This is a genomic window from Streptomyces sp. NPDC047315, from assembly GCF_040643215.1.
Lineage (GTDB): Bacteria > Actinomycetota > Actinomycetes > Streptomycetales > Streptomycetaceae > Streptomyces.
Window position 1 is genome coordinate 114,761 of record NZ_JBEYTZ010000016.1, and the last position, 57,671, is coordinate 172,431.

A 57,671-nucleotide genomic window follows, 5' to 3' on the forward strand; every position below is an offset into this window, starting at 1 on the left:
TCTTCGTGGGCTCGGTGGTCTCGCTCACGGTCACTGCTCCTTTCCGATGACCAGCCGCTGGATCCCGGCCACCACGAGCGTGAGGACGAACAGGACGCAGCCGATGGCGCTGGCGTAGCCGAGGTCGAAGTACTTGAAGCCGGCGTCGTACAGCTGGAAGACCAGGCTGTAGCTGGAGTTCGCGGGCCCGCCGCCGGTCATCATGTAGACGGCGTCGAAGACCTGGAAGCTGGCGGTGGTCTCGATGACGGCCAGGAAGAAGAACGAGCCCTTCAACTGCGGGGCCACGATGTACCGGAACCGCTGCCAGGGGCCGGCGCCGTCCATCAGCGCGGCTTCCTCCAACTCCCGCGGCACCTCCTGGAGCCGGGCGAGCAGGATCAGCATGCCGTACCCGCACCGCGACCAGACGCCGACCAGCGCGATCGCGGGCAGCACCAGCGCGGAGTCGGTGAGCCACGACTGGTCGGGCAGGCCCAGCCAGCCCATCACCGTGGACCACGGCCCGTCGGTGGAGAAGATCCAGATGAACACCGTGGACGCCAGGATCAGGCTGGTGACCACGGGCAGGAAGAACACCGAGCGGAAGAGCTTGGAGCCGAGGAAGGCGCGGCGGGTCAGCAGCGCCAGACCGAGGGAGAGCGCGATGGTGACGGGCACCGCCATCACGGTGTACAGGACGGTGACCTTCAGGGCCGACCAGAACACCGGGTCGTCCATCAGGCGCTGGAAGTTCTCCAGGCCGGTGAAGCTGGTCTCGGCGCCGAGGGTGTAGTCGGTGAAGCCGAGAAGGAGGCCCGCCGCCGCGGGCCCGAAGCGGAAGGCGAGGAAGACCAGGAGCGCGGGCAGGACGAACAGCAGCCCGATCCTCGCCTCCCGTCGGGCGTGCGGCCCGCGGCGGACCTTGGTGGTGCGGGGTCGTTCCGCGACTGCGGCCACGGGACCTCCTTCGTACGGCGGTGCGATGGGACAGGGGTGGACGGAAGGTCAGGACGGTGGAGTCACCCGGGTGGCGGCGCAGGTCAGCGCTTGCGGGCGATGAGCTGGTCCGCCGCCTTCGCCGCTGCGTCGAGGGCGGACTTCGGGCTCTTCTGACCCAGCAGCGCGCCCTGGATCTCCGGGGCGAGCACGCCCATCACGTCCCGCGCGGCCTTGTTCAGCGGCCCGACCTGGGTGGTGTCCAGCACCTTCGCGGTCTCCTGCTGCTGCGCGTCGGTCGGGTACAGGTCGGCGGCGGCGGTGCGCGGCGGGAAGTAGCCCATCGGCTTCTGGAGCCCCGCGCTGTTCTTCTCCTGCGCCACGAAGGAGACCCACTTGCCGGCGGCGGAGGTGTTGCCGCCCTTGAAGACGGCGAGGGTGCCCACCGTGCCGTACGCGACCTGGGCGTCGGCCTTCAGCGCCGGCCGCACCACGATGTTCTCCTTGCCCCAGAACGGCTCCACCTCGGAGGCGGAGTTCTGCCAGGTGCAGGCCACCTTGTTCTTCGCCAGGTCGGTCTGCTCCATCTTCGGCGTGGTGGTCACCAGGTCCTTGGGCGCCCAGCCCGCGTCGATGAAGGTCTTGAGCCAGGTCAGCGCCTTGACTCCGGCGTCGCTGTTGAACGCGGCCTTCTTGCCGTCCGCGGAGAACACCTCACCGCCGGCCTGCCACAGCAGCGGGTAGAAGGTCATGTTCAGCGTGGCGGTGGTGTCCCCGCTGTAGCTGGTGGCGTAGTACCCCTTGTCCTTGAGCTGCGGGGCGAGCGCGCTCAGCTCCTCCCAGGTCGTCGGGTACTTGTCCGCCAGGCCCGCGCCCTCGAACACCTTCTTGTTGCACAGCAGCGGGTACGCCGACATCAGCACCGGGGTGGCCAGCGCGGTGTCGTCGACGGTGACCGCCTTCAGCGCGGCGGGGCGCAGCGCGTCGCGGTCCGCCTTCGACAGGTAGTCGTCGGCCGGGACCAGGTTGCGCTGGTAGGCGGCGAGCTGGTCCGGGATCAGGTACGCCACGTCCGGGCCCTTGTTGGCGGCCAGCGCGGTGGCGAGCGCGGTGTCGCGGTTCGCCCACGGGTAGGTGGAAACCTTCACCTTGACGTCGGGGTTCTCCTTCTGGAACGCCTTCACCATGCCGTCCCAGTACGCCTGGTTGGCCTTCTCGTCGGCGATGACCGGGTAGACCCAGGTGTTGACGGTGCCGCCGCCGGAGCCGGAGTCGCCGGAGCCGCAGGCGGTGAGCCCGACGACGGTGGCGAGGGCGACGGAGGTGCACGCCAGCGTTCTGCTGATTCTCATGGTGTTCGATCTCCTGGTGAGGGTGTTCGGAAAAGTTCGGGGGGCGGGGCGGCGGGGTGGCGGGGCCGCTCAGTGCTCGGGGACGCGCTCGACGGTGCCGAGGTGCCGGGAGCGTTCGGCGGCGAACGCGGCGAGGTGGCTGCTCAGCGACTCGGCCGGCCCGGACCTGATGAAGGACCGGTCCCCGGTGGCGAGCGCGGCGACGAAGGACGCGATCAGGACGGTGTCGCCGCCGCCGTGCCCGTCCGCCGCGTTGGAGCCGGTGGCGGCCGTCTCGTGCACGGTCACGCTGTCGTCGCGGAAGTCGTGGACGGTGACGCGCTCCCCGTCGCCGCGCAGCCAGCCGTGGCTGCCGAAGATCCGGGTCTGCCGGTGCGTCTGCTCGGTGAACGCCGTCATGGTGAACGTGCCGGTCAGCCCGCCGGTGAGCTGCATCGCCACGACCTGGTTGTCGACCACGTCGTTGTCGGTGCGGTACACGCAGCGTCCGTACGGACCCGAGCGCAGCGCCTCGGTCAGCACGGCCTCGTCCTCGGGCCCCGCGGCCCGGTCCGTGACGTGGCTGACCGGCCACTGGCCCCCGGTGCGCCGCAGCGCGGGGTAGTACAGCTTGCGGGCCGAGTAGGGGCAGTCTGCCTCCACGCCCGCCGGGCACGTCAGACAGGAGTCGGTGGAGCCCTCGGGCGCGTTCTCCGGCCGGAAGTGGGCCAGTGAGCCGAAGCTGGCGACCGACTCGATCCGACGCCCCGTCACATAGGTGATCCAGTCCAGGTCGTGGCTGGACTTGGCGAGGATCATCGGGGACGACTCGTCCTGGCGCCGCCAGGGACCCCGTACGTAACTGTGGGCGTAGTGCCACCAGCCGACCGGCTCCAGGTGCTCGATGCCGGTGAGGGTGCCGAGCACGCCGCTGTCGACCACGCCCTTCACCAGGTCGGTGTAGGGGGTGTAGCGCAGGACGTGGCAGACGGCGAAGGGCACGCCGGTCTCCCGTACGCCCGTCACCAGCGTGCGGCACTCGTCCTCTGTCGGCGCTAGCGGCTTCTCGGTCAAGATGGCGTAGCCGGCGCGGGCCAGCGCCAGGACGGGCTCGACGTGGTCCCGGTCCTGGGTGCAGACCATGACGGCGTCGGCGATCCGCTCCCCGGTGGGGGAGGGGTCGAGGAGCGCGCGCCAGTCGTCGTACCCGGCCACCGGTCCGACGGCGCGTTCGGCGGCCCGCGCACGGGCGCGCGGATCGGGGTCGGCCACGGCGGTCAGCCGGGCCCGCGAGGGGTGGTCGTGGATCCAGTCGGTGTAGGTCAGACCCCGGTTGCCCGCGCCGACCAGGGCGATCTGGACGGGCCGGTCCTCGGGGATCGGGCCGGCGGCGGGCGGGGTGGAGGCAGCAGACATGGTCGGTCCCGGGTGTCGGGGAGAACTCGAACGAGCAGGGGTACGGAGGAAGGGGGCGCGGGCACGGCGACCCGCGCCCCGGCATCGGCTAGCCGAGCAGCAGGTTTCCGGCCTCGTGCCGGATCCGGTCGCCCTCGGGCGGCATCGCCGTGCGTCTCGTGCCGTCCTCGACGCAGCCGCTGTGCAGCAGGTGGCCGGAGCCCGCGAAGGCGCCGGCGGCCAGCTCCAGACGTCCGCCGGTGAAGGTGGAGTTAGACGCCTGGTAGCGGTTGGTGCCCTCGGTGATCTTCAGATGGGCGGTGTCGGAGACGGCCGTCTCGCCGTGGAAGCCGTCCAGTCGCCAACTGACGGTGCGCTCGCCACCGGTGCGGCCGAGCAGCGCGCCGGCGCCGTTCGTCCCCGAGAAGCGGGCGCCGCCGTCGAGGCGGATCTCCTGGTCCTTGCCGGAGTTCAGGACGAAGCCGGTGTCGCGGTATCGACCGCCGCTGACCGTGGAGGTCGGGTGCGCCAGCGAGCTGGGCGCGGCCTTGTCGGACGCACCGGTGAAGACGCAGCGCTCCAGCACCAGGTCGCCGGTGCCCTTGAAGGCGGCGCCGTCGAGCCCGGTGAGGGTGACCCGCTCCAGATGGACGTCCGCGCTCACGTTCTCCTGGGTGACCACGGAGCCCTTGCCCTGGTGGAACGTGGAGTCGGCCACCACGTTGGCGCGCTTGGAGAGCTTGGACGCCTGGGTGATCACCAGGGGGCCGGACGCGGTGCAGCCGCGCATTTGCACCCCGTCGGCGTTCACCCAGATCATGCCGGAGCCGGACTGGGCGTTGCCGATGACCCGCAGGTCCTCCAGGGTGAGGTCGGTGACCTTCACCCGGGCCACGAACCAGGAGCACACGTGCTGGCGCACGGTGATCCGCTTCGCCGCGGAGCCCCAGGCGGCGCCGGAGTTGGCGAAGGTCATCAGCCCCGAGTTGCCGGTGTAGACCAGGTCGTGCTCGAACTGGCCGTGGGTGACGAAGGGGCCCTGGTCGTCGCCGTCGCCGTGGCAGTTGGTGACGTAGCCGTAGGCCGAGGCCGTCCAGTCGTTGAGGTGCCGGGCGTTGGAGGCGTGACAGTCCTCGACGTGGCCGTACAGACAGTAGATCTGCTGGGTGAGGTAGCCGGCGCCGCCCCAGGTGACGGACGCCGGGTTGCGCAGCTGGCACTGGTAGGTGTGGAAGTAGGTGCACCAGCGGCGCATCACCACGGGCCAGAAGGTGTCCGTCGCGTCGATCCCGGACACGTCGCAGGAGACGGCGTACTCGTACGCGACGGGGTGGGAGCCGGTGTACTGGTCGCCGCCCTTGACGCCCTCGAAGACCATGTTGCGCACGTGGGCGCGCTCCACGGGCTCGACGCGGGTCCAGCGGAAGGTGCGGCCGGCGGCCAACTCCCAGCCGATCTTGTAGTTGACCCGGACGTGCGTCCCGTCGACCTTCTGGGTGATCTGGACGAGCCGCTGCACCTCGCGCTCGTACTTCCCGCTGCCCTTGACGCCGTCGACCTCCACGGCCCACCACTGGCCGACTTCGAAGGCGCCCGAGTCGGGCACCTCGAAGACGTCCGCGAGATCGGGCATCGGCGCCGACAGGGTGGCGGTGACCTTGGTGTCGGTGACCTTTCCCTGGAAGAGCAGGACCGCGCCGAAGGGGTTGTCGGCGGTGTTGCGCTCGATGCCGGTGGTACGGACCCGGTGGCCGCCGAAGTCGAGTTCGATCCCGGACCGGGCGAAGGTGTGGCGCCGGGTGAACAGCAGGTCGGTGTGCGCCTCGACGCGGTGCACGGAGGGATCGTTCACCAGGGCGTCGAGCGCGGCGTCGGCGGGGGCGCCGTCGTCGAAGTGGCCGAAGGAACGGAAGTCGACGACGCCTTCGTGCAGCTGGAGCCAACGGCCGCGGGGGCCGGGAGAGGCGGGGGCGAGCACGGTGCCGCCGTTGTGGGCGGCGGCGGACGAGGCGTCCCAACGGAGGGTCGACCCGCCGCCGTCGCCGGCGGTGCGGTAGCCGGCGACGACGGCGACCTCGCCGTCCTCCAACTGCTTGGGCGCCACTGCGCGCAGGGCGGCCACGTCGCTGACGGCGCGGATCCGCGCCGCGCCCTTGGGACCCTTGGGGCCCTTGGCCGCGGCGGGCTGCGTGCCCGCGGCGGTGGCGGCGATCAACAACCCGCCGATGCCGCCGGCGCGCAGCAGATTGCGGCGCCCGGTGGCCTCGGGGGCGGTGGGTGTGTCGTGGTGGGCGTCCGGAAGCGGACGCACGAAGGGGCGGGGCACAGAGCTCACGGGGTCCTCAGCCTTCGAGAGGGTGGGCAAGTGAGGTGAGGGGGGTCCCGCGGCGAGAGCCGGAGCACCGGACGGACCGGTGCGTCACACAGGCGGATGGCTGAAAAGAGAGGGTGATGCGAGAGGGGGCGTGGTGGCCGGGGGAGCAGCCCCGGGGGTCAGAACACCAACGACCATGGGGCGAGCGGTGTGATCCGCTCGACACGCGAGGAACTTAAACCGGGTGTACGGAGTCGGTCAACCCTTTGCGGTTGGCCGAATCCACCTGTACGTCGCTTCGCCACCCGTGCCAGCTCGCCCCCTTGGCGTACCGCCGTGCCCCTGCGGAAGCGTCTGCCTCTGCGGCCCGGTGGGTGGCTTGTCGCGCAGTTCCTCCCCCTGTGCCCTGCGGGCACGGGGGCACCCCCACCTACGCCCAGAGGGCGTGGGGGGACCCCCAGCGCCCTAAACACCTCCGCCCCAGCCCGCAGGCGAATGGCGGGGGAAGCGAAACAGGGGCGCGGGGAACTGCGCGAGAACCACGTACGGTCCGCAGAGACCAACGCACCCGCAGGGCTACGGTGAGGGGGTCAGGGGCGCGGAGAATTGCGCGAACAACCCACCACCGGGCTGTGGTCGCCATGATCGCTGGGCCATCCACGGCGCGACCGCGAACGCGTGCGAGCGACCACGCACGGGCCGTCCGCCGCGGGGCGCCGGGCGCCGCGGGGCGCGTGGGTCAGGGAACGGGGGCGTAGCCCAAGGCGCGGCTGATGCGTTGCGCCGCGTCAGCCACCTCGCGGCCGATCTCCTGGAACCGCCAACTCGGCTGGTCCAACTTCAACCCCGTGACACTGATCGCCCCCGCCGTCCCCCCGCGGTGATCCCGCACCACGCTCCCCACGCAGAAGATCCCCTCCGCGTCCTCCTCGTCGTCCAGCGCGTACCCGGACATCCGGATGTCCCGCAGATGCGCGATCAGGGTCTCCTCGTCCGTGATCGTGCGGGAGGTGCGCCGTCGCAGCCCGGTGCGGGCGATCAGCGCACGCGCCTCGTCCAGCGGCATCTCGGCGAGCAGCGCCTTGCCGAGCCCCGAGCAGTGCGGCAGCTCGCGGGTGCCCATCCGCAGGTCGAGCCGGGGCCCGTGCTCCAGGTCGACCTGGTCGATGACGACGGCGTGGCCCGCTTCGAGCACCGCCACGCGCGAGGCCATCCCGGTGGCCGCGGTCAACTCCAGCAGCACCGGCCGGGCGACGTCCCGCAGGGAGACCTGGGACCGCGCCCGGTCGCCGAGCCGGGCGAGGGCCATGCCCAGCCGGTAGCGGCGGTGCATGCCCTCGCCCTCGTCGGCGACCAGACCGTAGTGGCGCAGCGTCTGGAGGATGCCGAAGGCGGCGCTCTTGGAGATCCCGCACGCCTGGCCGACCTCGGTGACGCTCATGCCGTTCCCGGGCCCCCGGGTGGCGAGCGCCTCCAGGATCTCGGCGCCCCGCCCCACGGTCTTCACCCAGTACTTGGCGCGCTCGGCGGCCTCGGCCCCGGCGCCCGCCGTGCTGACCTGTTCCTCGCTCTGACTGTTCTGCATATCCGAACAGGATAGTGCGACTCCTCGGGGTGCGAGGGCGAAACGACTCTTGACGGCGGAGTGACGGCGATCTACAGTGAGCGAACTGTTCTGCTATGTAGAACAGCGTTCTGAAAAACGTGAACGGCTCGGAAACAACGCCCGACGCGGACTTCGGAACGACCACGGAACGCGCTCGACGAGACGGGGCGACCCGACTCGACCGGGCGCGATCCACCAGCACGCGACGACTGCCCGGGCGGATGGCACCCGCGACCGGTGGCTGTGCAGAGCCCCGGTCCGACCGACAGCAATCGACGCAAGGAGCACCGCATGACGCTCGCCGAGCGCGCCCGCCGGGTCATCCCCGGAGGCGTCAACAGCGGCCAGCGCAGCATCCCCGGCTTCACCGATCTCGTGATCACCCGTACCAGGGGCGCCCGCTTCTGGGACCAGCACGGCCGGGAATTCACCGACTACCACGCGGCCTTCGGGCCCGCGCTGCTGGGCCACAACGATCCCGACGTGGCCGCCGCCACCGCTGCCGCCGGCGCCGGACTCGCCCTGCCGGGCGTGGCCGTCACCGACGCCGAGGTCACCCTCGCCGAACGCCTCACCGACCTGGTGCCCTCCCTGGAGAAGGTGCTGCTCACCAGCACCGGCAGCGAGGCCACCTTCCACGCCCTACGGGTCGCCCGCGCGGCCACCGGGCGCCGCCTCGTCGTCAAGTTCCAGGGCTGCTACCACGGCTGGCACGACTCGGTCAGCCTCAACGTGATCTCCGCGCCGGAGCGCGTGGGGTCCCACGACCCCACCTCCACCGGCATCCTCCCGGAGGTCCTGGACGCCACCTTGGTCCTGCGGTTCAACGACGTGGCCGCCGTGCGCCAGGTCTTCGCGGACCACGGCGACGACATCGCCGCCGTCATCCTCGAACCCATCCCGCACAACGTCGGCGCGATCCTGCCCACCGACGACTTCCTGCGCACCCTGCGCGAGGAGTGCACCAAGGCCGGCAGCGTGCTCGTCTTCGACGAGGTCATCACCGGCTTCCGGCACGCGCTCGGCGGCTACCAGTCCATCTGCGGGATCACCCCCGACCTCACCACACTCGGCAAGGCCATCGCCAACGGCGCCCCCATCGGCGCCCTCGGCGGCCGGGCCGACCTGATGGACCTCTTCTCCACCCGCCCCGGCGGCCCGGCCTTCTTCGCCGGCACCTACAACGGCCACCCGCAGGTCGTCTCCGCCGCCATCGCCACCCTGCGCAAGCTCACCGACGAACCGGTCCACGAGCACACCTTCCGGCTCGGCGAGCGCGCCCGCACCGAACTCGCCGCGCTCTACCGCCGGCTGGAGGTGCCCGCCGTCGTCACCGGCTTCGGCTCGGTCTTCGTCACCTACTTCATGGCCGGCGAGCCCCCGCGCAGCTACGACGACCTGCTCGCCAACGACGCCGCCCGCTTCATCGGGGTGCGCCGCAACCTCACCGAGCACGGCATCTTCGAGCTGCCGCTCAACCTCAAGCGCAGCCACATCTCCTACGCCCACACCGACGCCGACATCGACCACCTGATCGAGGCCACCGAAGCCGCCGTCCGCAAGACCCTCGCCGAAGGCGGCCCCGACGACCTCGCCCACACCTCCACCATGGGCGGAGCGCAGCGCTGATGCTCACCGTCAACACCACCAGACCGGCCGGGCCCGCCGGACGCATCACCCGGGTCGAGACCCTGATCCTCGGCACCGCCTGGCGCGACTTCGGCTACGTCCGCATCCACACCGACGAAGGACTCACCGGCGTCGGCGAGATCACCCACCCCTACCGCGTCGCCGAGACCTGCCAACTCGCCGAAGCCATGGGCCGCCGCCATCTGATCGGCGCCGACCCCTTCGACGTCGAAGAGATCTGGCTGCGGATGTACCAGGGCGACTTCCTGCGCGGCGGCGACGTCGGCGGCGTCGTCGTCTCCGGAGTCGACCAGGCGCTGTACGACCTGATGGGCAAGGCGCTGGGGCTGCCCGTCTACCGGCTCACCGGCGGCGCCGTCCGTGACCGGGTCCGGGTGTACGCCAACGGCTGGTACACCGGCGAGCGGGACCCCGACGTCTTCGCCGCCAAGGCCCGCGAGACCGTCGCCAAGGGCTACTCGGCGCTCAAGTTCGACCCCTTCGGCGCCGGCCTCACCCATCTGGAGAAGGTCGAACTGCGCCGCTCCGTCGAGCTGGTCGCCGCCGTCCGCGACGCCGTCGGCCCGGACGTCGACCTCTTCGTCGAGGGCCACGCCCGCTTCGGCACCGGCACCGCCCGCCGCCTCGTGCACGACCTCGCGCCGTACGACATCGGCTGGTTCGAGGAGCCGATGCCCTGGACCCACATCGAGCGCTACGCGGAACTGCGCGCCGTCGCACCGTTCCCGATCTCCGGCGGCGAGCACTTCCACAACCGCTACGAGTACAAGCAGCTCTTCGCCACCGGCGCCGTCGACATCGTCCAGCCCGACCTGTCGATGGCCGGCGGCTTCACCGAACTGCGCAAGATCGCCGCCCAGGCCGACGCCCACGGCATGACGGTCGCGCCGCACAACTCCAACTCGCCGCTGTGCACCACCGCGTCCGTGCACGCCGCCCTCGGGATCCCCAACTTCCAGATCCTGGAGACCTTCGACGGACTGCTGGAGCCCTACGTCTTCGACGCCGTCAAGGGCGCCCTGCCCGTCGTCGACGGCCACGTGGAGCTGCCCACCGCCCCCGGCCTCGGCATCGAACTCGTCGACGAGGTCTTCGCGGAGCACCCGCCGAGCCACCGGTTCTGGAACATGTTCGCCGAGGGTTGGGAGAAGAGGAACCGCACATGATCGTCGATGTGCACTCCCACCTCTTCCGGCACAGCCACGACTTCGACGACGCCTTCCGCACCGAGTCGGCCCGCGCCCACGCCGGCGAGGTGGACCTCACAGTCCGCTTCGACGAGTACGCCGCCACCGCCCCCGACGACACCCGCACGGTCGTCGTCGGCGGCAAGGCGCGCCGCAGCGGGCTGTGGGTCGACGACGCGGCCGTGGCCGAGTACGTACGGGCCCGCCCCGACCGGCTCATCGGCTACCTCTCCGTCGACCCCACCCAACCGGGCTGGCAGGACGAACTGCGCCACGGCCACCAGGACCTCGGCCTGCGCGGCATCAAGATCATGCCGATGTACGCCGGGTTCAACCCGGCCGACCCGGCGTACGACGACCTCTTCGCGTACGCCGAGCGGCACGGGCTGCCGATGCTGGTCCACACCGGGACCACCTTCGTCTCCCAGGCGCCGCTGGAGTACGCGATGCCCAGGCACCTGGACCCGGTCGCCATGCGCCACCCCGAACTGCGGATGGTCCTCGCCCACCTCGGCCACCCCTTCGAGGGCGAGTGCATCGCCGTCATCCGCAAGCACCGGCACGTCTACGCCGACGTCAGCGCCCTGCACTACCGCCCCTTCCAGCTCTGGCACAGCCTGCGGCTGGTCCAGGACTACGGCGTGTGGGACAAGCTGCTGTTTGGCAGCGACTACCCCTTCACCACGGTGAACGACTCCGTCGACGGGCTGCGCCGGATCGCCCGCGTCCCCGGCATCCCCGGTCTCGACCCGCTCGACCAGGACGCGGTCGAAGCCCTCATCCACCGGCCGGCGCTGGAGCTGCTGGGCCTGGACTGAGCCCACCCGGACCGGGCCCGGGCGCCTTCCCCGCGCCCGGGCCCGTCGGCCCCCGACCTACGACGACCAGGAGCGTTCCCCATGCACCGCTTCGACCTCACCGGCCGCACCGCCCTGGTGACCGGCGCCGCTCGCGGCCTCGGCCGGGCCTTTGCCACCGCACTCGCCGAAGCCGGCGCCGACCTCGTCCTCGTCGACCTGCCCGGCGCCCCCGGGCTCGCCGAGACCGCCGACCTGGTGCGCCGCACCGGCCGCGCCGCACACCTGCACGAGCAGGACCTGTCCCGCACCGACGAACTCGCCGCCTTCGCCGACCGGGTGCGCGAGGCGGCGGGCCCGCTGCACGTCCTGGTCAACAACGCCGGCGTCGCCGCCCTGGAACGCTTCAACGAGATCACCCCCGAGAGCTGGTACCGCGTCATGCGGGTCAACCTCGACGCCGTCTTCTTCCTCACCCAACGCATCGCGGAACACATGGTCAACGACGAGGTGGCGGGCCGGATCATCACCGTCACCTCCAAGAACGGCCTGGTCGCCGAGGCCGGACTGGCCCACTACAACGCCTCCAAGGCCGCCGCCGAACTGCTCAGCCAGACCCTCGCGATCGAACTCGCACCCCACGGCATCACCGTCAACACGCTGGCGCCCGGCATGGTCGAAACCCCCATCGACGGCGAGTTCCCCTTCGACCGGGACGCCTTCGAAGCCGCCTACCGCGAGCGCATCCCACTGGGGCGCTACGCCCGGCCCGAGGAGTGCACCGGGGCGCTGCTGCTGCTCGCCTCCGACGAGGGCAGCTACCTCACCGGCAGCCGCATCGTGGTGGACGGCGGCGTCCTCGCCGACCAGATGCCCCGCACCCGCTTCATGCCGCCGTACCGCAGCACGCTGCCGGCCGCCGACCCCGCGCCGTGACCGTCGAGTACCGCACCGCCCGCCGCGACGACGAGATAGCCCTGAGCGCCCTGTGGGCCACGGCCTTCGCCGGCGCCCCCGTCGAGGACCTGTGGGCAGCCGCCCCCGAACGGCACCGGCACACCCTCGTCGCCGTCGACGACGGCCACGTGGTCTCTGCCCTCCACCACCAGCCCCGCCCCCTGCGCTCGGCCACCGGAGCGGTCGAACGCGTGGGGTGCGTCGGCTCGGTGGCCACCCTGTCCAGGGCCCGGGGCCGTGGCCACGTCCGCGCCCTGCTCGCCGCGGCCGTGCGCGCCATGACCGCCGACGGCTGCGCCTGGTCACTGCTGTTCACCGACACCCCCGGGGTGTACGAGGGCGAGGGGTGGCGCACCTTCTCCCGGCCGACGTGGCACGGACCGCCCGCCGGGGAGACGTCCGCGCCCCGACCGGGGCACGAGGCGCGCGTCAGGACCGCCCTGGCCGCCGACCGGACGGCGCTCGCCGCCCTGCACGACGCGTACGACGCACACCGCCCGCTCACCACGGTCCGCACCGCCGATGACTGGGCGCACCGGGTCCCCACCTGGTACGCCCCCGCCACCACCGACACCCTGCTCGCCGAGGACGCCGCGGGGCGCCCCGTCGGGTACGTCGTCCTGCGCCGCCACCGCGACGGTACGACCGACGTCGACGAGATCGCGCTCGGCGCCGCCGCTCCGGCCGAGCCCCTGGCCCGGGCGCTGTTCGCGGCGGCGGCCGAGCGGGCCGGGCCGGGCACCGTCCGGGTGCACCTGCCCGCCGACGGCGCCGTGTTGGCCGCCCTGCCCGTCCTGCTCGCCGAAGCGTGGGTCACCGACGACCGCACCGGCATGGCCCGTCCGCTGCACGCGACCGCGGCGGCGGTACGAGCCACGGTCACCGCGCCGGGCGCCGCCCACTGGTACGGCGACTCCTTCTGACGCAGCCGTACCCCTTACTTCGGCAGGTGCGTCCAGCCGCGGGCGGTGCGGGTCAGCTCCTGGAAGCCGAGCGAAGCCAACAGGTCCCGCTCCGCCGTCTCGTCGTCCCCGGCGTAGGCGAGCAGCCGATCGATGCCGGCCAGCTCCAACCAGCGGCGTGCCTCGCCGAACAGCCACTCCGGCAACCCCGACAGCGGCTCGTCCGGCAGGTCGAGGTCCGCGACGTCCGCGGTGCCGCCGGAGCGGGCGAGCCGCTCGGGCCGGTCGAGTTGGGTGTCCAGTTCGACGTACGCCACGTCCTCGTCGTCGAGCCGGGCGATCAGCCGGGTGCCCAGCGGGCCGAGCGCCCGGCGGACCGTCAGCCCCGGCAGCGGCGCCGGGCCCGGGGCGGGCAGGGCGCCGGTGGCGGCGAGCAGGACGGTCTCGACGTCACCCGTGTGGACGAAGCCGGCGCCCTCGACGACGGCGCGCACATGGGGCCAGACGTCCGGGATGCCGTACACCCCGGGCACCGGCAGCCGGCCGTCGACCCATCGCGTCCGCACGTGCCAACGGCCGAGCTGCGCCAGGCACGCGGACATCAGCACCTGAGCGGCCGTCGAGCCCGCGTCGTCGGCCCCGTCGGCGCCGTCAGCCTCGTCGGGTTCCGTGGGCAGGTGGAGGAACCACTCCACGCAGCCGGCGTCGCGGTAGTCCTCGCCGACGTCCGGGTCGTTGCGGTAGCGCAGCAGGTGCGCGGCGGCCACGACGCGCTGCCGCTCCTGGGCGATCAGGGTGACGCGCTCGGCCACCCACGGGTCGGTGACGTACTCGTCGGGGTGGCGCTCCATGCTGCTGAGGACGGTGTTCACCGACGCGCCGGCGCCGGGGACGACCGCGGCGGCGTGCGCATTGACGAGCGCGGTCAGTTGATCGCGGTCCTCGCGGTGGAAGGGGCGCACGTACACGGAAGAAGACACGACAGGGCCTCCGTAGGAAACGGTTGGGGGAGGCCGCCATGAGGTGCGGTACCCGATCACCGTAACACCCTGCACCCGCCCCGGCGCTGCCGGAGGGAACGGGTCGAACCGGCGCGGGCCAGACCCTAGGGTGTGGCCGACAAGATCGTCGGCAGACCGTGAGGTGGCACATGAGTGTGATGAGTCCGCAGATCAGGGAGCGGGTCGACGGGGCGTTCTTCTGGTTCGTGGCGACCGTCACGTCCGACGGCGCGCCCCACGTCAGCCCCATGTGGCTGGGGAGCAAGGGCGACCTGCTGCTGTTCAACACGGCCCGCGGTCGGATCAAGGAGCGCAACCTGCGCAACGACCCCCGCGTGTACCTCTCGAACGTCGCCCCCGGGGACCCGTACGACCGGGTCCAGATCCAGGGGCGGGCGGTCGGCTTCGTCGACGGGGCGGAGGCGGACCGGGACATCGACCTGCTCGCGCAGAAGTACCTGGGTACGGACTTCTCCGAGCTGCGGGTCCCGGGCGAGCACCGGGTGAGCGTGCTCATCGAGCCGCTGCGGGCCCGCAACATCGTGGGGGTGGAGAAGTTCCCCGAGGGCGTCCTTGAGCAGCCGGCCGGCCGGGGCTGACGGCCCCCCGTACGCAAGACGACACGGGCGCCCGCACGCCTGGGCCGGCGCCCGTGTCATCTTGCACACGGGGGCCGTCAGCGCTCCCGCACCAGCCAGGTGTACTTCCCCGACGCCCCGATGGGGATCCGGGTGCGGTGCACGCTGCGGCAGACGAAGCCGGTCAGATCGCCGGTGAGCTTCTCCAACGCGGTGTTCGCGGCGCCGTCCAGCGGGGCGCCGTCGAAGGTGGTGTAGCGCAAGACCGCCTCCCGCGGCCCGGTGGTGCGCAGTTGGCTGAGGAAGATCCGGGGCGAGGCGGCCGTGACGCAGGCGTCCAGGTCGCCCTGCGAGACGGGGCCGTCGGGGGTGGGCAGCAACTCCTTCTCCCGGCCGCAGAACTGCACGACCTTGGTGGGGTCCGGGCTGTCGTCCGAGGTCCGCACGCAGTCCCCGGAGCGGTAGCGCACCAGCGGCATGTACGGGTTGCGGACGCTGGTGACGATCAGACCGTGCAGGGCGCTGCCGGGGGCGAGCGGCACCAACTCGACGCTCATCCGGTCGAGGTGGGGGTGGTACCGCCCGGCGGCGTCGCTGTAGTAGAGGTAGCCCAGTTCGGTGCTGCCGAAGAGGTCGACGACCGGGCAGCCGAGGTGGTGCTCCAGGTACTGCCGTACGTTCGCGGGGGTGTACTCGTACGCCGTGACGACGCTCGCGGGACGGGGGAAGTCGTCCCAGACGCCCCACGCGAGGGCCTTGCGCACCAGGTGCGCCAGATGGAGGCCGGAGCAGTCGAGGTGGTACCAGCCGCGGGGGTGCACCCGGCGCTCCGACCGGATCTCGCCGATCATGCGCTCGATGTCGTCGCGCTCCCACTGCTCGGGGTCGAGGCTCAGGTTCAGGTACAGGGTGCGGTCGTCGAGGCGCCGATCGGCGAGCGAGGGCACCGGGGCCGGGTCGACCCGCCGCTTCGCGGCGTTGACGCGGGCGACGTGCTCGGTCGCCAGCACCGTGGTCAGCGACACCCGGCGGCAGCCCTCGCGGAAGGTCCGGCCGATGTCCGGGTGGTCGCTCCACAGCCGGTAGTAGCTCTTCAGCAGGAAGTACGGCGGTCGGATCAGCCGCATCCGGGCGTGGTTGGTGCCCGTGGAGAGCACGCACTCCGCCTCGCCCCGCTTCAGTGCCGCCGCCAGTTGGGGCGTCATCCAGCTGTCCGGAAAGCCCCGGGCTATTTCTGATTTCTCAAGAATGGGAAACCAGCCGCGTTCGATGGAATCCCGGTAGAGGGGAATGTCCCGGACCTGGTCGATGACGTCGGTGGTGGGTTGACCGTCCGTGTGCGCGCTTTCGGGCATGCTCTTGACCACATTTCGCCGGTTCGCGATTTTCGCGTGTCATCTCGGGTGCGAGCGCGGCGCACCGACGGGTGTCGAACGGGGGCGGGCGGCGGTCGGAGGGCGCCGCCCGCCCCCGAGTCTCGGTGTGCCGTGGAATGGGGGCCCCTGGAAACTATGGAATTTGACACGCCACTGTCAACGAAATTCTCCGTTCACTTGATGAGAGAGTGTTCATGAGAATTCTTATGAGAGTGGTCGTGAGAAGAAATTCATGGAACGGAATTGCCCGGGGCGCCCGGATGGGCGGGCCGCGCGGGTGGGCCGGCGCCCTGCGGCGCCGCGCGGCGTCCTGGGGTGTCCCGCCGAGTCGCGTGCGGGCGAGCCTCGAGCGCGTCGGGCGCTGAACTTTCGCCCGACCCCTTGACGAGACTTCGGTCAGCAATCCACACTTCCAGTCAAGCTCGGTCAGGTCCGGGCGGTCCGGAGTGGTCCGGAGCCGTCCGGCGTGGTTCCCGTCAGGAGGTCGTGATGCTGCCAGCAGAGCGCCATCGCCGCATTTCCGCCGTGGTCGACCGGGTCGGCACCATCAGCACGGAGGACTTGGCCGACCAGCTCGGCGTGTCGGCGGAGACCGTCCGCCGCGACCTCGGACAGATGGAGCGGCGCGGCGTCCTGCGCCGGGTGCGCGGCGGTGCCGCTTCCCTCGCCGTCGTCCAGGGCGTCGGCGGCGAGGAAGCCTCCTTCGCCGACCGCGCCACCTCCCAGACCGAGGCGAAGGCCGCCATCGGCCGGACGGCGGCCGACCTGGTGCGCCCCGGCATGACGGTCGCGATCGACGTCGGCACCACGGCCGTCGAGATCGCCCGCGCCCTCGCGCCGGACTTCCGCGGCACCGTCGTCACGCCCTCCCTCCAGGTGGCCGGCGTCGTCGCCGCCCTGCCGCAGGCCGTCGTCCTGCTGCCCGGCGGGCGGGTCCGCGGCGGCGACCTGGTCTGCTCGGGACCGGGCACGGTCAGCTTCTTCGCCGACGTCTTCGCGGACCTCGCGTTCATCGGCTCCGGCGGCATCGACGCGAGCGCCGGCGTGACCGACTTCCACTTCGAGGAGATCGCGACCAAGCAGCAGATCCTGACCAACAGCGCCCGCACCTACGTGGTGGCGGACGGGAACAAGTGGGGACGCGTCGCCGGACACCGCGTGTGTGCCTTCGGCGACGTGACGGGGGTGATCACCGACGCGTCCGCGGACACCGACCTCACCGCGGTCGTGAAGGACACCGGGTGCGAGGTGGTGGTGGCCTGACGACGCGCCCCGGCGCGCCCGACCGCCCTGCCCGCACCCGGACTTCAGCCTCATCAGCTTCCGCTCGCCACCGAGAGCGGGGTCGTGAAAGGAAACGCTCCATGGCCACCCAGGAGTCAGTGAGCACCGACGGCGCCAGACCGCAAGGATCCGGCGCCCGGCCGGAGATGAAGCGGGAGCTGACCCGCTACGCCTCCTTCGCCATGGCCTTCGGCTTCGTCTCGATCGCCACCGGCATCTTCACCACCTACGGATCCGTGCTGAACAGCTCCGGTCCGCGCGGCATCTTCGCCTGGCCCATCGCCGTACTCGGGCAGCTCTCCGTCGCCCTGGTCTTCGGTGCGCTCGCCGCCCGCATCCCCATCAGCGGCTACGCCTACCAGTGGGTCTCCCGCCTGGTGAACCCGGTGTGGGGCTGGATCATGGGATGGATCTCCTTCTCCTTCCTCGGCGTGGTCGTGGTCGCGGTCGACTACACCATCGCCTCGACGATCCTGCCGGAGCTCTTCCAGTACCAGGGCACCCAGCAGAACGCCTGGGCCATCACCGCCGTGGTCGTCCTCCTCCAGGCCGTCCTGGTGGCGAGTTCGACCCGGGTGACGCACTCCGTCAACAAGACCGCGGTGACCATCCAACTCGTCGGCATGATCGCCCTGACCGTGCTGCTGTTCGTGGTCGGCGGCTTCAGCGGCAAGTTGGACTTCGGCACCCTCTTCCAGACCGCGCCGGTCGCCGAGGCCGGCTACTACAGCCTCGGCACCGCAGGTCACGTCGGCCCCTTCGCCCTCGCCTTCCTGCTCGGCGCCTTCACCATCGTCGGCTTCGAGTCCGCGGCCAACCTCGCGGAGGAGACCCGCGACCCGGCCCGCGTCATCCCCAAGGCCATGGTGCAGGCCGTGCTGTCGCTGGGCGTCCTCGGCTTCCTCTTCCTGATCGCCATCACGGCACTGATCGAGGACCCGGCGAAGCTCGCCCAGTCGGACACCCCCGTCGCCACCGTCATCACCGCCGTCCTCGGCTCGGGGATCGGCAAGGCGCTCCTGGTCCTCGTGGTGGTCTCGATCTTCTCCTGCGGCCTGGTCATCACCATGAGCGGCACCCGCCTGGTGTGGGCCATGTCCCGGGACGAGCGCTTCCCCGGCTGGCGGGCGCTGCGCAAGATCCACCCCCGGCGCGGCACCCCGCTGAACGCGACGCTCTTCATCTTCCTCGTCGCCCAGGCGGTCCTGGCGAGCTTCGCGATGACGACCGACGCCCTGTTCTCGCTGTTCTCCGCGGCCACCTTGCTGCCCGCCATCATCTACGCGGGCACCGTCCTGATGTACGTCGTCAAGCGCAAGTCCCTGCCGCCCACCCAGGGCTTCTCGCTGGGCCGCTGGGAGATCCCGGTCATCGTGGTGGCGTCCGTGTGGCTGGTCTACGAGCTGCTGATCTTCCGCGACGCCTCCTTCCGCGACCCCTGGCTGTACGTCCTGGTGCTGTTCGCCATCGGCGCGGTGTACTTCGCCTTCCTGCTCGTCCGCCGCGGCGTCGCCGGGCTCACCATGCCCGACATGGCCGACGTCGACCGCGCACTCGACGCCTCCGACGACACCGACGCGAACGCCTCCCAGGCCACCGTCCCCGCCCCCGCGTCCGCCCCCGCGGACCGAACGACCGAGGTGTCCGACCGATGACCGTCGTCCTCGCCATCGACCAGGGCACGTCCGGCACCAAGGCGATCGTGGTGGACGGCGCCGGCCGCACCCTCACCATCGCCGAGGCCGAACTCCACCCCCGCTACGGCGAGGGCGGGCTGGTCGAGCAGGACCCCGCGGCCCTGCTCGCCTCCGTCCTCGACACCGGGCGGCGCGCGGTCGCCGAAGCGGGCCGCCCGATCGACGTCGTCGCCCTCGCCAACCAGGGGGAGACCGTCCTCGCCTGGGACCCCCGCACCGGGGCGCCCCTGTCGGCCGCGGTCGTCTGGCAGGACCGGCGGGCCGAGTCCGTCTGCGCCGAACTGGGCGAACACGCGGCGACGATCGCCGCCCGCACCGGCCTCGTCCTCGACTCGTACTTCTCCGCGCCCAAGATGGCCTGGCTGCGGCGGAACGTCACGACCGAAGGCGTCGTCACCACCGTCGACACCTGGCTGCTGCACCACCTCACCGGCGAGTTCGTCACCGACGCCGCCACCGCCAGCCGCTCGCTGCTCCTCGACATCGACCGGGCCGACTGGGACGGCGAGTTGATCGACCTCTTCGGCCTCGGCGACGAGCGGCTGCCCCGCATCGTCGCCTGCGACGAGGTGATCGGCACGACCCGCGCCTTCGGCGGCGAGGTCCCCGTCGCCGGGCTCGTCGTCGACCAGCAGGCCGCCCTGCTGGCCGAGGGGTGCCTGGACGCGGGGGAGGCCAAGTGCACCTTCGGCACCGGCGCCTTCCTGCTCGCCAACACCGGCACCACCGCGGTGCGCTCCACCTCGGGGCTGACCTCGTCCGTCGCCTGGCGGGCCGCCGGCGCCACCCCGTACTGCGTCGACGGACAGGTTTACACCGCCGCGTCCGCGGTCCGCTGGATCCGCGACCTCGGCTTCATACGGACCGCGAGCGACCTGGACTCCGCGGCGGCGAAGGAGTCCGACGGCACGCTCTGCGTGCCCGCCCTCGCCGGGCTCGCCGCCCCCTGGTGGCGCCCCGATGCCACCGCCACCTTCACCGGCATGACGCTCTCCACCGGCCCCGGGCACCTGGTGCGGGCCGTCCTTGAGGGCATCGCCGCCCAGGTCGCCACCCTGTGCGACCTGGTGGCGGGCGACCTGGGCGCACCGCTGACCCGGCTGCGCGCCGACGGCGGCCTGACCCGCAGCGCCACCCTGATGCAGGCCCAGGCCGACCTCGCACAGATGCCGGTGGACGTCTACCCGTCCGCCCACGCCACCCCGCTGGGCGCCGCCGCACTGGCGCGCCTGGCGCTCGACCCGCACCTCACCCTCCGCGAGGCCGTCGGCCAGTGGCAGCCGTCGGCCGTCTACGAACCCGTGTGGTCGGCGGAGCGGGCGGCGCAGTTCCGCAGTACATGGACGGCGGTCGCCGAGACCACCGTCCGCAAGGGAGATCTGACATGAGCAAGACCCCAGGCAGCACCAACGCCCCGGGGACCGATGCCGCCGCCACCGTCCACGACGTCGTCGTGGTCGGCGGCGGGATCGTCGGCGCCGCCATTGCCCGCGACCTCGCGGGCCACGCGGTCACCGTCGCACTGGTCGAAGCCCGGTCCGACGTCGGCGACGGCACCAGCAAGGCCAACACCGCCATCCTGCACACCGGATTCGACGCCAAGCCCGGCACGCTGGAGTCCCGCCTCGTCCAGCGCGGCTACGAACTGCTGTCGGCCTACGCACGGGACACCGGCATCCCCGTCGAGCACACCGGCGCCGTCCTCGTCGCCTGGAACGACGAGGAACTCGCCGCCCTGCCCGCCCTCAAGGAGAAGGCCGAAGCCAACGGCTACCACGACTGCGTGCTCATCGGCCCCGACGAGGTCTACGGACTCGTCCCCGCACTCGGCGAAGGCGTCCTCGGCGGGCTGACCGTCCCCGACGAGTCCATCATCTGCACCTGGACCACCAATCTCGCCCTCGCCACCGACGCCCGGCGACGCGGCACCACCGTCCTGCTCGACCACCCCGTCACCGGCGTCACCGTCGGCGAGGACGTCACCACCGTGCACACCGAAGCCGGCCCCGTCCGGGCCCGTTGGGTCGTCAACGCCGCCGGCCTCGGCGCCGACCGCCTCGACGCCCTCTTCGGGCACCAGCGGTTCACCGTCACCCCGCGCCGCGGCGAGCTGTTCGTCTTCGACAAGCTCGCCCGCCCCCTGGTCGACAAGATCGTGCTCCCCGTCCCCACCTCCCGCGGCAAGGGCGTCCTCGTCTCGCCCACCGTGTACGGCAACGTCATGCTCGGTCCCACCTCCGAGGACCTGACCGACCGCGGCGCCACCGGCACCTCCGAGGACGGCTTCGCCTTCCTGCTCGGCAAGGGCGAACGGCTGATGCCCCGCCTCCTCGACGAGGAGGTCACCGCCACGTACGCCGGGCTGCGCGCCGCCATCGACCACCCGGACTACCTCATCGAGGCCGACGCCGACCAGCGCTACCTGCTCGTCGGCGGCATCCGCTCCACCGGCCTGACCGCCGGCATGGCCATCGCCGAACACGTCCGCGGACTCCTCGCCGAAGCCGGGCTGGTCCTCAAGGAACGCGACGAGCTGCCCGAGCCGCCGACGATGCCCTACATCGGGGAGGCGGACACCCGTCCCTACCAGGACGACGAGAAGATCGCCGCCGACCCCGCGTACGGAGAGGTCGTCTGCTTCTGCGAGCGGGTCACCGCGGGCGAGGTCCGCGACGCCTGCCACGCCGAGCTGCCCGCCCGCACCCTCGAAGGGCTGCGGCGGCGCACCCGCGCCATGAACGGCCGTTGCCAGGGCTTCTTCTGCGGCTCCGCCGTCCAGCAGCTCATGAACGACCACCGCACCGGGCAGGGTTGCACCCGCCCGTGCCACGAGGTGACCACCTGATGACCGACCAGACCGACCAGCCCCAGCCGACCGGCCCCGCCACCGCGCCGCCCGCCCCCGCGGGACGCACCCTGACCCCGGACGTCCTCGTCATCGGCGCCGGCCCCGCCGGACTCACCGCCGCCACCGCCCTCGCCCCGCGCGTCGCCGGCGACGTCCTCGTCCTCGACCGGGAGAAGGAAGCGGGCGGCATCCCCCGCCACAGCGACCACACCGGCTACGGCCTGCGGGACCTGCACCGCGTCCTGACCGGCCCGGCGTACGCCCGACGCCTCACCGACGCCGCCCTCGCCGCCGGCGCCCTCGTCAAGACCCGGGCCACGGTCACCCACTGGGCCGGCGACCTCGCCGTGGACGTCACCAGCCCCGAAGGCCGCTTCCGCGTCGAGCCGAAGGCGATCGTGCTGGCCACCGGCGCCCGCGAACGGCCCCGCAGCGCCCGCCGCGTCCCCGGCGACCGGCCCGCCGGCGTCTACACCACCGGACAGCTCCAAAACGCCGTCCACCTCCACCACCAGGACGTCGGCCGGCGCGCCGTCGTCGTCGGCGGGGAACTGGTGAGCTGGTCCGCCGCCGTCACCCTGCGCGAGGCCGGCTGCTCGGTCGCCCTGATGACCAGCGAGTACGAGCGCACCGAGGCGTACGCCGCCTTCGACCTCGGCGGCCGGGCGCTGCTGAAGGTCCCCGTCGCCCACCGCACCCGGGTGGTGCGGGTCATCGGCAGGCCCCGCGTCGAGGCCGTGGAGGTCGAGCACCTGGACACCGGCCGGCGCCGCATCGTGGAGTGCGACACCGTCGTCTTCACCGGCGACTGGATCCCCGACCACGAACTGGTCCGCAGCGGCGGCCTCGACCTCGACCCCGGCACCCTCGGCCCCCTCGTCGACACCGCACTGCGCACCAGCCGCCCCGGCGTCTTCGCCGCGGGCAACCTGCTGCACCCCGTGGACACCGCCGACATCGCCGCCATCGACGGCCGACACGTCGCCGACCAGGTGGTGTCCTGGCTCGGGTCCGGCGGCGCCGCCACCCGGGTCGCACCGGTGCGGCTGCTCGCCGACGCCCCGCTGCGCTGGGTCTCGCCGGGACTGCTGCGCCCGGGCGACCCCGCGCCGCCGCGCCGCCGACTGCTGCTGTGGACGGACGAGTTCATCCGCGTGCCGCACGTCACCGTGAGCCAGCAGGGCCGGGTGCTCGCCGAGCGTCGCCTGGCCTGGCCGGCCGCGCCGGGCCGGATGTTCCGCGTTCCGTGGTCAGTGCTGCGCGGCATCAGCCCCCACGGCGGCCCGGTCACCCTCGGGGTGCGCTGACCGTCGCCCCTGCGCCCGCCCGACGGCCGTCGGGCGGGCCCCGCAGGTCCTGCGGCAGATCAGCGGTCCAAGACGTCGATGCCGAGCGTCTGCGCGAACAGCGGGGCGAAGTCCAGCAGTTGGGCCGTGCTGATCGTGGCGCCCTTCAGCGACTCCACGCCGGCGCTGATGCCGAGCCGCTCCGCGCCCCGCAGGTCCACGTCCTTCATCCGCGCCTGCGGGAACCGGGCGTCCTCCAGCGCGGAGCCGGGGAAGGAGACGCGGGTCAACTCCGCGCCGGCGAAGTCGACGTCGCGCAGCAGGCAGTCGACGAAGGTGACGTCCCGCAGCGTCGTGGACCGCAGGTTCACGGAGTCGAACTTGCACTGGTGGAAGGTGACCCGGTGCAGTTGCGAGCCGAACATCTCCAGGCCGGCGAGCGAGCCCGCCACCACCTCGGCGTCCATCCAGTGGGTGTCGACCAGGTCCGTGGCGACGAACCGCACCGTGTGCATCCAGACGTCGTTGAAACGCGCCCGGCGCATCCGCCCGCCGGTGAAGACCGTCGAGGTCAGCGCGGACTCGGTGAAGCGCACGGCGCCGCCGTCGAACGCGTCGTAACTGCCTCCGTCCACATGGACGCAGTCCAGGTCGCTCTCCACGTGCAGTTCGCCGTCGAACGGCCGGAGGTGCGCCGCGTACGGCAGCTCGGACAGGGCACGGGGTGCGGGCATGACGGGGCCTCACAAGGACTCGACTCAGGGAAGGAACAGCGCGGGCACAGCGCACGGCGCCACCGGCGGCACTGGCGACCGCCTCGGCGCGCGGCTCACGTTACCCCAGGTCAGAGCGGCAAAAAAGCGCATCCTGAAGGTTTCCAAGAGGGCGCCGATACGGCCTTCTGCGGGCCCTTGGAGGGCCTTTTCGGCGTTGCCCCATAGGTGGCTTGCGGGCGGTGCGTGTTCGTCGCCCACAGGGCCGTCTGGACGTTCCGGGGCGCATGGGTGGTCGATGGGGCGCGAGGGGACTTCGGGCCTGGTCGGACGGCCCGGAACACGGGACCTGTGGGGGCGCGGGCCGGGACCTCGTGCCCCTCGCACGCGCGCGCACGAGCACCCATGCTGGAAAGCGGGATCACCGACGATCCCGCACGTTCCAGGAGGTGTGCAGCATGTCCAGCACCAGCACCAGGCCCGTCACCGTGGGCCTCGACGGCTCCCGCGAGAGCCTGGCCGCCGCCGATTGGGCGGCACAGGAAGCCGTACTGCGCGGACTGCCGCTGAAACTGGTCAACGTCTGGGAGCCGGTGCCGATGGCGGCCCGGGCCACCTTCCTCGGAGTGGAGAGCCAGCAGCACTGGGTCGAGCGGGTGCCCCGCGAGGCGGCCGAAGGGGTGCGGGCCCGCCACGGGGAACTGGACGTCACCATCGACCAGCTCACCGGCCGCCCCGGTGACGTGCTGCCGAAGGTCGCCGACGAGTCGGCGCTCCTCGTGCTGGGCTCGCGCGGACTGAGCAGCTTCGGCGGGTTCCTCGTCGGCTCCGTCGGCCAGGCCGTCCTCGCCACGGCCCAGAGCCCCCTCGTCTTCGTCCGCGCCCCGGAGGAAGGTGCCGGCGCCGAGACCGCCGACGAGGGTGCGGGGACCGTGGTCCTCGGCCTGGACGCCAACGAGCCCGACGACGCCCTGATCCGTTACGCCTTCGAGGACGCCGAGCGCCGGGGCGCAGCGCTGCGCGTGGTGCACGCCTGGTCGCTGCCGCCCTACTTCGCCTACGGGCTGCCGCCGGACCCGGTGCTCGACGCCGAACTGGAGAAGCAGGAGACCGCCACGCTCAAGGAAGTCCTGGCTCCTTGGCGGGCGAAGCACCCCGGCGTCACCGTCGATGAGGCGCCCACCATCGGCAAGACCGCGGACGTCCTGGTGGCGGCGGCCGAGGGCGCGGCGCTGCTGGTCGTGGGCCGCCGCATCCGCAAGGCGCCCTTCGGCGGTCGCATCGGCTCCGTCGCCCACGCCGTGCTGCACCACGCCACCTCCCCGGTCGCGGTCGTCCCGCACGCCTGACCAGCGGGCCCCGGGGGCTCTCACCCGTCGCCGTCACGCGTACGGCCGTATCCTGGACCGGACGGCCGTACGCTGACGACGAACGGGACCCGTCATGGCGAAGCTCCACACCGCACTCGTGACGCTGGCGGCAACGCTCCTCACCCTGCTCGCCCTCCTCGCCACGTGCACCACCGCGCTCGCGGCCGGTGTCGGCGAGTCGCGCGAGCGCACGCCGGTGGCCCTCGCGCCGTCCGTACCCGGCCCGGCAGGGCCACGTACGGTCGCGACGGACTCCGACGCCACCGTGTCGATCCCCGCCATCGGCGTCGACGACCTCACCGTGGTCCCGTACGAGGGCACCACCGACGACCTCGCCGGCACCCGCATCCAGGACCGCGCAGTGGCCGCCAGCCCCCGCGGCGACACCGGCGGCGTGGGCCCGGGCGAGACGGGCAACTACCTGGTCACCGCCCATCGGCTCAGCGCCGGCGGCCCGCTGCGCGACCTCCCGGCGCTGCGCGAGGGCGACGTGGTGACCGTCGTCGAGGACGGCCGCACCCACCGCTACGAGATCACCGAGACCCGCTCGACCTCCTTCCGCTCCGAGCGCTCCCTCGCCGAGCAGCGGGCCGCGGTCCCCGGCCACCCCGGGGAGCGCCCCACCCGGGCGATGATCACCCTGTCGACCTGCGCCACGCCCGAGGACGACGCCGCGGGCAACCACTGGCGCGACGAGTTCGGCAACCCCGAACACCGCATCGACAAGGTCGGCGTGCTGATCGACGACTGACGGACCGTCGTGGGTATGAGGGGCGCTGGGGGTCCCCCACGCCTTTAGGCGTAGGGGGCGGAACTGCGCGACAAGCCACAGACGGGCCGCAGACGCCATCACCGCGCACGCGCCACGGCGCTACCGCGTCCGCCAGGGCCGGGGCAGCGGCAGGGGCAGGGCGGAAGCGCCACGCTGGGCGCCGCGGACACGACCTAGTCGGCGACCCAGGCGAGGAGTTCGTCCGCGTCGAAGGTGTTGATCACCCGTTCCGCTGGCACTCCCGCCCGCTCCGCCCGGGCGCAGCCGATGATCTGCCAGTCGAGCTGGCCGGGGGCGTGCGCGTCCGTGTCGACGGCGAAGTGGACCCCCGCCCGCACCGCCTGCTCCAACAGCCGCATCGGCGGATCGAGCCGCTCGGGACGGCTGTTGATCTCCACGGCCGTGCCGGACGCGGCGCAGGCCGCGAAGACCTCCGCGGCGTCGAACTGGGACTCCGGCCGGGTGCCGCTGGTCCTCGACCGGCCCCCGCGGACGTGCTCCCGGCCGATCAGCAGCCGTCCGGTGCAGTGGCCGAGCACGTCCACCAGGGGGTTCTCCACGGCCTTCACCATCCGCCGGGTCATCTGCGCGGCGTCCATCCGCAACTCCGAGTGGACCGAGGCCACCACCACGTCCAACGCGTCGAGGAGCGCCGCGTCCTGGTCGAGGGAGCCGTCGGGGAGGATGTCGCACTCGATGCCGGTCAGCAGTCTGAAGGGCGCCCAGTGGCGGTTCAGCTCCGCCACCGCGGCCAACTGCTCGCGCAGCCGCTCGGCGTCCAGCCCGCGGGCCACCGTCAGCCGCGGCGAGTGGTCCGTGAGGACCGCCCAGTCGTGCCCGAGGGCGATCGCGGTCCGTCCCATGTCCTCGATCGGGCTGCCGCCGTCCGACCAGTCCGAGTGCAGGTGGCAATCGCCGCGCAGCAGCGAGCGCAGCCGCTCGCCGCCGTCCGCGAGCGGCGCCGCGGACTCCTCCTCCAACTGGCGCACGTACTCCGGCACCTCACCGGCGAGGGCCTGGGCGACCACCCGCGCGGTCTTGGGGCCGATGCCCTTGACCGACTCCAAGGCGCGCGGGGACGCGGCGCGGCGCCGCAACTCCTCGGGGGACATCCGGGCCACCACGGCGGAGGCGGTGCGAAAGGCCCGCACCCGGTACGTCTCCGCCCGGGCGCGCTCCAACAGGAACGCCGCCCGGTCCAGCGCCTCCACGGGATCCATCGCCAGCTCCCTCGCCCGCCACCGGTCCGACACCCTCCAACGCCACTGTCGCCCGGCGCGGTGTCCGCGGCACGCCGGGCCGGGCGCCGGCGTTCCCCCGGACGGGTCATGGAAGCGTCGCGTTCGTCCGAACATCCCGCACCGCCCGTGCCTCCAACGGCCTCAGCGGGCACCCCAGTGGCATGAGTCACTTGCACCGCGCCGTGGGCCGTGGCTGAACGGCGCCCGCCCACGGCGCGGTCGGCCGTGCGGGCGGCCACGGACTTCGTACGGGCGCATCTGCGCGACCCCGTCGTCGGCCAGACGCTGCGCTCGACCGCAGCGGCCACCATCGCGTACGTCGTCGCGCTGTGGCTCAGCAGCGAACCTGCGCCGCTCACCGCCCCCCTCACCGCGCTGCTGGTCGTCCAGGTGACGCTCTACTCCACGCTCACCACCGGCATCCGCCGGGTGAACGCGGTGGTGGCCGGGGTGCTGATCGCCAGCGCCTTCAGCCTGTGGGTGGGGCTGAGCTGGTGGAGCCTCGGCCTGATCATCCTGCTGTCCCTGGTCGTCGGGTACATGGTGCGGGTCAGCGAGTTCGTCCCCGAGGTCGCGATCAGCGCGATGCTCGTCCTCGGCGTCACCCGGGTGGCCGACACCGCATGGGACCGGGTGCTCGAAACGCTCATCGGCGCGGTCGTCGGGCTGCTCTTCAACGTCGTCTTCGTGCCGCCGGTGTGGGTGACCTCCGCCGGCGACTCCATCGAGGACCTGGCCCGGCGCATGCGGCTGCTGCTGCTCGACATCGGGGAGGAGCTGAGCACCCCCACCACCGTGGCGACGGCCGCCGCCCGGCTGCACGAGGCCCGCCGGCTCGACGACGACGTGGCCGACGTGGACGAGGCGCTGCGACAGGCCGAGGACAGCCTCAGGCTCAACCCGAGGGTGCGCGAGGGGCTGTTGAACCGGGTGGTGCTGCGGACCGGGCTCGACACCCTGGAGATCTGCGCGGTCGTGCTGCGGGTGCTCGCCCGGACCATGACCGACCTGGCGAAGGAGCACGGCGACGAGGGCCTGTTCCCCCGCGAGACGACCGGACGGGCACTGGAAGAGCTGCTGGCCCACGTCGCGGACGCGCTGGTCGACTTCGCCGTACTGGTCACCACCCAGGTCAGCGCGGACGCACAGGAGGCGGAGGAACGCCTCGCGCGCGGGCTGGAGGACGCCGCCGCCAGCCGGGAGCGGGCCGCGGCCCTGCTGCTCGCGGGGGTGCGCGGCGATCCGCGCGACTGGCAGTTGCAGGGCGCGCTGCTCACCGAGATCGACCGCATCCTCGCCGAACTCGACCCCGAGCACCGCTCGCGGCGGCTGATGGAGGAGTTGGACCGCCGGGTGCAGCAGGAGCGGGAGAAGTTCCCGCGGGTGGCGGCGGCCCGGCAGTGGCTCGGCCAACGGCGCCGGACCCGGGCCGGGACCACGACCCACGGCGACGGTGCCTGAGCACCGGGCCGTCACCCCGCTGCCCCGGCCGGGGTCAGACGTGCGTGGTGATCGTGAACAGCGCCCCGTCCGGATCCCGTACGGTCGCCTCCCGCGCCCCCTCGAACGTGGTGTGCCGCTCCAGGACCGTGCCCCCGTGCTCCACGGCGGCCTCGGCCGTGGCGTCCACGTCGTCGACCGGGAAGTGCACGTCCCACCGCGGTCGCAGCAGCGGATCGGGGGCGGCCCCGGTGGCACCCGAGCTGAGCCGCGCCAGCACCCGCCCGAGGCTCACCAGCACGACCTCGTCGTTCTCGTAGCTCACGTCGCAGCACCCGGGGCGCTCGTTCGCCCAGTCGAGCACCTCGCCGTAGAAGATCGCCGCGTCGAAGGCGTTGCGGGTGCGCAGCAGCAGCCAGGCCGGTGCGTCCTTGTGGCCCGACTGCCAGTCGGGGATCAGCGCGCCCTCCCAGATCCCGAACACGGCGCCGTCGCGGTCCGCGGCCAGCGCCCCGCGCCCCAGCGAGAACGCGAGCGGGCCGACGGCGACCGTGCCGCTGCGCTCCCGGATCCGGGCCGCCGCCACGTCCGCGTCCTTCGTCGCGAAGTACGGCGTCCAGGCCACGGCGACCTGGAGTCGGGGAGCGAGCGCCCCTATCCCGGCGACGGGCGCGCCGTCCCGCACGGCGACGGCGAACTCGTCGCCGAGCCGGCCCTTGCGGAACTCCCACCCGAGGACGGCGCCGTAGAAGTCCTGCGAGGCACCGAGGTCCCGGGCCATGAGGCTGACCCAGCACGGCGCGCCGAACTTCTGGTCACTCGACGTCATGCCCGGCACGGTGGGTGGTCGCGTCTCGTTGTCCATGGCCCTCTTGTCCCTGAGTCCCTGAGTCCCTGAGTCCCTGAGTCGCTGAGTCCTTGAGCTCCTGCGTCGTCGTGCCGCTGCATCGCCCCTGGGGCACAGCACGGGCAACCGGCATCGTGCGGCCGGCGCCGGCTCGCTCCCCATCGTGCGCCTCAGGTGCCCCGGATGCGAGTCGCGGTTGCTCCGGGTGGTCCCGGCGTGACCGAGCGCGATCCGCCGCCCCCGGGTTGCGGCCCGGCCGGAGAAGGGGCCGGATGGTCACACCACGCCGTACGGGGAACGACGCGTGACGACGCGAGCACGGAAGGAGCCCGGCTGCCATGACACGGGCCGACCAGCAGCACCGGGGCGTCGCCGCCGCCCGCCTCGGCGAGCACGAGCTGATCCGCGAGCTGGAGAACATCCACCGCAGCCGACACGACACCCTCCTGCACGGCTCCGCCGCCGCGCTGGCCGCCCACACCGCCCGGATGGCGGAGCTGGAAGCGGAGTACCTGCGCCGCCACCCGGACCGTCAAGTCTCCGCGGGCCGCACCCGCGAGGGCGCCCGCGCCCGCGACCCGCAGCGCTGACGCCCTCCGCACCCGCCTTCCGCACCCGCCTTCCTCACCCGCCGTCGTCACACGTCCTGCGCACGCGCCGTCCTCGCACGTCCTCGGCACGCCGTCACCGACGTACGGGTGACGTCCCGGCCGTCGCCCGCAACGCGCCGGCGGCGCCCAGGACGCGGGCCGCGGCGTGCCGCTCGCGCTCCCCGCCGCACTGTCGACACCCGTTGACCACACGTCGTACACGATCACGACGGCCCTCGTTCCGCCCTGCGACGGCGGTAGGAGCCTGCGTGCTGGGTACATTCACCGCGGCGCTGTCGCCCCACCCGTAGGACAGCGCCTGCTGCGTGCTCAACCAGCCGTCACCCAGGAGACGTTGTGGCCCGAGGCAGAGCCAGAAGCAGAGCCAGAAGCAGAGCGACCGGACGTACCCTCCTCTTCCCCGCGGCGACCGTGTTCACGGCGCTCGCCGCGACCCTGGCCGGGACGCTCGCCCCGGCCGTCGCCGACACCACCGACCCCCGGCCCCGCACCACCGCCGAAGTCCTGCGCCCCATCGCACCACCGCCCGCCAGCAACCCCTACGCCGTGCCGCCCACCACGCCGCCCGTCCCGTCCGCAGAGGACGCCGGCGGCACCGAGGCAACGGAGGGCATAGAGACAGCGCGTGATGCCCGGCCCGTCGCGCCGGGCATCACCCTCACCTCCTACGACCGGCTCGAAGCCCACACCTGGCTACGCGTCGACACCCTCTCGGTCGACCTCGGCGCCGGCACGGGCGGGGCCTCGGGCTCGCGCCCCGGTTCAACGGGGGTCGACTACCTCTCCACCGGCAAGGTCGCCGACCGCGCACCGCTGAGCCGGCTGGCAGCGCAACACGACCCCGGACCCGGGCGGCGCACCGTCGCCGCCGTGAACGCCGACTTCTTCGACATCAACCAGACCGGCGCACCGCTCGGCCCCGGCATCCGCGACGGCGCACTCACCCAGTCACCCGCCCCCGGAGCCCACCGCGCCGTCGGCATCGGACCCGGCGGCGCCGGCCGAGTCCTGGAGCTGTACTTCGACGGCACCCTGACCCTGCCGTCCGGACCCGGGCCGCTGACCGCGTACAACGCGGCCAACGTGCCCGTCGACGGCGTCGGCGCCTACACCTCCGCCTGGGGCGCCGCCGACCGGGCGCTGGCCGTCGACGCCGCCGCCTTGCGCGCCGAGGCCGTCGTACGCGACGGCCGCGTCGTCTCCGTCACCGACCGGCCCGGCAGCGGGCCGATCCCCGACGACACCACCGTGCTGCTCGGCCGGGAGGCCGGCGCCACCAGGCTCGCCGCGCTCCGGCCGGGTGACGCGGTGTCCCTGGCGTACCGGCCGCGCACCGACGGCGGCCCCCTGCCGCGCACCGCGGTCGGCGGCCGGGAACTCCTCGTCGTCGACGGCGTCGCCATCGGCCACGAAGGCGAACCCAACAACACCGCGGCGCCCCGCACCGCCGTCGGGTTCTCCCGCGACGGACGGACCATGCAGATCGTCACCGTGGACGGGCGCCAGGCCGACAGCGGCGGCGTCACCCTCACCGAACTGGGGCGGATGCTCCAGCGCGCCGGCGCCCACAGCGCCCTCAACCTCGACGGCGGCGGCTCCTCCACCCTGCTCGCCCGCGCCCCCGGCAGCGACGCGCTCCAGGTCGAGAACAGCCCGTCCGACGGCAGCGAACGGCCCGTGCCCAACGGCCTCGCCCTCACCGCGCCCGACGGCAGCGGCCGGCTCCACGGCTACCGGGTCACCACCCGCACGCCCCCGCGCGAAGCGCCGACCGCCTCGCCCGTCAAAGGCGGCCGACCCGACCGGGTCTTCCCCGGGCTGACCCGCGCGCTCACCGCCGCAGGTCACGACGAGACCTACGGGCCCGCCGCCGGCGCCCCGACCTGGCGCTCCGGCGCCCCCGCCGTCGGCACCGTCGACCGCCGCGGCGTCTTCCGCGCCGGCCACAGCGGCACCGTCACCGTCCGCGCCCAGCGCGGCGCCGCCCACGGCAGCATCCCGCTGACCGTGCTCGGCCCCCTGACCCGCGTCGAGCCCACCACCCGCCGGGTCTCCCTCGCCGACGCGGACGCCACCGGCACCTTCGGACTCGTCGGCCGCGACGCCCAGGGCAACAGCGCACCCGTCGAGCCCGCCGACGTACGCCTCGACTACGACCGGGAGCTGTTCTCCGTCACCGACGACGGCGCAGGCTCCTTCACCGTCGCCTCCCGCACCGGCGCCGGCGCGGGCCGCATCACCGCCACCGTCGGCGCCACCAGCACGGTCCTCGCGGTCAGCGTCGGCCTCGCCGAGCAGCCCACGACCGGCTTCGACGACGCCGCCCGCTGGACCTTCAGCCAAGCCCGCGCCGACGGCTCGGTGGCCCCGACCGACGCCGGACACACCGGCACCGGCCTGGAGTTGCGCTACGACTTCACCCGCTCCACGGCGACCCGCGCCGCCTACGCCAGCCCGCCGGGCCGCATCGAGGTGCCCGGCCAGCCGCAGTCCTTCACCCTCTGGATCGACGGCGACGGCAACGGCGCCTGGCCCACCCTGCACCTCAAGGACGCCACCGGCTCCGACCACCTGCTGCGCGGCCCGTACGTCACCTGGACCGGCTGGCGGAAGGTCACCTTCGCCGTGCCGCCGACCGCCGCGACCCCGCTCGCCGTCCACCGCTTCTACCTGGCCGAGACGGTGGCCACCCGGCAGTACACCGGGAAGGTCGTCATCGACTCGCTCACCGCACAGGTCCCGCCCACCGTCGACCTGCCCGCGCCGCCGCGGCCCGTCGATCCGCTGATCGACCCGGCCGCCGTGACGGGGGAGCGGGACTGGCGGTTCGCGGTGATGTCCGACGCCCAGTTCGTGGCCCGCGCCCCGGACAGCGACATCGTCCGCCAGGCGCGGCGCACCCTGCGCGAGGTCCGGGCCGCGAAACCCGACTTCCTGGTGGTCAACGGGGACCTCGTCGACGAGGGCTCGCCCCAGGACCTCGCGTTCGCCCGGCGCGTGCTGACGGAGGAGTTGGGGGACGCCGTGCCCTGGTACTACGTGCCCGGCAACCACGAGGTCATGGGCGGTCGGATCGACAACTTCACCGCCGAGTTCGGCGCGCCGTTCCGCACCTTCGACCACCGCGGCACCCGGATCGTCACCCTCGACACCTCCAGCCTGTCGCTGCGCGGCGGCGGCCTCGCCCAGATCCGGAACCTGCGGGCCGCGCTCGACGGCGCGGCGCGCGACGGCGACATCGGCTCCGTCCTCGTCGTCGAACACGTACCGCCGCGCGACCCCACCCCGCAGCAGGGCAGCCGGCTCGGCGACCGCAAGGAAGCCGCGCTGATCGAGGGCTGGCTCGCGGACTTCCGCCGCAGCACCGGCAAGGGCGCCGGCTTCGTCGGCAGCCACGTCGGCGTCTTCCACGCCGACCGCGTCGACGGCGTGCCGTACCTGACCAACGGCAACTCGGGGAAGGCGCCGGCCGGACCGGCCGGCGACGGAGGCTTCACCGGCTGGTCCCTCGTCGGGGTCGACCGGGTGTCCACCGCCGAAGCCAGGGCGGCCCGCGGCCGGCCCTGGAGCCCCGGCCCCGACTGGCTGTCCGTGCAGACCCGGGCGCACGTCGACGCCCTCGCGCTCGACGCCCCCGCGGCCCTCGCCACCGGCAGCACCGCCGCGGTCCGGGCCACGGTGACCCAGGGCACGCGCACCGTCCCGGTCGGCTTCCCGATGAGCGCCGACTGGACGGCGTCGAAGAACGTCCACATCGCGTCCCGAGCGGACGGCCGGCCGCCGGCCAAGGCGCCGCACCCGCGCACGGTGGCCGTCTTCGACCCGGCGACGGGCCGGCTCACCGCACTGCGACCGGGCACGATCACACTCGCCGTGACCGTCTCCGGAGCGCGCCGACAGGTGGAGATCCCCATCGCGGACGCGGCCCCGGCCGCCCGCGGCGCAGCCGACCGGCCGCGGCCGGTCACCGCACGCGCCACCGGGTGACGCCGCCGTGACCACCCCGCCCGAGGGGCCTCGCCATGCGGGCGGGGCCGATCGCGGGCAGGGTGGTCATGAGCGTCACGGAGGAGGTGGTGCACCGTGGGCGGTCCACGCGCACCCAAAGCCGTGGCCACGGACGGGGAGGGACAAGGCGCCCGACCACCGCTCGCCCGGGCGCTCACGGACCTGATGGCCGGCATCGGGGCGCACTCCGGCGCCGTGTACCTGCTGTCGCCCGACGCACAGGTGCTGCAGATGGCAGTGAAGGCCGGGCTGCCCCGGTCGTTCTCCGCGCCCTGGGAACGGGTCCCGCTCAGTGCGCAGATGCCGGTCGCCGACGCGGTCCGCGAGAGCCGGCTGGTGTGGATCAGCAGCGAGGAGGAGATGGCCCGCCGCTACCCGCGGATCGCCGTCGTCCTGCCCTACCCGTACTGCCTGGCCGCGGTGCCCCTCGCCCACGACGACACCACGTACGGAGCGGTGTACGTCACCTGGCCCGGCTCCCACCCTCCGCTGCTCCTGCCGCCGGAGCGCACCGAACTGCTCGCGGCCTGCGACCGGATGGCCCGCCGACTCGCCCAGGCCGCGGCGGCGGGCGTCACCGTCGTCGCCGACGGCGGACCCGTCGAGGCCGAACCCATGGGCCTCGCCCGCACGGGGGCCGCCGAGGAAGCCGTGCGGATGCTGGCGCGGATGCCCGACGGACTGTGCGCCCTCGACGTGGAGGGCCGCGTCGCGTACGCCACCCCCGCCACCGGCCGACTCCTCGGCGTCCCCGTCAGCCGCCTCATGGGCCGCCGGCTGTGGAGCGCACTGCCCTGGCTGGACGACCCGGTGTACGAGGACCGCTACCGCGCGGCCATGCTGAGCCAGCGCACCACGTCCTTCACGGTGCTGCGGCCCCCGCAGGAGTGGCTGTCCTTCCGGCTGCACCCCGGGCGCAGCGGGGTCAGCGTCCACATCACCCAGGCCCGCACCGCGGTGCCCGGGCCGGCCCCCAGCGCCGCGGCCGAGCAGCACGGCAGCCTGGTGTCGATCTCCCACATCCTCAGCCTCGCCGGCGCGCTCACCAAGTCCGTCGGCGTCGAGGACGTCATCGAGACCGTCGCCGACGTGATCATGCCCACGCTCGGCAGCGACGCCCTGGCCATGCTCGCCGCCGAGAACAACCGGCTGCGGGTGCTGGGCCAGCGCGGCTACCGCGACCCGCGGATCGTCAACCGCTGGGACGGCACCCCGCTGAGCGCCCAGATCCCCGGCGCCCAGATCCTCTCCACCGGAGTGCCGTCCTTCTTCGAGTCCCGGGCCGAGTTGGAACGCGTCTACCCGGCGCGCTACGCCACCCCCGACGGCATGGCGTCCTGGGCGTACCTCCCGCTGATCGCCTCCGGGCGCCCCATCGGCACCTGCGTACTCGGCTACGCGCACGAGCACCGCTTCCCGCCCGAGGAGCGCGCCGTGCTCACCAGCCTCGGCGGCCTCGTCGCCCAGGCCCTGGAGCGAGCCAGGCTCTACGACGCCAAGCACCGCCTCGCCCAGGGACTCCAGGCCGCGCTGCTGCCGCGCTCGCTGCCAGCCATCGAGGGCCTTGAGGCCGCCGCCCGCTACCTGCCCGGCACCCTCGGCATGGACATCGGCGGCGACTTCTACGACCTCGTCCGACTCGGTGACGCCGACACCCACACCGCCGCCGCCGTCATCGGCGACATCCAGGGCCACAACGCCACCGCCGCTGGGCTCATGGGCCAGGTCCGTACGGCCGTACGCGCCTACACCGCCGTCGGCCAAGGGCCCGGCCAGGTCATGGCGAGCACCAACCGGCTGCTCATCGACCTCGACGTCGAACTGTTCGCCAGCTGCGCCTACCTCCACCTCGACCTGCCCGGCCGCAGCGCCCTGCTCGCCCGCGCCGGCCATCCGCAGCCGCTGCTGAGGGAGCCCGACGGGCGGGTGCGGGCCCTGGAACTGCCCGGGGGGCCGCTGCTCGGCGTGGCCGGCGAGGCCGTGTACCCCGTCACGCGCGTACCGCTCGCCCCCGGCTCCGTACTGGCCCTGTACACGGACGGCCTGATCGAACAGCCCGGCACCGACCTCGACGAGGGGCTCGCGGCGCTCGCCGGGCGACTGGCCGCGGCCGAGGGCAGCCTGGAGGAGGTCGCCGACGCCCTGATCGACCGCGTCGGCGCCGAGCAGCGCGGCGACGACACCGCGCTGCTGCTGCTCCGCCCGCTGCCGTGAAGGAGCACAATCGAGGAAGGGGAACCGGACGACCACGACACGAGGGGCGGCAACGAGCGCGCACCGGGGGGAGCACCCGGAGGTGATCAGATGGCCAGGCGGCCTCGGTCCCGCTACGCACCGGACCAGGGACTCACCACGCGCATGGTGACGACGATGTTCCTGATCGGGCTGCTGTACGTCGTCTTCGTGGGCGTCCTGCTCGCGCTGCTGCGCGGCGCGTGGCCGCTGATCCTGTTGATCGCGGGCGCCCTGTTCATCGCCCAGTTCTGGTTCAGCGACCGGATCGCCGCCTACGGCATGGGCGCCCGGGAGGTCACCCCCGAGGAGGCGCCCCAGCTGCACGGCGCCGTCGACCGCGTCTGCGCGCTGGCGAACATGTCCAAACCGCGGGTCGCCATCACCGACAGCGACGTGCCGAACGCCTTCGCCACCGGCCGCAACGAGAAGACGGCCCTGGTGTGCGTGACGACGGGGCTGCTCAGACGCCTGGAGCCGGAGGAGCTGGAGGGCGTCCTCGCGCACGAGCTGTCGCACGTCGCCCACCGCGACGTCGCGGTCATGACGATCGCCTCCTTCCTCGGCGTGCTCGCCGGGATCATGGTGCGGGTGAGTCTGTACGGCGGGCTGGGGCGCGCCGGGCGCAGCAACAGCAACACCGCCCTCGCCGTGGCCCTCATCCCCCTGATCAGCGCGGCCGTCTACGTGATCAGCTTCCTGCTCACCCGGCTGCTGTCGCGCTACCGGGAGCTGTCGGCCGACCGCGCGGCGGCGCTGCTGACGGGCCGACCCTCCGCGCTCGCGTCCGCGCTCACCAAGGTGACCGGCGAGATGGCCCGCATCCCGACCGAGGACCTGCGCAAGGCCGAGCCGTACAACGCGTTCTGGTTCGCCCCGGCCTTCTCCTCCCGGGAGAGCCTGGGCCGGCTGCTCGCCTCGCACCCGACGCTGGAACAGCGCCTGGAGCAGCTGGCCGCGATCAGCGCCCAGCTCGCCCGCCCGTGACCGGCGCACGGCCCGCGCGCGGCCCGCACTGCGCGTGCCGTCCGCACGCCATGCGTCGTCCGCACCTCATGCGTCACCTCGTGCGTCGTCCGCACCGTCGAACGGGAGAGTTCCGTTGAGATTCCTCGACGTCATCCTCGGCCGCAGCAAGCCCGTCCGCCCCGACCTCGACCAGCTCTTCGGACTGCCGTCGGCCGCGATCACCCTCCAGGCGGGCGCCGGTTTCATCCCGACCGGCGCCGGCTCGGTGTGCTTCGCGAGCACCGAGGGCGGGGCGTTCGGCCGGATCCAACAGGACGTCGGGGAACTCCTGGACGCCGACTCGGGGCGCGGCGCCCCCGTCACCTTCAGCCAGGACGGCTACGGCTACACCTGGGTGCTCGTCACCCGGCCCGCCGACGACACCGCGGCCCTGGTGAACGACCTGCACGCGGTGAACACCCTGCTGGAGGACGGCGGCTTCGGGCCGCAGCTGCTCTGCTCCCTGGTCGCATTCGCCGGCGGACCCGGCGGCGATCGACCGCTGGCCCTGGTCTATCTGTACAAACGCGGCACGTTCTACCCCTTCGCCCCCCTGCCGGGCGGTGGCGAGCGACGCGACAACGCCCTGGAACTCCAGGTCAGGGCGCTGCTCGCGGACGACCTGCGGATGGAGAAGGACCTGTCCAGGTGGTTCCCCGTCTGGGGCGCCCCCGGCCTCGCCGCTCCCTGACGCCCCGAGCACACAGGGCCACGCCCCTTCCAGATTCCTGCAACACGTTCTACCGTGTGCGCCGCGCTCAGGACGGACCGAGACCCTGGAGGGGCCGTGCACCTCGCCTACACGCCCGAACAACAGCGCCTGCGCGCCGAGTTGCGGGCCTACTTCGCCGAACTCGTCCCCGACGATGCCCCCGCGCGCCACACCGACCCCGCCGCCCAGAAGCACTTCTACCGCACCACCGTGCGCCGCCTGGGCGCGGACGGCTGGCTCGGGGTGGGCTGGCCCACCGAGTACGGAGGGCGCGGCCTCGGCGCCGTCGAACAGTTCGTCTTCTTCGACGAAGCCGCCCAAGCGGGCGTCCCGCTGCCGCTGATGGCGCTGAACACCGTCGGCCCGACGATCATGCAGTTCGGCACCGACGAACAGAAGGCGTACTTCCTGCCGAGGATCCTCAACGGCGAGATCGACTTCGCCATCGGTTACAGCGAACCCGGCGCCGGCACCGACCTCGCGGCCCTGTCCACCCGCGCGGTGCGCGAGGGCGACCAGGACAGCGGCGTGTACACCGTCAACGGCCAGAAGATCTGGACCACCAACGGCGAATCCGCCGACTGGGTCTGGCTCGCCGTGCGCACCGACCCCGCCGCCCCGCCGCACAAGGGCATCACCATCCTGCTGGTGCCGACCGCCGACCCCGGCTACTCCTGCACCGTCATCAACACCCTCGCCTCGCACACCACCACCGCCAGCTACTACGAGGACGTCCGGGTGCCCGCCGCGCGCCGCGTGGGGCCCGAGAACAAGGGCTGGCGCCTGATCACCAACCAGCTCAACCACGAACGCGTCACCCTCGCCGCCCACGGCACGATGGCCGTCCGCGCCCTGGCCGACGTCCAGCGCTGGGCGGCGGCGACGAAGCTCGCCGACGGCCGTCGCGTGCTCGACCTGACCTGGGTCCGCGGCCGACTCGCCCGCACCCACGCCCGACTCGACGCGATGAAGCTCCTGAACTGGCAGATGGTCAGCGCCGTCCAGGACGGCACCCTCACCCCCCAGGACGCCTCCGCCGTCAAGGTCTACGGCTCCGAAGCCCGCCGCGACGCCTACGCCTGGCTCCTGGAGGTCGTCTCCGCCGCGGGCCCCCTCAAGGAGGGCTCCCACGGCGCGGTCCTCCACGGCGCCCTGGAGCGCGGCTACCGCTCCGCGGTCATCTTCACCTTCGGCGGCGGGAACAACGAGATCCAGCGCGAGATCATCGCGTGGATCGGCCTGGGCATGCCGAGGGTGCGGCGCTGAGGCGAGGACCTCATCGTGCGTCCGGCCCGCGCTCCGGCGCGGCGAAGCGCACCGGGGCCTCGAAGCGCGCCTTGCGGGCCGCGCGGCGCAGGGCCGTGAGGACCGCGGGGCCCGCAAGGCAGATGCAGACGAAGCTGGTGACCGCGCGGCCGGTGTCCCAGCCCAGTGAGGTCGCCAGGTCGAAGGCGAGGTAGCGCTGCCACTGCTCGGTGAACGGCAGGCCGGGGAGGTAGGCGATGGAGCTGCCGGGATCGACGGAGAAGGGCCAGAAGGAGAGGTTGAGCAGGAAGCCGAAGAGGAAGCCGGAGAGCGAGCCGTACACGGCCAGCAACAGCACCTTCGGCCTGGGCGAGTTCCTGATCGACGCTCTCCAGATACAGCAGGTCCGTCGGGGTCTGCGGCACCAGGCCCACCAGTTGACGGGCGCGGTCCGCCGGCAGCTTCTGCGGATCGCCGTGGGTGTCGTCGTGGCCCTCGACGCGCACCGTGCCGGCCCGACGCGGCCCCGAGCCCTGGAGCGCCCACAGCGGGGACGACTTGCCGGAGCCGTTGCGGCCCATCAACGCGGTGACCTCCCCGCCGCGCAGGGACAGCGACACCTCGCGTACGGCCGGGACGTTGCGGTACGCCACGGTCACGCCGCGCGCCGTCAACAGCGGGGCGGTGGGCGCGGGGCGCGGACGCGCCGGCGGCGGGGGAGTGTCGGCCAGCCTGTTCCGCAAGGGGCGCGCCGGGCGTCACGGATCGACAGCGGCAGCGGGGACCGGCCCGCCGTCCGCCCCAACTCCACCACCGGCGGCGCGATCGTCGACGTGCGGAACACCTCCGCGGGCTCCCGGCCACGACCCGTCCGCCCCCCGGCAGGTGCAGGACCCGGTCGGCGTACTGCACGACCCGCTCCAGCCGGTGCTCGGCGATCAGCACCGTCACCCCCAGGCCGTGCACCAGCCGGGTGACGGCGGCGGCGCGAGGAAGCCCGCGGCGCCCGCGAGCAGGATCGCGCCCGCCGGCACCAGCGGGAGCGCGGGCCAACTCAGCGGATGGAGGGTGGGGTTGAGCTCCGCCGCGTCGAAGCCGGTGCCGGCGAACGGCAGGACGGCGAAGAGCACCCCGCACCCCGCGACCGCCCACTCGGCGAACCGCCAGGCGTCGGGCCGGTAGACGGTACGGGTCACCCGCCGCCCGCCCAGCCGCAGCCCCGCCACGCACAGCACGCCGCCCACGGCCATCGCCGGCAGCCCGAGCCATCGGGACGCGGTCGCGTCCAACAGCCCGTACGCCCCCGCGCACAGCCCGCACATCCCGAGCAGCACCAGCGCGCCCGTCAGACGCCGGGAGGCGCGGGTGGCCGAGCCCGCCCGGCCGTAGCCGCGCGAGTCCATCGCGGCGGCCAGCCGAAGCGAGCGCTCCAAGGCGTTTTCCAGGACCGGCACCACGATGCCGCGCAGGGCTCGCAGCCCCTTGGTGCGGCCGGCGCGCAGCCGACGGGCCCGGTGCACCCGGCGCACGCTCTGCACCAACTGCGGGGCGACGCTGATGGAGACGGTGACGGCGACGCCCAACTCGTACAGCGCCCCCGGCAGCACCCGCAGCGCCCGCTTCGGGTTGGCGAGGGTGTTCGCCGCCCCGATGCAGCACGGCATGCAGGCCAGCCGCAGGCCCTCGGTCGCCGCCGACAGCAACGCTTCCAACGAGACCGGGCCGCCGATCTGGATGCCTCCGCGACCCCCCGCATCACCGACTACGAGCGCGGCGTCCTCAACGCGTACGCCGCCGGCATCGACCCGGCCCGGGTTTCCGAGTCCCCGCAACCTGATCGCCGACGTCTACGGCTTCTGGCAGAGCGCCGAGCCGGGCTACTTCGGCCCCTCGGCGACGTACAACGGCACCGTCTTCGCCGGCCTCGCGTTCGGTGGGGCGAGAACCCAGTACGGTGCGCAGCGCGTGCCGCAGGCGCTGCTGGACTCGGTCGTCGCCCGCATCCGGGCCAACCAGCACAACGACGGCGGCTGGGACTACCAGAAGGCCGAGGGCGATCCGACGCGGCTGGCGGCGCCCAGCGACATCGACATGACCGGCGCGTCGATGGCCGCGCTGTGCACGTCCGGCGTCCCGAACACGGACCCCGACGTCGTCCGGGCCAGGACCTTCCTGAAGAACAAGCTGGACGCTGCGACCGGCGCCTTCAACGCGATGTTCGGACAGAACACCAACTCCAACGGCTGGGCCGTCTCCGGCCTCCAGGCGTGCGGCATCAACCCGCAGACGGGGACTTCCTCACCGTCAAGACGCCGGTGGACTTCCTGATCGCCCAGCAGTTCAAGCCGGGCGGCGGCTTCCGCTACCTGCCCGCCGACACCGTCCCCTCCGCGTACTCCTCCATCGACGCGCTGCGGGCGGTGGCGGGCGGCGGGTTCACCACGGCCCCGCCCACCCCGATGACGGCCGGCGCCCCGCGCCGGGTGGGTGCGAGCTCCTTCACCGCCGGGACCGCGACCGAGGTGGCGCTCAGCGTCGACGACGGCGCCGGCGGGCTGAAGGTCTGCTCGGTGCCCTTCACCCCGACCGGCACCACCACCCTCGGGGACGTGCTGGCAGCCGCGAGCGCGGCGGCGGTGCCGGCCGGCTGCGTCGCCGCGGTCGTCGCCCCGTCCGGCAGCGGCGCGATCACCTCGCTCAACGGCAAGGCGAACAGCGGCTCGTCGACCTGGAAGTCAGCGTCGACGGGGCCGCGTTCACCGGCGCCGCCCGGGAGAAGGTCGTGAACGTCGGGGACACGATCGCCCTGCGCTGGGGCGTCTGATCCGCCGGCGTCGCGGGTCGGCCGCCCCTTGGCGCGGCCGACCCGCGACCGCACCGCACGCCGCGCGATCGCCCGTCCGGCGCCACACGCCCGGCCCACCCCGTACAAACTCCACGGCCACGGCCCCATACTGGACGGTGCGGGGAGGACGGGGCACGGCGACGGGGGCGACGGCGCAAGATGGCGGAGAGCAGGCTGATCCAGAGCCGGTACCGGCTGCTGGACCTGATCGGGCGCGGCGGCATGGGCGAGGTGTGGAGCGCCGTCGACGAATCGTTGGGGCGCCGCGTCGCGGTCAAGTGCCTCAAGCCCATCGGCCAGGACCACGACGCCTCCTTCTCCGCCGTGCTGCAAGAACGGTTCCGCCGGGAGGCCCGGGTCGCCGCGGCCCTCCAACACCGCGGGGTCACCGTCGTCCATGACTTCGGCGAGTACGAAGGAGTCCTCTACCTGGTCATGGAGCTGCTCCAGGGCCACAACCTCAGCCAACTCCTGGACGAGAACGAACAGCGGCCCCTGCCGGTCGACGAGGTCGTCGACGTCGCCGTCCAGGTCGCGGACGCCCTCGCGTACACCCACGAACGCGGCATCGTGCACCGCGACCTGAAGCCGGCGAACATCATGCGGCTCACCGACGGCACGGTGAAGATCTGCGACTTCGGCATCGCCCGCCTCGGCGAGAACATCGGCCTCACCTCCCGCCTCACCAGCACCGGCATCGCCATGGGCACCCCGCACTACATGTCGCCGGAGCAGATCGGCGGCGGCCAGGTCGACCACCGCAGCGACCTGTACTCCCTCGGCTGCGTGCTCTACGAGTTGGCCACCGGCGTGCCGCCGTTCGACCACGAGGACGCCTGGGCCGTCCTGGTGGGCCACCGCGACACCGTGCCCCAGCCGCTGAGCGTCCACCGCAGCGACATCCCCGACCACGTCGAGCGCACCGTGCTCGACCTGCTGGCCAAGACGCCCGACGGCCGGCCGTCCGACGCCACCGAGCTGCGCCGGCGCATGACGCACGACCGGCGCGCGCTGCCGCCGCCCGCCACGGCGGCCGGCCGGCCGGGCGAGCGGGCGCCCGCCGCCCTGCCGACGTGGGGCCGCAGGATGACCGGCGGGCACCAGGCGACCGCGACCGCGCTGCGCCCGGTGGTGCCCGACCACACGGCGGGGCTCACCGGCGAGTGGACCACCGGAGCGGCCCCGCGCGGCGCCGCCCTCACCCCGCCCGCGTCCCGGGCCGAGCGCCCCACGCCCTCGCCGGAGGCGCTGGCCGTGCTCGCCAGCCGCCACAGCGCCGGACTCAGCCTCGCCCGGCTCGGGCGGTGGGAGGAGGCCGGCGAGGTCCACCGCGCGGTGGCCGCCGAACGCGAACACGCCCTCGGCCCCGACCACCCCGACACCCTCGCCAGCCGCTACGAGGTCGGCCTCACCCTCAGCCGCACCGGGCGCGCCGACGACGCGCTGCGCGAGTTCCGCCGGGTGGCCGGGGGCCGCGAGCGCGCCCTGGGCCCCGAGCACCCGGAGACCCTGGCAGCCCGTCAGGAGACGGCGTACGTCCTCGGACAGCTCGGCCGGCACTTCGAAGCCCACGACGCGTACGCCGCGGTCCTCGCGGCCCGTGAACGCACCATGGGCCCCGACCACCCCGACACCCTCGCCTGCCGTCACAGCCTCGCCTTCAACCTGAGCCGCCTGGGCCGGCTGGAGGACTCGTTCACCATGGCCTGCGAGGTGGCCGCCGCCCGCACCCGCGTCCTCGGCGCCGACCACCCCGACACCCTCGTCACGCGCTACGAAGTCGCGTACGCACTAGGCCAGTTGGGCCGCTGGCCGGAAGCGCTGAGCACCTACCAGGAGGTGGCCGATGCGCGGGCCAGGGCGCTGGGCCCGGACCACCCCGACACCCTGGCCGCCCGGCACGAGGTCGGCATCGGCCTCGGCCGGCTCGGGCACGGCACCCAGGCGGTGGAGCTGTACCGCTCCCTGGTGGCGGACCGCACCCGGCTGCACGGCCCGAACGACCCCGAGACGCTGCGCGCCCGCCACGGCCTCGGGGTGAACCTCGGCCGGCTGGGGCGCTGGGAAGAGGCGCTGGGGGAGGCGCGCGAGGTCAGCGCCCTGCGCCAGCGGGTGCTGGGCCCGGACCACCCCGACACCCTCATCAGCCGCCGCGAGGTCGCCGTCGGCCTCGGCTGGCTCGGCCGCTGGCCCGACGCCCTGACGGTGTACCGGGAGGTGGCCGCCGCCCGCGAACGCGTCCTCGGCATCGACCACCCCGAAGCGCTCGCGAGCCGCAACGACGAAGCCCACTGCCTGGAACAGCTCGGCCGGCACTCCGACGCGGTGGAGCTGTACCGGCGGGTCGCGGCGCTGCGCGAGCGCCGCAGCACCCGAGGCCGCTGACCTGCACACCCGTACGCGCTCCAGGGCACGGCCCAGGGCCGTGTACGGGTGTTGCGGCGCCGGCGGCAGCGGTTAGTGTCCGGTCATGCCCGCACTCACCTCGTACGACGCCGTCATCGTCGGCGGCGGCCACAACGGCCTGGTCGCCGCCGCCTACCTGGCCCGGGCGGGCCGCTCGGTCCTGGTGCTGGAGCGCGCCGGCGCGGTCGGTGGGGCGGCCGTGTCCACCCGGCCGTTCGCCGGGGTCGACGCCCGCCTCTCGCGCTACTCCTATCTGGTCTCCCTGCTGCCGCGGAAGATCGTCGACGAGCTCGGCCTGGACTTCGCGGTCCGCGGGCGCACCGTGTCCTCCTACACCCCGTACGGCACGGGCGGACTGCTCGTCGGTGCCGGCCGCACGGAGGAGTCCTTCGCCGCCCTCACCGGGGGCGGGACGGAGTACGCGGCCTGGCGGGAGTTCTACGCGATGACGGGCGAGGTCGCCCGGCGCGTCTTCCCGACCCTGACCGAGCCGCTGCCGACGCGCGAGGAACTACGGGCCCGCGTCGACGACCGGGCCGCGTGGCGGACGCTGTTCGAAGAGCCGATCGGCCGGGCGATCGAGGAGCGGTTCCAGCACGACCTGGTGCGCGGCGTCGTGTTGACCGACGCCCTGATCGGCACCTTCGCCGACGCCCACGACCCGGGCCTGGTGCAGAACCGCTGCTTCCTCTACCACGTCATCGGCGGCGGCACCGGCGACTGGAACGTGCCCGTCGGCGGCATGGGCGCGCTCACCCACGCCCTCGCCGCCGCGGCCCGCGGCGCGGGCGCGGAGATCGTCACCGGTCACGAGGCGGTGCGGATCGACACCGACGGCACGACGGCGGAGGTGGCGTACGCGCACGAGGGGCGCGCGGGCGCGGTCACCGCCCGCCGGGTGCTGGTGAACGCCGCGCCCCGGGAGTTGGCCCGGCTGCTGGGCGAGGCGGAGCCCGCGCCCGTCGAGGGCGCGCAGTTCAAGGTGAACATGCTGCTGCGCGGGCTGCCGCGGCTGCGGGACCGCTCGGTCGACCCGCGCGAGGCGTTCGCCGGCACCTTCCACATCGCGGAGGGGTACGAGCAGTTGGCCCGGGCGTACCGGGAGGCGTCCGAGGGCCGGCTGCCGAGCGCACCGCCGTCGGAGATCTACTGCCACTCGCTGACGGACCCGACGATCCTCGCGCCCGACCTGGTGGCCCGCGGGTACCAGACCCTGACGCTCTTCGGGCTGCACACCCCGGCGCGGCTGTTCGCAGCCGACCACGACCGCACCCGCGCCGAGCTGCTGGCGGCCACCCTCGCCGAACTGGACGCGCACCTGGAGGAGCCGATCGCGGACCTGCTCGCCGTGGACGCGAACGGGGAGCCGTGCATCGAGGCGAAGACGCCGCTTGACCTGGAACGGGAACTGGGGCTGCCCGGCGGACACATCTTCCACCGGGACCTGTCGTTCCCGTACGCGACCGAGGACACCGGGCGGTGGGGCGTGGAGACGGCGCACGCGAACGTGCTGCTGTGCGGCGCGGGCGCGGTCCGCGGCGGCGGGGTGAGCGGGGTGCCGGGCCACAACGCGGCGATGGCGGCGCTGGGCCGGTAGAGAGCACCGCTCTCGTACCGGTTCGCTGCTCTCGGTTGGGGCTGCCGCACTCGTTCCGGTGTGCTGCTCCGGTTCCGGAGCACTGCCCTCGTTTCGATGGGCTGCTCTGGTTCTGGTGCGGCGCTCTCGTTTCGACGGGGTGCTCTGATTTCGGTGCGGTGCTTTCGTCCCGGTGTGCTGGTCTGGTTCCGGTGCGGTGCTCTTGTTCCGATCCGTCGCTCTCGTACCAGAGCACTGCTCGCGGTCCGGTGCCGCGCTCTCGTACCAGAGCACTGCTCTCGGTCCGGCGCGACGCTCTCGCGCCGCAGCGCTGCTCCCGGCGGTGCCGCGGGCGCGCGGGGCGGCCGTCGACTCGGGCCGCCGACCGCGAGCCCGCGCCCGCTGCTGCCGGTCAGTCGGCCGACCTGACCCAGCCGTCCGCCGCGATGCGGGCGGCGTCGCGCGGCCTGGACTCGTCGAAGACCGGGCGGCCCCCGACCTCGACGCGCAGGCCCGTGACGTACGCCCCGCGGCCCACGTACCGCGCATCGGTGGCGTACCGCCAGCGCAGCCGAAGCTCATCGCCGCGCCACGGCGTCAGATCCGCCGTCAGTCGGTGCCAGCGGCGCCCGGACCAGCCCGTCACCGACCCGGTTGGACGCTCCTCGGGTCGTCCGCCCTCGCGCGCGGTCGCGAAGGGCACCGGCAGCCAAGTCGCCCCGCCGTCCGTCGAACCCTCCAGGAAGAGCGCGTCGGCGGTCGGCTCCGTGTCCCACCACAGCGCGCACTCCAACCGTGCGCCGCCCCTGCGGGCGGCGCCGATGCGCAGGGCGGGCAGGGTCAGGGTGGCGGTGGCGGCGGACGCCATGCCGGAGAACCAGGCGGTGCGGCCCTCCTCGGGGCGCACCGGGACGGCGCGCGCCAGGTTGTTCGCGGCGGCGACCCGCGGCGCGCTGCCGGAGCGCCAGGTGCGCACCGGGTGGACGGAGTTGCCGAGGACGACGAGGAACGCGTCCGTACTCGGATCCAGGACGAGGCTGGTGCCGGTGAAACCGGTGTGCCCGGCGGAGCGCGGAGTGGCCATCGCGCCCATGTACCAGTGCTGGTTCAGCTCGAAGCCGAGGCCGTGCTCGTCGCCGGGGAAGGAGGTGTTGAAGTCGGTGAACATCAGCTCGACGGAGTCCGGGCGCAGGATGCGGGCGGTGCCGTACGCGCCGCCGTCGAGGAGCGTGCGGGCGAGGACGGCGAGGTCCCAGGCGCAGGAGAAGACGCCGGCGTGGCCCGCGACGCCGCCGAAGGAGAAGGCGTTCTCGTCGTGCACCTCGCCGTGGACCATGCCGCGGTCGAGACCGGACCAGGGCGGTCGGGAGTCCTCGGTGGCGGCGATCTTCGGCCGCCAGGAGAGCGGTGGATTGAAACGAGTGCGGCGCATCCCGAGCGGAGCAGTGATCTCGTCGTGGAGCAGGCGGTCCAAAGTGCGACCGGTGATCTGCTCAAGGATCAGCTGGAGCGAGATCAGGTTGAGGTCGGAGTAGAGGTAGGTCGAGCCCGGCGGGTGCGCCGGCGCCTCCGCCCACACCATCTTCAGCTTGCCTTCCCGCGTCGGCTCCCGGTACAGCGGGATCCAGGAGCGGAATCCGGAGGTGTGGGTGAGCAACTGGACCACGGTGATGTCCTGCTTGCCTCCGCCGCCGAACTCCGGCAGGTACTCCGTCACCCGGGCCGCAAGTTCCAGCGCACCCCGCTCGATCTGCTGCACCGCCAGGATCGAGGTGAAGAGCTTGGAGACGGACGCCAGGTCGAAGACGGTGTCCTCGGCCATCGGGATCTGCTGCTCGACCGGCAGTTCGACGGCTGTGTCCGTGCGTTCGTCGTACGCGGCGTAGCGCACGGCCATGCCGATGGGGCGGTGCAGGGCGACGGTGTCACCGCGGCCGGCGAGCAGCACCGCCCCCGCGTACCAGGGGTGTACGGGCGAGGGGGCGAGGTAAGCCCGGGCGTCGGCGACGAGCCGGTCCAGGTGCGCCGCGAGCAGCCCCGCCCGCTCGGGCGAGCCGCGGCGCAGGGTGCGCCGCCCGCCAGCGCCCGCACCGGCAGCGCCCGCACCGCCAGCGCCCGCACCGGCAGTGCCCGCCCCCGCCCCCGGGCCGCCTTCGACGGCTTGGGCGAACGGGATCGGGGCGAGCGCCAGCGCACCGCCCAGGGCCAGCGCCCCGCCGCCCCACGTCCGTCTGCTGATCCCTCTGCCCTCCGTCGAGCCCCGTGCCGCGCCCCGCGCCGCGTCCTTGGTCACCCGTACCCCACTTCCTGAAAATATCTTTCGGAACGTCGGTCAGCAGTGAAACTTTCTTGCGGTGCTGAAGGGCTGTCAACCGTCCGTTGACCTTCGAACGTCCTCCCATGAATCTGACACTGCATCAGAAAATCTCTTCCCTCGGTCGGACGGCTCGGGCATCCTGCGCCCATGGAGACGGAGCTGAGCAAGTCCCTCGGGGTGGCGCACGCGCTCTTCGGCTTCACGCCGTTCCCGGCCGTGGCCGCGGCCATCACCCGCGCGGGCGGCTTCGGCGTCCTGGGCGCCGTCCGCTACACCGCCCCCGACGACCTGCGGCGCGACCTCGACTGGCTGGCCGACCACAGCGACGGCCTGCCGTACGGACTCGACGTCGTGATGCCCGCCCGACGGGCCGAGGCGGCGGGCACCGCCGCGCCGACCGAGGCCGAGGTGGAGGCGATGATCCCGGAGGGCCACCGGCAGTTCGTCCGGGACGTCCTCGCCGAACACGGCGTCCCCGAACTCCTCGAAGGCGAAGCGAGCGGTTGGCGCATCACCGGCTGGATGGAGCAGGTCGCCCGTGCCCAACTGGACGTCGCCTTCGACTACCCCATCAAGCTGCTGGCGAACGCCCTCGGCTCGCCGCCCGCCGACGTCGTCACCCGCGCCCACGCCCACGGGGTGCGCGTGGCAGCACTCGCCGGCAGCGCCCGCCACGCCCGCCACCACGCGGACGCCGGCATCGACGTCGTCGTCGCCCAGGGCTACGAGGCCGGCGGCCACACCGGCGAGATCGCCTCCATGGTCCTCACCCCCGAAGTCGTGGACGCCGTCGACCCGCTGCCGGTACTGGCCGCCGGCGGCATCGGCAGCGGCCGGCAGGTCGCCGCCGCGCTCGCCCTCGGCGCCCAGGGCGTCTGGCTCGGCTCCCTCTGGCTCACCACGACCGAGGCCGACCTGCACTCCCGCGCCCTGACGGAGAAACTGCTCGCCGCCGGCTCCGGCGACACCGTCCGCTCCCGCGCCCTGACCGGCAAGCCCGCCCGGCAACTGCGCACCGAGTGGACCGACGCCTGGGACGACCCCGCCGGACCCGGCGCGCTCCCCATGCCCCTCCAGGGCCTGCTGGTCGCCGAGGCGGTCAGCCGCATCCAGAAGCACGACGTCGTCCCGCTGCTCGGCACCCCCGTCGGGCAGATCGTCGGCCGGATGACCTCCGAACGGTCCGTGCAGGAGGTCGTCGACGACCTGACCCGCGGTTTCGAACGGGCCGTCGACGCCGTCAACCGCATCGCCGGAAGGGAGTGAAGCCCCCGTGACCTCCGAAACCCCTGCGACCTCCAAACGCCCCGCGCCCCCGGCCGCCGACCGACCCCACGGCTTTTGGGCACAGGCGATGGCCGACCCGGACCGCACCGTGCTCATCGCCCCCGACGGAGAGCGGTGGAGCGCCGGCCGGCTGCACCGAGCAGCCAACCGGCTCGTCCACGGGCTGCGCGCCGCCGGACTCCGCAGCGGCGACGCCTTCGCCACCGTGCTGCCCAACGGCGTCGAACTGCTCACCGCACACCTGGCCGCGACGCAGGCCGGGATGTACCTCGTCCCCGTCAACCACCACCTCGTCGGACCCGAGATCGCCTGGATCGTCGCCGACTGCGGCGCCCGCGTCCTCATCGCCCACGAGCGGTACGCTGAAGCCGCCACGGCCGCCGCCGACGAAGCCGGCCTCGCCGCGGAGGGCCGCTACGCGGTCGGGACGGTCGACGGCTTCCGCCCGTACGCCGCCCTCCTCGACGGACGGCCCGCGGCGCCGCCCGACGACCGCACCCTGGGCTGGGTGATGAACTACACCTCGGGCACCACCGGCCGGCCGCGCGGCATCCGCCGCCCCCTGACCGGGAAGCGGCCCGAGCAGGCCCACCTCGGCGGCTTCCTCGGCATCTTCGGCATCCGTCCCTTCGACGGCAACGTCCACCTGGTCTGCTCGCCGCTGTACCACACGGCCGTGCTCCAGTTCGCCGCCGCCTCGCTGCACATCGGGCACCAACTCGTCCTGATGGACAAGTGGGCGCCCGAGGAGATGCTGCGGCTGATCGACGCGTACGGCTGCACCCACACCCACATGGTGCCCACCCAGTTCCACCGGCTCCTCGCCCTGCCCGACGAGGTCAAGGGGGCCTACGACGTCACGTCCCTGCGGCACGCCATCCACGGCGCGGCCCCCTGCCCCGACCACGTGAAGCGGGCGATGATCGCCTGGTGGGGGACGTGCGTGGAGGAGTACTACGCGGCGAGCGAGGGCGGCGGTGCGTTCGCCACCGCCGAGGACTGGCTGAAGAAGCCGGGCACGGTCGGCCGGGCGTGGCCCATCAGCGAACTCGCCGTCTTCGACGACGACGGCAACCGCCTGCCCCCCGGCGAGCTCGGCACGGTCTACATGAGGATGACCACGGGCGGCTTCCGCTACCACAAGGACGACGCGAAGACCCAGGCGAACCGCGTCGGGGACTTCTTCACCGTCGGCGACCTCGGCGTGCTCGACGAGGAGGGCTACCTCTTCCTGCGCGACCGCAAGATCGACATGATCATCTCGGGCGGCGTCAACATCTACCCCGCGGAGATCGAGGCGGCGCTGCTCGCCCACCCCGCGGTGGCGGACGCCGCCGTCTTCGGGATCCCGCACCCCGACTGGGGCGAGGAGGTGAAGGCCGTCGTCGAGCCCGCCGACGGCCACCGGGCGGGCGAAGGGCTGGCGCGCGCCCTGCTGGCCCACTGCGAACAACGGCTCGCCGGGTACAAACGGCCCAAGAGCGTGGACTTCGTGCCCGCCATGCCCCGCGACCCCAACGGCAAGCTGTACAAGCGGCGGCTGCGCGAGCCCTACTGGGCGGGCCACGAACGACCGTTGTGACGCCGGGGCCACGGTGACCTTGAGCCGCCGCGGCCCCGAAGGCGGCCCGGCCACGGCGGCGCACGCCCCCCCGCCCGGCTCACCACCACGGGCGAATCCCCCCACCTGCTGGCAGCGTGTCGGTATGAAGACCGGCACCGCGGCCTACCTGTCGCAATGGACCACGTGGGCGCCCCTCGTGTCGGTGGTCGCCCTCGCAATCGCCTGGGGGCGCGAGCTGCCCGGCTTCGCCGTCGCCCTGATCGCCCTGTGCCTGATCGCGGCGGTGCTCGCCGCCGTCCACCACGCGGAGGTCGTCGCCCACCGCGTCGGGGAGCCGTTCGGATCGATCGTCCTCGCGGTCGCCGTGACCGTCATCGAGGTCGGGCTGATCGTCATGCTGATGGTGGGCGGCGGGGAGAAGTCCTCCACCTACGCCCGGGACACCGTGTTCGCCGCCGTCATGATCACCTGCAACGGCATCGTGGGGCTGTCCCTCACGGTGGCGACCCTGCGCAACCGCATCGCCGTCTTCAACGCGGAGGGCTCCGGCGGCGCCGTGGCCACCGCCTGCACCCTCGCCACCATGACGCTCGTGCTGCCCACCTTCACCACCAGCAAACCGGGGCCCGAGTTCACCGGCCCCCAACTCGCCTTCGCCGCGGTCGCCTCGCTCCTGCTGTACGGCCTGTTCATCGGCGTCCAGACGGTGCGCCACCGCGACTACTTCCTCCCGGTGCACACGGACGGCACCGAGATCGGACCCGACGAACACGCCCCGCCGCCGACCGTCCTCGAAACCCGGGTCAGCCTGGCACTGCTGCTCGTCGCGCTGGTCGCCGTGGTGGGCAACGCCAAACTCGTCTCCCCGTCCATCGAGCGGGGCGTGGCGTCCGCCGGACTGCCGATCTCCGCCGTCGGCGTGATCATCGCGTTGATGGTGCTGCTGCCCGAAACCGTCGCGGCGGCACGCGCCGCCCGCACCGGCCGCGTGCAGACCAGCCTGAACCTCGCGTACGGCTCCGCCATGGCCAGCATCGGGCTGACGATCCCGGCCATCGCCCTGGCGTCCCTGTGGCTCTCCGGCCCGCTGATCCTGGGGGAGGGGCCGACGAACATGGTCCTCCTCGCCCTGACGGCCGTCGTCAGCGCCCTCACCGTGGTCCCCGGCCGCGCCACCCTCCTCCAGGGCGGCGTACACCTCGTGCTGTTCGCGGCCTTCGTCTTCCTCTCCTTCAGCCCGTAGCGCCCGTAGCGCCCCGGCCACTGCCGCCACCGTCGACGGGGCCGCGGCGAACACGGGCGCGCACACCGCCCCCGTGCACTGCGGCGTGCAGCGTGCACACCCCACGCACATGCGGAGCACACCCGCGAGACGTGACATCGGGGACTGTGCCGCCGCGGTGGGTGGTGGAAGCCTCGTCGAGGTCGATGCGGCCACGACGAGACCGTGAGGAGCGCGAGTGAATCCGGAGTACGCCGCGTACTGCCAGACGGACGGTGACTTCTACGACGCACCGCTGCGTCACGCCGACGCCGACACCCCGGACGCCGCCCTGTACGAGGCCGCCCGCGCGCCCGTCCCCGACGGCTGGGAGACCACCCGCTCCGGCGACTGGCTCTCCTACCTTCCCACCGGACTCGCGCTCCGCCCCCAGGGCTGGAAGATCCATGTCTCCGCAGCGATCGACAACGCCGAGTCCGTGCTGCGCCGGGTCCACGCCCACTGCCTGGAGCGGGGCGTCCCGCACAAGTTCGTCCCCGGGCCGCGGCTGCTGAAGCTGCGCAACGCCAAGTACGCCGACCGCGCCGGCAGCGGAAAGTTCATCACCGTCTATCCCCGCGACGACACGGACGAGGCGTCCTTCCCGCAACTGTGCCAGGACCTGGCCGCCCTGCTCGCCGGAGAACACGGCCCGTACGTCCTGAGCGACCTGCGCATCGGCGAAGGCCCGGTCCACGTGCGCTACGGGGCCTTCGCCGCCCGCTACTGCCTCGGCGCCGACGGCCGGCTCGTCACCGCGATAGCGGACCCCGACGGCACCCTCGTGCCCGACCCCCGCGGGCCCCGGTTCACCCTCCCCCAGTGGGTGACCCCGCCCGCCTTCCTCCGCCCCCACCTCGAAGCCAGGGCCGCCGTCGGAACGACCGACATGCCGTACGAGATCCAAGGCGCCCTCCACTTCTCCAACGGCGGCGGCGTCTACCGGGCCCGCTCCACCCGCACCGGCGAGACCGTCGTCCTCAAGGAGGCCCGGCCGCACGCCGGCCTGGGCACCGACGGCGCCGACGCCGTCACCCGACTGGACCGCGAACGCGTCGCCCTGGAGCAACTCGCCGGACTCGACTGCGTACCGGCCCTGCTGGACGCCTTCGACATCGGGGACCACCGCTTCCTCGCCCTGGAACACGTCCCCGGCCTCACCCTCAACACCGTCATGGCCCGCCGCTACCCGCTCTCGCTGCCGAACCCGTCCCGCGAGGCGCTCGCCGAGTACGCCGCCTGGGCGGAGCGGACGTACGAACGCGTGGAGCGGGCCGTGAGCCGGATCCACGAGCGCGGACTCGTCTTCAGCGACCTGCACATGAGCAACATCATGGTCAGCGACGACGGCGAACACGTGGTGCTGCTCGACTTCGAAGCGGCCTTCCCCGTCGAGCACGACCAGCGCCGACAGGTCGTCGCGAACCCGGCCTTCGTCGCCCCCGCCGACTGCACGGGCGTCGACATCGACCGCTATGCCCTGGCCTGTCTGCGCCTCGCGCTGCTGCTCCCGCTCACCACGCTCTTCATGGTCGACCGCGACCGCGCCCCGCGCCTGGCCCGGTACGCCGCCGAGACCTTCCCGGTCGCCGAGTCCGCACTGCGCCCCGCCGTCCGCCGGATCCAGCGCGGCACACGCCCCGTCGAAGGCGACGGCGCCCCGGCTGAGGTCCCCCGATCCGACGACTGGCCCCGCAGCCGCGATTCCATGGCCCGCGCGATCGCCGCCTCCTGCACCCCGGGCCGGGACGACCGCTGCTTCCCCGGCGACATCGCCCAGTTCGGCAACCCGGCCGGCGGCCAGTCCTTCGGCTACGGCGCCGCGGGCGTGCTGTACGCCCTGCACGAGACCGGCGCAGCGCCCTGCCCCGAAGCGCTGGCCTGGCTGCTGGACCGGGTCAAGGCGCCCGCGCCCGGCACCCTGCCCGGCTTCCACGACGGGCTGGCCGGCATCGCCTGGACGCTCGACCGCCTCGGCCACCAGGCCCAGGCGAGCGAACTCGCCCACCTCGTGATCCGCCAGCCCCTGGAACACCTGCCGCCCGATTTGCACGGCGGACTGGCCGGCATCGCCCTCGCACTGTTCGACCTGGCGGGCAACCGGACCGGATCCGAAGCCGCCGAACTGTCCGCAGCCGCCGACCGCTGCCTCGACCTCGCCGCCCGCGCCCTGACCGACGGCCCGCCCGCGGCCCGCGCCGGACTGCTGCACGGCGCCAGCGGCCTCGCCCTGCTGTTCGTACGACGGTACGAGGCGACCGGCGACGCGGCCCTGCTCGACCTGGCCGCCACCGCGCTCCGGCGCGACCTGGAGCGGTGCAAGCCCGCACCCGGCGACGGCCTGCACGTGGTCGAGGGCCGGCGGCTGATGCCGTACCTCGGCGCCGGCAGCGCCGGCGTGGCCCTGGTCCTCGACGACTACCTGACCCACCGCCCCGACGAGCAGTTCACCGCCGCCCGCACCGCCATCGACCCCGCGCTGCGCTGCGCGTTCTACATCCAGCCGTCGCTGTACCGGGGGATCGCGGGCTTCGTCCTCCAACTCGCCCGCACCCCCGTGGGCGACCCCGCCGAACGCCGCCGCGCCATCGACCGGCACCTGCGGCTGCTCGACCTCCAGGCCACCCCGTACCGCGGTGAGTTGGCCTTCCCCGGGGAGCAGCTGATGCGCCGGTCCATGGACCTGGCCACCGGCACCGCCGGGTGCCTGCTCGCCCTCGGCAGCGCGTTCGGCGACCGGCCGGTGACGCTCCCGTTCGTCCCACCGCTCACCCGAGCCCACGAATCGACCCCAGCTAGGGGTTGAGCACCGCCAACACCGTCCCCGTGGAAGGAGCACGTCATGGCACTTCTCGACCTGCAGACCCTGGAGATCGCCGAGACCGAAGAGGCCGTCGGTGACCTGGAGGGCGTCAGCAACGCGAGCCTGCTGCTGTGCCAGGGCAGCGCCCTCAGCCTGATCCAGTGCTACTGAGCCGCTGAGCCGCTCAAGCACTGAGGCACCGAACGTGTGACGGCACGCCGTCACATCGCCCGGCCCCGCCGAGGGGGCCGAGCGCCGCTAGGAAAAACCGTCCCCGTGGAAGGAGCACGTCATGGCACTTCTCGACCTGCAGACCCTGGAGATCGCCGAGACCGAAGAGGCCGTCGGTGACCTGGAGACCGGCAGCAGCGCGAGCCTGCTGCTCTGTCAGGGCAGCTCCGTCAGCGTCATCCAGTGCTTCTAGGGACCACACGCCCTCGAAGCACCGAGGCGAGCTCTTGAGCCGCTGACGAAACGCTGCACCACGGACCGGTCCCGGCTTCGCCCGGGACCGGTCCCGCCGCTCCTCCACCGCCGCTCCTCCACCGCCACTTCTTCTTCGCCGTACATCTTCGTCGCCCGGACCCACGAGGAAGGCCCCATGCCGACCAGCAGCCCGACGACGGGACGCGTCCCGCCCGGCAGCCTCGGCCTGGCCCTCCTGGTCTCGTGCGCCACGGGCGGGGCGCTCGCCGCACTCGCCCTGCCCGCCGCACTCGGCGACACCCTGGACCGGGCGGTGACCGACGGCCGCGTCCCGTGGTCCGCCCTGGCGCTCTGCGCCGCGCTGACGGCCGCCGAGGCCGGGTTCGACGCGCTCGTCGCCCTCCTCGGCGGCACCAACACCGCCGTCCGCGCGGCCCGGCTGCGCACCGCGCTCCTCGCCCGGCTGCTGCGCACCGAGCCCCGCCACGCCGAGGCGCACCCGCCCGGCGACCTCACCACCCGCCTCACCGCCAACGCCGCCGAGGCGGCCACCGTGCCCGTCTCCGTCGCCACCGCCGTCTCCGGCGCCCTGGTGCCCGTCGGCGCCGCCGTCGCGCTCTTCCTCATCGACCCCTGGACGGGCCTCGCGCTCCTCGTCGGCTTCCCCGCCTTCGTGGTCCTGCTGCACCTGCTGGTGCGCCGCACCTCCGCCGCCGCGGCCGACTACCAGCAAGAACAGGCCCTGATCGCCACCCGGCTCACCGAGACGCTGGACGGCGCCGCCACCGTACGGGCGGCCGGCACCGCCCGGCGCGAACACGCCAGGATCACCGAGCCGCTGGGCCGGCTCGCCGAACACGGCCGCCGCACCTGGGACGTCCACGGCCGGGCCACCGCCGGCGCGGCCGTCCTGCTGCCGATGCTGACCGTGCTCGTCCTCGCCGTCGCCGGACTGCGCCTGTCTGCCGGCGCACTGAGCGTCGGGGACCTGTTGGCCGTCTCGCGCTACGCCGTCCTCGCCGTCGGACTCGGCGTCCTCACCGGCGCCCTGAGCTCGATCGCCCGTGGACGCAGCGCCGCCCGCCGGCTCGATCCCCTGCTCGCACTGCCCGCCGTTCCGCACCGCTCGCTGACCCTGCCGCCCGACGGCCCCGGCGCCCTCGAACTGCGCGGGGTCGACGTGGTGCGCGAAGGCCGGCGGCTGCTGACGGACGTGTCCTTCACCGTCCCAGGCGGCACGTCGGCCGCCGTGGTGGGCCGCTCCGGCGCCGGCAAGTCCCTGGTGGCCGCCGTGGCGGGGCGGCTGACCGACCCCGACGCCGGGACCGTCCTGCTCGACGGCGCCCCCCTCGACGGGGTCGACCCCGTCGCGCTGCGCCACGCCGTCGCGTACGCCTTCGCCCGGCCCGCGCTGCTCGGCATCACGGTCGAGGACGCCGTCGCCGTCGGCCCGAGCCGGCCGACCGCCGACGCGGTGCAAGGCGCCCTGCGCGACGCGTCCGCCGACGGCTACGTGGCGCTGCTCCCGCTCGGGGCGCTCACCCCGCTCGCCGACGCCCCGCTGTCGGGCGGCGAGTACCAACGGCTGGGCCTGGCGAGGGCGTTCGCCCGCGGCGGGCGCCTCCTCGTCCTCGACGACGCCACCTCCAGCCTGGACACCGTCACCGAGGACCGCATCCAACGGGCCCTGTCGCGCCGCGCCGGCACCTGCACCCGTCTCGTCGTCGCCCACCGCGTCTCCACGGCCGCCGCCGCCGACCGGGTCGTCTGGCTGGCGGACGGCACCGTGCGCGCCGTCGGCCACCACCGGGACCTGTGGCGCCACGCGGCGTACCGAGAGTTGTTCCAGTCGACCGACGG

At 73.3% G+C, this 57,671-nt stretch carries 41 protein-coding genes and 4 pseudogenes (2 of these 45 running past the window's edge); 30 read left to right on the forward strand and 15 right to left on the reverse strand.

Annotated features, from left to right (window positions below; translation table 11 throughout):
* The 6 genes from ABZ842_RS20065 to ABZ842_RS20090 all read right to left on the reverse strand — a co-directional run.
* Positions 1–28, reverse strand: the 5' end (the start) of a protein-coding gene (locus ABZ842_RS20065) for a carbohydrate ABC transporter permease (RefSeq protein ID WP_361538201.1). 953 nt of this gene lie to the left of the window's left edge; only the first 28 of its 981 coding nucleotides appear in the window; it begins with the start codon at positions 26–28; its stop codon lies off the left edge, out of view.
* Between the two features lie 2 nt (positions 29–30).
* Positions 31–939 carry a sugar ABC transporter permease gene (locus ABZ842_RS20070; protein WP_361538203.1) on the reverse strand — a complete coding sequence of 303 codons (909 nt, stop codon included), beginning with the start codon at positions 937–939 and terminating at the stop codon, positions 31–33.
* Between the two features lie 83 nt (positions 940–1,022).
* Positions 1,023–2,270 carry an extracellular solute-binding protein gene (locus ABZ842_RS20075; RefSeq protein WP_361538205.1) on the reverse strand — a complete coding sequence of 416 codons (1,248 nt, stop codon included), beginning with the start codon at positions 2,268–2,270 and terminating at the stop codon, positions 1,023–1,025.
* Positions 2,271–2,339: 69 nt separating this feature from the next.
* A complete protein-coding gene (locus tag ABZ842_RS20080; protein ID WP_361538207.1) occupies positions 2,340–3,665 on the reverse strand; it encodes a Gfo/Idh/MocA family oxidoreductase in 1,326 nt (441 codons plus the stop codon).
* Between the two features lie 88 nt (positions 3,666–3,753).
* On the reverse strand, positions 3,754–5,622 hold the full coding sequence (locus ABZ842_RS20085) for a peptidase C14 (protein WP_361538308.1): 1,869 nt from the start codon (positions 5,620–5,622) through the stop codon (positions 3,754–3,756).
* A gap of 1,075 nt (positions 5,623–6,697) precedes the next feature.
* Complete coding sequence (locus tag ABZ842_RS20090; protein WP_361538209.1) at positions 6,698–7,543, reverse strand: IclR family transcriptional regulator; 846 nt, start codon at positions 7,541–7,543, stop codon at positions 6,698–6,700.
* Positions 7,544–7,855: 312 nt separating this feature from the next.
* Here ABZ842_RS20090 and ABZ842_RS20095 point away from each other — a divergent pair, with 312 nt between their 5' ends.
* The 5 genes from ABZ842_RS20095 (at position 7,856) to ABZ842_RS20115 (ending at position 13,078) form a co-directional block, all read left to right on the forward strand.
* Complete coding sequence (locus tag ABZ842_RS20095; RefSeq protein ID WP_361538211.1) at positions 7,856–9,193, forward strand: aspartate aminotransferase family protein; 1,338 nt, start codon at positions 7,856–7,858, stop codon at positions 9,191–9,193.
* A complete protein-coding gene (locus ABZ842_RS20100; RefSeq protein ID WP_361538213.1) occupies positions 9,193–10,380 on the forward strand; it encodes a mandelate racemase/muconate lactonizing enzyme family protein in 1,188 nt (395 codons plus the stop codon). The genes ABZ842_RS20095 and ABZ842_RS20100 overlap by 1 nt, the downstream gene beginning before the upstream one ends.
* A complete protein-coding gene (locus ABZ842_RS20105; protein WP_361538215.1) occupies positions 10,377–11,219 on the forward strand; it encodes an amidohydrolase family protein in 843 nt (280 codons plus the stop codon). Before ABZ842_RS20100 ends, ABZ842_RS20105 begins: the two co-directional genes overlap by 4 nt.
* 81 nt (positions 11,220–11,300) lie before the next feature.
* Positions 11,301–12,134, forward strand: coding sequence for an SDR family oxidoreductase (locus ABZ842_RS20110; protein ID WP_361538217.1), 834 nt, complete (start codon positions 11,301–11,303; stop codon positions 12,132–12,134).
* Positions 12,131–13,078 (forward strand): GNAT family N-acetyltransferase, encoded by a 948-nt coding sequence (locus ABZ842_RS20115; protein ID WP_361538219.1) that lies wholly within the window; start codon positions 12,131–12,133, stop codon positions 13,076–13,078. The genes ABZ842_RS20110 and ABZ842_RS20115 overlap by 4 nt, the downstream gene beginning before the upstream one ends.
* Before the next feature lie 14 nt (positions 13,079–13,092).
* On the opposite strand, the gene ABZ842_RS20120 is transcribed toward ABZ842_RS20115, so the two are convergent.
* Entirely contained in the window at positions 13,093–14,037 is a 945-nt protein-coding gene (locus ABZ842_RS20120; protein WP_361538220.1) for an N-acetyltransferase, read from the reverse strand.
* 170 nt (positions 14,038–14,207) lie between these two features.
* Between ABZ842_RS20120 and ABZ842_RS20125 the strand changes: the two genes are divergently transcribed.
* Positions 14,208–14,657, forward strand: a complete 450-nt coding sequence (locus ABZ842_RS20125) for a PPOX class F420-dependent oxidoreductase (protein ID WP_361538222.1) — start codon at positions 14,208–14,210, stop codon at positions 14,655–14,657.
* A gap of 77 nt (positions 14,658–14,734) precedes the next feature.
* Here ABZ842_RS20125 and ABZ842_RS20130 read toward each other — a convergent pair whose 3' ends face one another.
* The gene (locus tag ABZ842_RS20130) at positions 14,735–15,991 is read right to left on the reverse strand and encodes a hypothetical protein (protein WP_361538224.1); all 1,257 of its coding nucleotides are present in this window, start codon (positions 15,989–15,991) and stop codon (positions 14,735–14,737) included.
* Between the two features lie 510 nt (positions 15,992–16,501).
* On the opposite strand from ABZ842_RS20130, the gene ABZ842_RS20135 reads away from it, so the two are divergent.
* From ABZ842_RS20135 to ABZ842_RS20155, 5 genes are all read left to right on the forward strand, one after another.
* Complete coding sequence (locus tag ABZ842_RS20135; protein ID WP_361538226.1) at positions 16,502–17,275, forward strand: DeoR/GlpR family DNA-binding transcription regulator; 774 nt, start codon at positions 16,502–16,504, stop codon at positions 17,273–17,275.
* A gap of 101 nt (positions 17,276–17,376) precedes the next feature.
* Complete coding sequence (locus tag ABZ842_RS20140) at positions 17,377–18,951, forward strand: APC family permease (RefSeq protein ID WP_361538228.1); 1,575 nt, start codon at positions 17,377–17,379, stop codon at positions 18,949–18,951.
* Positions 18,948–20,381, forward strand: a complete 1,434-nt coding sequence (locus ABZ842_RS20145) for an FGGY family carbohydrate kinase (protein WP_361538230.1) — start codon at positions 18,948–18,950, stop codon at positions 20,379–20,381. The genes ABZ842_RS20140 and ABZ842_RS20145 overlap by 4 nt, the downstream gene beginning before the upstream one ends.
* Positions 20,378–21,838 (forward strand): NAD(P)/FAD-dependent oxidoreductase, encoded by a 1,461-nt coding sequence (locus ABZ842_RS20150; RefSeq protein WP_361538232.1) that lies wholly within the window; start codon positions 20,378–20,380, stop codon positions 21,836–21,838. Before ABZ842_RS20145 ends, ABZ842_RS20150 begins: the two co-directional genes overlap by 4 nt.
* Positions 21,838–23,148, forward strand: coding sequence for an FAD-dependent oxidoreductase (locus ABZ842_RS20155; RefSeq protein WP_361538234.1), 1,311 nt, complete (start codon positions 21,838–21,840; stop codon positions 23,146–23,148). The genes ABZ842_RS20150 and ABZ842_RS20155 overlap by 1 nt, the downstream gene beginning before the upstream one ends.
* A gap of 59 nt (positions 23,149–23,207) precedes the next feature.
* On the opposite strand, the gene ABZ842_RS20160 is transcribed toward ABZ842_RS20155, so the two are convergent.
* Positions 23,208–23,861 (reverse strand): pentapeptide repeat-containing protein, encoded by a 654-nt coding sequence (locus ABZ842_RS20160; RefSeq protein ID WP_361538236.1) that lies wholly within the window; start codon positions 23,859–23,861, stop codon positions 23,208–23,210.
* 437 nt (positions 23,862–24,298) lie between these two features.
* On the opposite strand from ABZ842_RS20160, the gene ABZ842_RS20165 reads away from it, so the two are divergent.
* A complete protein-coding gene (locus ABZ842_RS20165; protein WP_361538237.1) occupies positions 24,299–25,189 on the forward strand; it encodes a universal stress protein in 891 nt (296 codons plus the stop codon).
* 94 nt (positions 25,190–25,283) lie between these two features.
* Positions 25,284–25,961: a class E sortase gene (locus tag ABZ842_RS20170; protein ID WP_361538239.1), complete on the forward strand. Its 678-nt coding sequence runs from the start codon at positions 25,284–25,286 to the stop codon at positions 25,959–25,961.
* A 194-nt stretch (positions 25,962–26,155) separates the two neighbouring features.
* Here the strand turns inward: ABZ842_RS20170 and ABZ842_RS20175 are convergent, their stop codons facing one another.
* Positions 26,156–27,202, reverse strand: a complete 1,047-nt coding sequence (locus ABZ842_RS20175) for a PHP domain-containing protein (protein ID WP_361538241.1) — start codon at positions 27,200–27,202, stop codon at positions 26,156–26,158.
* 246 nt (positions 27,203–27,448) lie between these two features.
* On the opposite strand from ABZ842_RS20175, the gene ABZ842_RS20180 reads away from it, so the two are divergent.
* Complete coding sequence (locus ABZ842_RS20180) at positions 27,449–28,684, forward strand: aromatic acid exporter family protein (RefSeq protein ID WP_361538310.1); 1,236 nt, start codon at positions 27,449–27,451, stop codon at positions 28,682–28,684.
* Positions 28,685–28,718: 34 nt separating this feature from the next.
* On the opposite strand, the gene ABZ842_RS20185 is transcribed toward ABZ842_RS20180, so the two are convergent.
* Positions 28,719–29,528, reverse strand: a complete 810-nt coding sequence (locus ABZ842_RS20185; RefSeq protein ID WP_361538243.1) for a VOC family protein — start codon at positions 29,526–29,528, stop codon at positions 28,719–28,721.
* A 320-nt stretch (positions 29,529–29,848) separates the two neighbouring features.
* Between ABZ842_RS20185 and ABZ842_RS20190 the strand changes: the two genes are divergently transcribed.
* The 6 genes from ABZ842_RS20190 to ABZ842_RS20215 all read left to right on the forward strand — a co-directional run bounded on the left by ABZ842_RS20190 (position 29,849) and on the right by ABZ842_RS20215 (position 39,347).
* A complete protein-coding gene (locus tag ABZ842_RS20190; RefSeq protein WP_361538245.1) occupies positions 29,849–30,100 on the forward strand; it encodes a DUF6158 family protein in 252 nt (83 codons plus the stop codon).
* 432 nt (positions 30,101–30,532) lie between these two features.
* Positions 30,533–34,108 carry a phosphodiester glycosidase family protein gene (locus ABZ842_RS20195; RefSeq protein ID WP_361538247.1) on the forward strand — a complete coding sequence of 1,192 codons (3,576 nt, stop codon included), beginning with the start codon at positions 30,533–30,535 and terminating at the stop codon, positions 34,106–34,108.
* A gap of 186 nt (positions 34,109–34,294) precedes the next feature.
* Positions 34,295–36,343 carry a SpoIIE family protein phosphatase gene (locus ABZ842_RS20200; protein WP_361538312.1) on the forward strand — a complete coding sequence of 683 codons (2,049 nt, stop codon included), beginning with the start codon at positions 34,295–34,297 and terminating at the stop codon, positions 36,341–36,343.
* Between the two features lie 90 nt (positions 36,344–36,433).
* Positions 36,434–37,348: a zinc metalloprotease HtpX gene (htpX, locus tag ABZ842_RS20205; protein WP_361538249.1), complete on the forward strand. Its 915-nt coding sequence runs from the start codon at positions 36,434–36,436 to the stop codon at positions 37,346–37,348.
* Positions 37,349–37,463: 115 nt separating this feature from the next.
* The gene (locus tag ABZ842_RS20210) at positions 37,464–38,060 is read left to right on the forward strand and encodes a hypothetical protein (protein ID WP_361538251.1); all 597 of its coding nucleotides are present in this window, start codon (positions 37,464–37,466) and stop codon (positions 38,058–38,060) included.
* Positions 38,061–38,156: 96 nt separating this feature from the next.
* Entirely contained in the window at positions 38,157–39,347 is a 1,191-nt protein-coding gene (locus tag ABZ842_RS20215) for an acyl-CoA dehydrogenase family protein (protein ID WP_361538252.1), read from the forward strand.
* Between the two features lie 10 nt (positions 39,348–39,357).
* Here the strand turns inward: ABZ842_RS20215 and ABZ842_RS20220 are convergent.
* From ABZ842_RS20220 to ABZ842_RS20230, 3 pseudogenes are all read right to left on the reverse strand, one after another.
* Positions 39,358–39,687: pseudogene (locus tag ABZ842_RS20220) on the reverse strand (ECF transporter S component); the annotation flags it as partial.
* Positions 39,608–40,310 (reverse strand): annotated as a pseudogene (locus ABZ842_RS20225) (ATP-binding cassette domain-containing protein); the annotation flags it as partial. The pseudogenes ABZ842_RS20225 and ABZ842_RS20220, both read right to left, overlap by 80 nt.
* A pseudogene (locus ABZ842_RS20230) lies at positions 40,274–41,065 on the reverse strand (CbiQ family ECF transporter T component); the annotation flags it as partial. The pseudogenes ABZ842_RS20225 and ABZ842_RS20230, both read right to left, overlap by 37 nt.
* On the opposite strand from ABZ842_RS20230, the pseudogene ABZ842_RS20235 reads away from it, so the two are divergent.
* From ABZ842_RS20235 to ABZ842_RS20245, 3 genes and pseudogenes are all read left to right on the forward strand, one after another.
* A pseudogene (locus ABZ842_RS20235) lies at positions 41,066–42,150 on the forward strand (prenyltransferase/squalene oxidase repeat-containing protein); the annotation flags it as partial.
* A 180-nt stretch (positions 42,151–42,330) separates the two neighbouring features.
* Positions 42,331–44,556, forward strand: coding sequence for a tetratricopeptide repeat protein (locus ABZ842_RS20240; protein WP_361538254.1), 2,226 nt, complete (start codon positions 42,331–42,333; stop codon positions 44,554–44,556).
* A gap of 85 nt (positions 44,557–44,641) precedes the next feature.
* On the forward strand, positions 44,642–46,174 hold the full coding sequence (locus ABZ842_RS20245) for an NAD(P)/FAD-dependent oxidoreductase (RefSeq protein ID WP_361538256.1): 1,533 nt from the start codon (positions 44,642–44,644) through the stop codon (positions 46,172–46,174).
* Between the two features lie 391 nt (positions 46,175–46,565).
* Here ABZ842_RS20245 and ABZ842_RS20250 read toward each other — a convergent pair whose 3' ends face one another.
* Entirely contained in the window at positions 46,566–48,446 is a 1,881-nt protein-coding gene (locus ABZ842_RS20250) for a serine hydrolase (protein WP_361538258.1), read from the reverse strand.
* A gap of 171 nt (positions 48,447–48,617) precedes the next feature.
* Here ABZ842_RS20250 and ABZ842_RS20255 point away from each other — a divergent pair, with 171 nt between their 5' ends.
* The 7 genes from ABZ842_RS20255 to ABZ842_RS20285 form a co-directional block, all read left to right on the forward strand.
* Positions 48,618–49,736 (forward strand): nitronate monooxygenase, encoded by a 1,119-nt coding sequence (locus ABZ842_RS20255; RefSeq protein WP_361538260.1) that lies wholly within the window; start codon positions 48,618–48,620, stop codon positions 49,734–49,736.
* 7 nt (positions 49,737–49,743) lie between these two features.
* The gene (locus tag ABZ842_RS20260; RefSeq protein WP_361538262.1) at positions 49,744–51,339 is read left to right on the forward strand and encodes an acyl-CoA synthetase; all 1,596 of its coding nucleotides are present in this window, start codon (positions 49,744–49,746) and stop codon (positions 51,337–51,339) included.
* A gap of 124 nt (positions 51,340–51,463) precedes the next feature.
* Complete coding sequence (locus ABZ842_RS20265; RefSeq protein WP_361538264.1) at positions 51,464–52,564, forward strand: ionic transporter y4hA; 1,101 nt, start codon at positions 51,464–51,466, stop codon at positions 52,562–52,564.
* A 217-nt stretch (positions 52,565–52,781) separates the two neighbouring features.
* Positions 52,782–55,388: a class III lanthionine synthetase LanKC gene (gene lanKC, locus ABZ842_RS20270; protein WP_361538266.1), complete on the forward strand. Its 2,607-nt coding sequence runs from the start codon at positions 52,782–52,784 to the stop codon at positions 55,386–55,388.
* A 36-nt stretch (positions 55,389–55,424) separates the two neighbouring features.
* Positions 55,425–55,556 carry a SapB/AmfS family lanthipeptide gene (locus tag ABZ842_RS20275; RefSeq protein WP_361538268.1) on the forward strand — a complete coding sequence of 44 codons (132 nt, stop codon included), beginning with the start codon at positions 55,425–55,427 and terminating at the stop codon, positions 55,554–55,556.
* 121 nt (positions 55,557–55,677) lie between these two features.
* Positions 55,678–55,809 carry a SapB/AmfS family lanthipeptide gene (locus ABZ842_RS20280; RefSeq protein WP_361538270.1) on the forward strand — a complete coding sequence of 44 codons (132 nt, stop codon included), beginning with the start codon at positions 55,678–55,680 and terminating at the stop codon, positions 55,807–55,809.
* 177 nt (positions 55,810–55,986) lie between these two features.
* On the forward strand, positions 55,987–57,671 hold the 5' portion of the coding sequence (locus ABZ842_RS20285) for an ABC transporter ATP-binding protein (protein ID WP_361538272.1). Its footprint extends 61 nt past the window's final position; 1,685 of the gene's 1,746 nt are visible here — the first part of the coding sequence; its start codon is at positions 55,987–55,989; the stop codon falls past the right edge of the window.

Coding starts and splice junctions, on each gene's coding strand:
- ABZ842_RS20075 (WP_361538205.1), bottom strand. CDS start 2,270: ATGAGAATCAGCAGAACGCTGGCGTGCACCTCCGTCGCCCTCGCCACC.
- ABZ842_RS20080 (WP_361538207.1), bottom strand. CDS start 3,665: ATGTCTGCTGCCTCCACCCCGCCCGCCGCCGGCCCGATCCCCGAGGAC.
- ABZ842_RS20090 (WP_361538209.1), bottom strand. CDS start 7,543: ATGCAGAACAGTCAGAGCGAGGAACAGGTCAGCACGGCGGGCGCCGGG.
- ABZ842_RS20095 (WP_361538211.1), top strand. CDS start 7,856: ATGACGCTCGCCGAGCGCGCCCGCCGGGTCATCCCCGGAGGCGTCAAC.
- ABZ842_RS20100 (WP_361538213.1), top strand. CDS start 9,193: ATGCTCACCGTCAACACCACCAGACCGGCCGGGCCCGCCGGACGCATC.
- ABZ842_RS20105 (WP_361538215.1), top strand. CDS start 10,377: ATGATCGTCGATGTGCACTCCCACCTCTTCCGGCACAGCCACGACTTC.
- ABZ842_RS20110 (WP_361538217.1), top strand. CDS start 11,301: ATGCACCGCTTCGACCTCACCGGCCGCACCGCCCTGGTGACCGGCGCC.
- ABZ842_RS20125 (WP_361538222.1), top strand. CDS start 14,208: ATGAGTGTGATGAGTCCGCAGATCAGGGAGCGGGTCGACGGGGCGTTC.
- ABZ842_RS20130 (WP_361538224.1), bottom strand. CDS start 15,991: ATGCCCGAAAGCGCGCACACGGACGGTCAACCCACCACCGACGTCATC.
- ABZ842_RS20135 (WP_361538226.1), top strand. CDS start 16,502: ATGCTGCCAGCAGAGCGCCATCGCCGCATTTCCGCCGTGGTCGACCGG.
- ABZ842_RS20140 (WP_361538228.1), top strand. CDS start 17,377: ATGGCCACCCAGGAGTCAGTGAGCACCGACGGCGCCAGACCGCAAGGA.
- ABZ842_RS20145 (WP_361538230.1), top strand. CDS start 18,948: ATGACCGTCGTCCTCGCCATCGACCAGGGCACGTCCGGCACCAAGGCG.
- ABZ842_RS20150 (WP_361538232.1), top strand. CDS start 20,378: ATGAGCAAGACCCCAGGCAGCACCAACGCCCCGGGGACCGATGCCGCC.
- ABZ842_RS20155 (WP_361538234.1), top strand. CDS start 21,838: ATGACCGACCAGACCGACCAGCCCCAGCCGACCGGCCCCGCCACCGCG.
- ABZ842_RS20160 (WP_361538236.1), bottom strand. CDS start 23,861: ATGCCCGCACCCCGTGCCCTGTCCGAGCTGCCGTACGCGGCGCACCTC.
- ABZ842_RS20165 (WP_361538237.1), top strand. CDS start 24,299: ATGTCCAGCACCAGCACCAGGCCCGTCACCGTGGGCCTCGACGGCTCC.
- ABZ842_RS20170 (WP_361538239.1), top strand. CDS start 25,284: ATGGCGAAGCTCCACACCGCACTCGTGACGCTGGCGGCAACGCTCCTC.
- ABZ842_RS20175 (WP_361538241.1), bottom strand. CDS start 27,202: ATGGATCCCGTGGAGGCGCTGGACCGGGCGGCGTTCCTGTTGGAGCGC.
- ABZ842_RS20185 (WP_361538243.1), bottom strand. CDS start 29,528: ATGGACAACGAGACGCGACCACCCACCGTGCCGGGCATGACGTCGAGT.
- ABZ842_RS20190 (WP_361538245.1), top strand. CDS start 29,849: ATGACACGGGCCGACCAGCAGCACCGGGGCGTCGCCGCCGCCCGCCTC.
- ABZ842_RS20200 (WP_361538312.1), top strand. CDS start 34,295: ATGGCCGGCATCGGGGCGCACTCCGGCGCCGTGTACCTGCTGTCGCCC.
- htpX (WP_361538249.1), top strand. CDS start 36,434: ATGGCCAGGCGGCCTCGGTCCCGCTACGCACCGGACCAGGGACTCACC.
- ABZ842_RS20240 (WP_361538254.1), top strand. CDS start 42,331: ATGGCGGAGAGCAGGCTGATCCAGAGCCGGTACCGGCTGCTGGACCTG.
- ABZ842_RS20245 (WP_361538256.1), top strand. CDS start 44,642: ATGCCCGCACTCACCTCGTACGACGCCGTCATCGTCGGCGGCGGCCAC.
- ABZ842_RS20255 (WP_361538260.1), top strand. CDS start 48,618: ATGGAGACGGAGCTGAGCAAGTCCCTCGGGGTGGCGCACGCGCTCTTC.
- ABZ842_RS20265 (WP_361538264.1), top strand. CDS start 51,464: ATGAAGACCGGCACCGCGGCCTACCTGTCGCAATGGACCACGTGGGCG.
- ABZ842_RS20275 (WP_361538268.1), top strand. CDS start 55,425: ATGGCACTTCTCGACCTGCAGACCCTGGAGATCGCCGAGACCGAAGAG.
- ABZ842_RS20280 (WP_361538270.1), top strand. CDS start 55,678: ATGGCACTTCTCGACCTGCAGACCCTGGAGATCGCCGAGACCGAAGAG.